This is a genomic window from Indioceanicola profundi (assembly GCF_003568845.1).
Taxonomy (GTDB): domain Bacteria; phylum Pseudomonadota; class Alphaproteobacteria; order Azospirillales; family Azospirillaceae; genus Indioceanicola; species Indioceanicola profundi.
This window is the reverse complement of the sequence record NZ_CP030126.1, coordinates 814,114-871,784: the sequence shown is the minus strand read 5'-3', so window position 1 is coordinate 871,784 and position 57,671 is coordinate 814,114. Positions and strand designations below refer to the sequence as shown.

Sequence of the window (57,671 nt, the reverse complement as noted above, 5' to 3'; positions counted from 1 at the left end):
AGTACCCGAACGCCGACCTCGGCCGGCTGGGCATCATGGGTCACTCCATGGGCGGGCACGGGGCGCTGACCCTGGCGCTACGCTATCCCGACCGGTTCAAGTCGGTTTCCGCCCTCGCCCCGATCTCCAATCCCACGCAGGTGCCGTGGGGCGAGAAGGCCTTCTCCAACTATCTGGGCCACGACCGCTCCAAGTGGGCGGAGTACGATGCCTCGGAACTAGTGAAGTCCGGCAAGCGCTTCCCCGGCCCCGTGCTGGTGGACCAGGGACTGGCCGACAAGTTCCTGGAGGATCAGCTGAAGCCCGAGGCGCTGGAAGCCGCCTGCGGCGATGCCGGCCAGGAACTGACCGTCCGCCGGCACGAGGGCTATGACCACGGTTACTTCTTCATCCAGACCGTGATCGACGACCATCTGAAGCACCACGCCTCGAAGCTCTGATGCAAAAGGGGACACCCCGCCGGGTGTCCCCTTTTTTACATGGTGTCCGGATTGGCCTCGTAGGGTGGATCGAGCAAAACAAGGTCCGACACATCGCAGGTGCTTTCTCCGGCGTCGGACATCCTACCCCTCAGCCCTCAGGCTTCCTGGGCGTCTTCGGCTGCTCCTGCCCTGCCTGATCCTGATTTCCCTGCTCCGGCCCATCGCCGGTCCAGTCGTCGGCCAGCATCTCCTGTGCCCGGCTGATCTGCTCCACCCCTTCCTTCGATGGCGGGCGCGGGACCTCGGGTGATTTCGGCGTGTCTGCCATGGCAATACCTCCTGTTTGCTTTTCAACAGGAGCTGCCGCGATAATCGCGCTGGAAACCGTACTGCTCACCCGTTCAGCACGCGCGCCACCTGCTTCGCTTCCTGCAACAGGGCGCTGACCAGCGGCGTGCTGGGGTCGCGGTGGGCGACGACCAGGCCGACCGTGTTCAGCGCGTCGGGCGCGGTGATGGGGATGGCGCGCATGCTGTCGGTCAGGCCAAGCGTGCTCGCCAGCTTCTCCGGCATGATGCTGGACCAGCGGCCCGTCCGCACATGGGCGTAGAGCACGATCATGGAGTTGCTCTCCAGCATCGGCGACCGCTTCTCCGGGGCGAGGCCAAGGAATTTGTCGATGATGCGCCGGTTCTGCATGTCCGGAGTCAAGAGACAGAGCGGAATCTGCCCCACCTCTGCCCATGTGACCTGCTTGCGGTCGCCCAGAGTGCTGTCGCGGGAGGTGATCAGCATGTAGCGCTCCCGGTACAGCGGCACCGTGCGGACCTTGCCCAACGGCTCATTGTCCAGGTAGCTGAGGCCGGCATCGATCTCCAGATTCTCCAACTGCTCCAGAATCTCGTGCGAGGTGCAGGAGATCACGGTGAAGCGCACATTGGGGTGCCGATCCCGGAATGGATTGGTGATCTCATGCACCACGGCGAGGGCCGTTGGAATCGCTGCAATGCGAAGATGGCCTGTCAGCTCATGTCGCATGCTGTAGATGTCCTGCTTCATCGCACGGGCGTCGCCCACGATGCGACGGGCCCATTCCAGCACCCGCTCCCCCTCCGGCGTCAGCCCCTGGAAGCGGGAGCCTCGTTGGACCAGCAGAACGCCGAGCGTGTTCTCCAACTGGCGCAAACCCGCGGAAAGCGTAGGCTGGGTAACGCCGCAAGCCTCTGCCGCCCGACCAAAATGCTGCTCCCGCGCCAGGGTGATGAATAGCTCAAGCTTATCGATCATGGCGGTAACCTCCCGGATTATTGCCGCCATGATAGACGATCTCTATTGCAGCATGGAGCGGGTTTGTTGATTGGCTCTTCCCTTCCGTGTGACTCTCCGTATTAGCGGGGGGTCTGTCCGGCCCTTCGCGCGTCGCCCATCGCGCCCCGTGACCAGGACCGGTCGAGAATGCACATTGTTGAACCGGGGGCAGCCGATCGCCCCGCCGTACCGGAACGTCCCAAGCCGGATACGTCGCAGTTGATAGAAAGACTGCATCGTATCCAGGATCAGCAGGGGTATCTGACCCTGGACGATCTGGACGTCCTGGGGGCGGAACTGATCCTGCCGCGCGCGGCGGTCTATGAAGTGGCGACCTTCTATCACGGCTTCCGCATCCGCGAAGCCGCGTCCGACCCGAAGCCGGTGCTGCAGGTCTGCACCAGCCTGGCCTGCCACATCGTTGGCGCGCCGGAGCGGCTGGAAGTCCTGCGCGAGGCCTTCGGCGGGCAGTTCGAGGTGGAGGGTGTCGCCTGCCTCGGCCGGTGCGAGGCTGCTCCTTGCGGCCGGGTCCGGCAGCAGGTCCTGACCGATCTGGAGCCAGACGCGGTGGCGGAGGTTCTGGCCGCTCCCCCGCCGAAGGACCGGCCGGTCATCGACTTCGACGCCTATCTGGCGGAAGGCGGCTATCACCGGCTCCAGGCGCTGGTGCGCGGCGAGACGGATGCCGATTGGGTGCTTGGCGTCCTGCATGAGGCCGGGCTGCGCGGGCTCGGCGGCGCCGGCTTCCCGACGGGCCGCAAATGGACCGCTGTGCGGGCGGAGACCGGCCCGAAGCTGATGGCCGTGAACTCGGACGAGAGCGAGCCCGGCACCTTCAAGGATCGCGTCCATCTGGAGACCGATCCCCACCGGGTGCTTGAGGGCATGCTGATCGGCGCTATCACAGTGGGGGCTGAGGCCTGCTACTTCTTCCTGCGCGACGAGTACGACCATATCCGCCGCATCCTGGAGACGGAAATCCCGAAGCTGGCCGCGCTCGGGCTGAAGCTGCCGAGGATCGAACTGCGCCGCGGAGCCGGCAACTACATCTGCGGCGAAGAGTCGGCGATGCTGGAGGCGCTGGAGGGCAAGCGCGGCCTGCCGCGGCAGAAGCCTCCCTACCCCAGCCAGGTCGGCCTGTTCGACCGTCCCACGCTGATCAACAATGTTGAGACCCTGTACTGGATCCGCGCCCTGCTGGAGAACGGTCCCGACTGGTTCGCCGGCTTCGGCCGGAACGGCCGCAAGGGTCTGCGCTCCTTCTCCGTCTCCGGCCGGGTGGCGGAGCCGGGCATGAAGGTTGCCCCCGCCGGCATCTCCCTGCGGGAGCTGATCGAGGAGCATTGCGGCGGCATGGCCCCGGGCCACACGCTGAAGGCGTTCCTGCCCGGCGGCGCCTCCGGCGGCATCCTGCCTGCATATCTGGCCGACCAGCCGCTCGATTTCGGCACGCTGGAGGAGCATGGCGGCATGATCGGCAGCGCCGCCGTGATCGTCCTGTCCGACAAGGACGATCTGGCCGACGCGGCCCGCAATCTGATGGCCTTCTTCAAACATGAGAGCTGCGGCCAGTGCACGCCCTGCCGGGTCGGCACCGGCAAGGCGCTGGCGCTAATGCACGCGCCGAGCTGGAACGCGCCGCTGCTGACCGAACTCGGGGCCTGCATGACGGATGCCAGCATCTGCGGCCTGGGACAGGCCGCGCCCAATGTCTTCAAAAGCCTGTTGCGCCACTTCCCGGAGGAAGTTCGATGAGTATCAATTTCCTCCTGGACAAGTGCGAGGTCACCGCCCGCGAGGGGGAGACCATCTTCGACGTGGCCAGCCGCTACGGCTTCCAGGTGCCGCACCTCTGCCACCGTCCGGAGCCGGGCTACCGCCCCGATGGCAATTGCCGCGCCTGCGTGGTCGAGATCAAGGGGGAGCGGGTGCTTGCCCCTTCCTGCCGCCGCACGCCGGCGGAGGGGATGGAGGTCAGCTTCCTGAACCCGCGCGTCAGCAAGGCGCAGAAGATGGTGTTCGAACTGCTGCTGGCCGACCAGCCGGCGCGGGAGGATGCCCATGATCCGCACAGCCATTTCTGGAACTGGGCCGACCGGCTGGGCCTGAAGACCAGCCGCTTCCCGACGCGCGAGCGGCAGCCGGCCCCGGATTTCAGCCATCCCGCCATGGCGGTGCAGCTCGACGCCTGCATCCAGTGCGGCCTCTGCGCCCGCGGCTGCCGCGAGGTGCAGGCCAACGACGTCATCGGCATGGCCTATGTCGGGGCCGGCACGTTGCCGGTCTTCGACTTCGACCAGCCGATGGGCGACAGCTCCTGCGTCGCCTGCGGCGAGTGCGTGCAGGCCTGCCCCACCGGCGCGCTGCTGCCGGCCAAGGTTCTGGACGATACCGGCACCGTCGCGCTGGTGCCTGACAAGTCGGTGAACAGCGTCTGCCCCTATTGCGGCGTCGGCTGTCAGGTGACCTTCGAGGTCAAGGACAACGACATCATCGCTGTGGATGGGCGCGACGGCCCGGCCAACGCCAACCGCCTCTGCGTCAAGGGCCGCTTCGGATTCGACTATGTGCGCCATCCGGAGCGGCTGACCGTGCCGCTGATCCGGCGCGACGACATGCCGAAGCGGGCCGACGACGCCCAGATCATCGATCCGGCCAACCCCTGGACCCATTTCCGCGAAGCCACCTGGGAGGAGGCGCTGGAGCGCGCCGCGGGCGGCCTCCGCCGCATCCGCGATACCCATGGCGGTCACGCGCTCGCCGGCTTCGGTTCCGCCAAAGGCTCCAACGAGGAGGCCTATCTGTTCCAGAAGCTGGTCCGCACCGGCTTCGGCAGCAACAATGTCGACCACTGCACCCGCCTCTGCCACGCCTCCTCCGTCGCGGCGCTGATGGAGGGGATCGGGTCCGGCGCGGTCACCGCCCCGGTGCAGGCGGCGCTGGATGCGGAGGTGATCTTCATCATCGGCGCCAACCCGACGGTGAACCACCCGGTCGCCGCAACCTTCATCAAGAACGCGGCCCGCAAGGGGGCCAAGCTGATCGTGGCCGATCCGCGCGGCCAGCGTCTGGACCGCTTCGCCAGCCACAGCCTGCGGATCAAGGGCGGCAGCGACGTGGCCCTGCTCTCCGCCATGCTGAACGTGATCGTCACGGAAGGTCTGGTCGACCGGCAATATGTCCAGGCCCATGTGGACGGGTACGAGGAGTTCGCGCAGAACATCCTGGCCTTCACGCCGGAAGCCATGTCGCCGGTCTGCGGGATCGAGCCCGAGGTGATCCGCGAGGTCGCCCGGATGTATGCCACCTCCCGAGCCTCCATCGTCTTCTGGGGCATGGGCATCAGCCAACATGTCCACGGCACCGACAATGCCCGCTGCCTGATCGCGCTGGCGCTTCTGACCGGCCAGGTCGGCCGGCCCGGTACCGGGCTGCATCCGCTGCGCGGGCAGAACAACGTCCAGGGCGCTTCCGACGCCGGCCTGATCCCGATGGTCTATCCCGACTACCGCCGGGTCGATTCCGTCCCGGTGCGGGAACTGTTCGAGGAAGCCTGGGGCGCCGCGCTGGACCCCGCCCCCGGCCTGACGGTGGTGGAGATCATGAAGGCCATGGAGGCCGGCGATATCCGCGGCATGTATGTGATGGGTGAGAATCCGGCCATGTCCGACCCGGATCTGGCCCATGCCCGCGCGGCATTGGCCTCGCTGGAGCATCTGGTGGTGCAGGACCTGTTCCTGACGGAGACGGCGGCCTATGCCGACGTGGTCCTGCCGGCCAGCGGCTTCCCGGAGAAGACGGGCACCTTCACCAATACCGACCGCCGCATCCAGATCGGCCGGCAGGCCATCGACCCGCCGGGCGAGGCGCGCCAGGACCTCTGGATCGTGGAAGAGATGGCCATCCGCCTGGGACTGCCATGGACGCACCGGCCGGCGTCGGAGGTCTTCACCGAAATGGCATCCCTGATGCCGTCCCTGGCCGGCATCACCTGGGAAATGCTGGAGGAGCGCGACTCCGTTACCTACCCGCTGGACCCGGAGACGGGCGTGGGCAAGGAGATCATCTTCGGCGACGCCTTCCCCACCGCCAACGGCCGCGCACGGCTGGCATCGGTGCAGCTAGTGCCGCCGGACGAGTCGCCCGACGCGGATTATCCGATCCTGCTGACCACCGGCCGCGTGCTGGAGCACTGGCATACGGGCGCCATGACCCGGCGGGCCGGCATGCTGAACGCGCTGGAGCCGACGCCCTTCGTGTCCCTGTCCCGCAAGGACATGCGGCGGATGAACCTTGAGGCCGGCAGCAAGGTACGGGTTTCGACCCGTCGCGGCACGATCGAGCTTGAAGCGCGTCCCGACCAGAACGTGTCTCCTGGCAGCGCTTTCATCCCCTTCTGCTACCGCGAAGCCGCGGCCAACCTGCTGACCAATCCGGCCCTGGACCCGTACGGGAAAATTCCGGAGTTCAAGATCTGTGCAGCCAGCATCTCCAGAGTGGAGGCCGCCTGAATGGTCGCGGTAGGGAGTTTCATCTGAAGAAGACTCCAAAATAAAGTGGGATGGATGTTCGCATATGCAGCATCCATCCTTCTCTCAATTCCGTGTTTTTCATGACACAGTCCTATCTTTCTTTGGTCTAGTCCGTTTTTGAACAGCGAATTTGCTTTGGTCATTCAGTAAGGTAAATCCGCACAAGAACGACTCGCCGGGCAGGCGCGCTTCGGTACTGCCGGCCCGGCAGAGCCACAACGGGAGGCGACGATGACCAGGAAAGCCGTGTTGCCGGCTGCGATCGGGCTGGCTGGAACGCTTGCGCTGAGTTTTGCGGGTCCTGCGCGGGCGGATGTGACGGACGATCTTCTGCGCCAGTTGCGGGAGAAGGGCATTCTGAGCCAGGGCGAGTACAACGTCCTGCTGGACCGCAAGCGGGCGGAGGAGAAGGCGACGGCCCAGGGCGTGCAGAGCCAGCCCACCGTCAGCCCGGCCCAGGCCATCGACCCCAGCACCATGATCCAGCGCACCGAAAGCGGGGTGGGCTTCCGGGTCGGCGAGGTCGAGGTCAAGCTCTCCGGCTCCATCAACGGCTACTATGTGCATGAATGGGGCGACGACAATCCCGGCGCGGTCGTGGGCGGCCTGGCCGGGGCCGGCGACAGCACCTCGATCCGCAACGGCCTGCTGCCGGGCTTCCTGAAGTTCGACATCACCACCGTCCAGGACGGCTGGGAGGTGGGGGCGCATTTCGGTATCTATCCCGGCATCAACAGCGTGAGCTGGGACAATGGCGCCAACTCGCCCGGCGTGCCCGCGGCCCTGGCCACCTCCGGCATCGACTTCCGCCAGACCTACCTCACTATCGCACGGCCCGAGCTGGGCGAGCTGAAGATCGGCCGCGACATCGGCCTGTTCGGCTCCGAAGCCATCCTGAACGACATCACCCTGCTCAGCGTCGGCACGGCCGGCGGCAACGCCGCGCCCAGCAACACCAGCCTGGGCCGCATCGGGCTGGGCTACGTCTACACCGACTTCCAGCCGCAGATCACCTACACCACCCCCAGCTTCGCCGGCTTCCAGGCGGCGGTGGGCGTGTTCCAGCCGCTGGTCACGGCCGGCGCCAACGAGGTCAATGACGAGCCCGGCTTCCAGGCCGAGCTGACCTACGATCTCGGGTCCGCCGGCTTCGTGCAGGGTCTGGGCGGCAAGCTGTGGGCCAGCATGATCACCCAGGACCACGATCCGGTGGGCACGGTGGGCGGGTACCGCGGCACCGGCTACGATGTGGGGGCGAAGCTGACCTTCGGGCCGGCCGGGTTCGTGGGCTACTACTACACCGGCGAGGGGCTGGGCACGACCGGGCTGTTCATCCTGGCCACCGATGCGGCCGGGAACGAGCGCGACAGCGACGGCTTCTATGTCCAGGGCTCGTTCGAGGTGATGCCCAAGCTCACGCTGGCGGCCAGCTATGGCGAGAGCCGGCTGGATCTGGCGCCGGGCGAGGTCAATCCCACCCTGCTGGACGTCAACAAGTCCTGGGTCGGGCAGGTCCAGTACGCGCTGACCGACTGGGTCACGCTGATCGGCGAGTACATCAACACCACATCGGAAGCCCAGAACGGAAACGAGATCGATTCCGATGCCATCGCTCTGGGTGCTATCCTCTTCTTCTAGCAAGCACCCTGGGGGACGCGCCGACCGGCGCGTCCCCCATCCCGTTACAGCCGGATGATGATGAAGAATAAGAAAGTCGCCGCCAGCCTCGCTTCCCTACCTCTCCTCCTCGCGTCCACTGTGGCGCAGGCACAGACGAATGTGGTGGATGAGATCATCGTGACAGGCCGGCGCGGCGGCGTCCCAGCCTATGAGCGGCCATTCGGCCCGACCGTGATCGATGCGGCCGATCTGGCAAGCGCCCCGCAACGGCGCCTGGATGAGGCCCTACGCGCGGTTCCTGGCTTTGGTCTGTTCCGCCGCAATGGCAGCCGCATCGCCCAGCCCACCACCCAGGGCGTATCCCTGCGCGGCCTCGGCCCCAATGGAGCTGGCCGCACGCTGGTGCTTGTGGATGGCGTGCCGGTGAACGATCCCTTTGGCGGCTGGGTCTACTGGTCCCGCCTGCCGACCGAAGCGGCGGAGCGGGTGGTGATCACGCGTGGCGGCGGCGCTGGACCATGGGGCAATGCGGCCCTGGCCGGTACGGTGCGCATTGAGACGCGCAAGCCGGAAGGCATCTTCGGAGAGTTCGCTGCCGGGTCGGACGAGACCGTGCAGGCGGTGGCTGGCATCGGCGGCAGCGCCGGCGGCTTCGATCTGGGCCTGACCGCCAGCGCCTTCAGCACCGGCGGGCAGAAGGTCGTCGGCGAGGAATTCCGCGGCCCCATCGACATCGATGCCGACAGCGAGGCTTACTGGGCCGATGCGCTGGCCGCCACCGACATCGGCAATGTCCGCGCCACCGCCAAGCTCTCCGCCTTCCGGGAGCATCGCGGCAACGGCACCCCCTATACCGAAAACGCGACCGACGCCCTGGAAGGAAGCCTGCGACTGGTCGGCGGCGGTTCCATTCCGTGGGAAGCTGTGCTTTACGCCCGCGACTGGGATTTCGAGAGCACCTTCAGCGGCGTCAATGACGACCGCACCGCCGAGACCCCGGCGCTGGACCAGTATGATGTTCCCAGCACGGCCTATGGCGGCGTGCTCCAGGTCGGCCTGACCCCCGCGCCCAACCATCGCACCGATATCGGCGTCGATGTCCGCTGGACGGAGGGGGAGACCAACGAACTCTTCTTCTTCCAGAACGACGCCTTTACCCGAGAGCGTACGGCGGGCGGCGAACAGCTCATCGCAGGCGCCTTCGCCGAACATGCCTGGACACCGCAGGAAGCCCTGGCCGTAACCGCTGGCCTGCGCGTGGACCGGTGGGAAAACTCCAACGGGGAGCGGAGCGAGCGCGTAATCCTGACCGATGCCGTGCTGCGCGAGGATGACATCGGCGACCGTGACGGCACGGTGCTGAACGGCCGCATCGGCGCTGACTGGCAGGCCCTGCCCGATCTGGGCCTGCGGGTCGCGGCCTATACAGGCTTCCGCCTGCCGACGTTGAACGAGCTCTACCGCCCGTTCCGCGTCGGCAACGACATTACCGAGGCCAATCCCGACCTGGACCCGGAGGAGCTGATCGGCGGCGAAGTCGGTCTTCGCTACACGCCCACGTCAGGCATCAACCTGTCCGCCACCGTGTTCCGCGCCATCATCCGCGATGCGGTGGACAATGTGGAGCTGACCCGGACGCCGGGCCTCTATGCCCCGCTGGGCATCTTCGTGCCAGAGAATGGCAGCCTCGCCCAGCGCTTGAACCTGGACAAGGTCGTGGTCGACGGGCTTGAGGCGGAGCTTGAAGTCCAGGCGCTCGAAAATCTGACCTTCAACCTTTCATATCTCTTCAGCGATGCGGAGATCGAGGAGGCGGACGGCTTCCCAGGGCTGGAAGGCAACCGACCCGGCCAGACCCCGCGCCACCAAGGCACTGCCCAGGCAAGCTGGCGGCCGGTGGAGCCCCTGCTGCTGCGCCTTCAGGTGCGTGCGGCGACCGACGCCTTCGAGGGCAGCGACAATGCCCAGGAACTGGAGAGCTATGCCGTCGCCGACCTTTACGCCGGCTGGGACGTGACTCCCCAGACACACCTGTTCGCCACGGTGGAGAACCTGACCGACGCCACCATCGAAACCGGCATCCGGGCCGACGGGCTGATCAATGTCGCCCCTGGCCGGACCTGGATCGTGGGACTGCGGGGGCGCTGGTGAGCACGCTGGAGGACATCGGACTGGCCGGATTCGGCCCCGGCAGCCAAGCCATCTGGGAGATGGGCGACACCCTGATCCTGGCAGAGATGGATGCTGCCGGAGTCGTTGTGGATGTCACGGTAATGGATCGCGGCTGGGAGGGGGAGAAACGCCAGGAGCGCTACCGCATTGCGAAGGACGCAGGCGACGCGTGGAGCGCCGACATACCATCCATGGGCAGCCAGCAATCGGCGGACTGGACCGACCTTCTGCCGGTCCCGTGCCTGCTGATGCCGCCGACGGAGGTGACGGGTCCGAGCTTCGGCTCGTCGGCGGCTTTCTGACGGCGTCCCAAGTCGAGGAACCGTGATTTCTCTGCGAGATGGAGAGCTTGATAGACGACGTCATTGTGTGCAGCAATTAGATGTGGCACAATCGCGGACCAAATATTTGAAGTGGTTAGACTAACCCTTCGAAGTAACAGAGCTGCCGACTTTGAGCGGCAGCCATAGCAAACGGTGTCCATTGCCGCGATGGCGCACCTCGTCAGTATGGGCGTGCCTTGATGCCTCCCCTACGGCGAACCGAACCGCGGCTTCATGTTATCTGGGAGGTAGCTCATGTTCTGGCGGAAAAGCAGCAGCAGCACTTCGGTGCCTGAAAGCGATATCAAGATCCATCCGTCGGTCGATCGCGGCGTTCAGGCCGGCAAGTCGAATTTTGCCGGCGGCACCCTGCACTGCCGTTGCGCGACGAACCGGGTGGAAGTGACGGTCACCGCCAACACCGCTCACAACCATGTCTGCGGCTGCACGAAGTGCTGGAAGCCGCAGGGGGCGCTGTTCTCCATGGTCGCCGTGGTTCCGCGCGACAATCTGAAGGTCACCGCCAACGGCCAGAAGCTGCAGGTGGTCGATCCCTCCGCCGTGATCCAGCGCCATGCCTGCCGTGATTGCGGCACGCACATGTATGGCCGGATCGAGAACACCGGCCATCCCTTCTACGGGCTGGACTTCATCCACACCGAGCTGTCGGACCAGGAAGGCTGGAGCGAGCCGAAGTTCGCCGCTTTCGTCTCCTCCATCATCGAGTCCGGCGCGAAGCCGGAGCAGATGCCGGCAGTGCGCACCCGTCTGAAGCAGTTGGGGCTGGAGCCCTATGACTGCCTGTCTCCGGAGCTGATGGACGCCATTGCCGCCCATACGGCGAAGTCCAAGGCCATGCAGGCGGCCTGACCGCTTCTGCAGGGACCCGCACGTGCGGAAACGGCCGGCATCCGGAAGCGGATGCCGGCCGTTCCTGTATGCAGGGCGCGACTCTCCGGCCAGTTGAGCTGTTGGTGATGGACCGATCCGCCTGCTGGACGCGGCTGCTGATGCAAAGGTCCGTCTACAGCTTTCCGCATGCAGGTGGACTTCTGGCGGACCGAAACGAACGGGGACGACACCATGCGGAAACTTACGCACACCATCCTGCCCACTCTGGCGGTTGCCGCCTTCGCCCTCGCGGCCCCTGCCATGGCGGGCGAGAACAAGGACAAGTCCGCACAGGCCCACTCCACCGGCAGCCAGTCCAGCACGCCGGCCAATGAGCAGGGTGAAATGACCGCACCACTGCCGGAAGATTCGCTGGCCCGGGAGCGCGGCGGCGCGATCGGCGAGAATCCGGAAGCCGTCCAGCAGGGCGGAAGCGGGGATGATGACTCGGCCGAAGCCACGACGTCCACTGGCGCGCTTCCCGACAATTCCCTGGTCCAGGAGCGCGGCGGCGCGATCGGCGAGAATCCGGAGCCTGTGAAGCAGGGCGGCCAGGATATGCTCGGCAGCACCGAGTCCGGCAGTGCTGAGGCCGACAGCGGCAGCCCCGATTCGAAAAAGGGCGACTAAGCCGGAAGCCTGTCGGTCCATACGGCAAGGGCGCCCCTGCGGCGCCATCATCCATGGGGCGCGGCCTGTCACGGGTCGCGCCCCAATGCTGGGACCGCCGCGACGGGTCTCATTGTCGCTGAATGCGCAACAGTTCTTGGCGGGATCGGGTCTCGATAGCCAGCGCTTTCCCGGCCATCCTGCCCCTGCGCGAATATCGGATTGGAGGATGGGCCATGGGCCTGTTGATCGAGGGGCGCTGGCACGACCAGTGGTACGATACGAAGTCGACGGGTGGGCGCTTCGTCCGGACGGACAGCAGCTTCCGAAACTGGCTCACCGCTGACGGCTCGGCCGGTCCGGTCGGGGCGGGCGGCTTCAAGGCGGAGCCGGGGCGCTATCACCTCTACGTCTCCCTCGCCTGCCCCTGGGCGCACCGCACGCTGATCTTCCGTGCCCTGAAGGAGCTGGAGGACATGATCAGTCTTTCGGTGGTCCACTGGTTGATGGGCGAGCAAGGCTGGACCTTCGCCGACGGTCCCGGCGTCATCCCCGATCCCATCAACCATGCCGGCGTCCTGCATCAGGTCTATACCGCCGCCAAGACCGACTACACCGGCCGGGTGACCGTCCCGGTGCTCTGGGACAAGCAGCAGGGCATGGTGGTCAGCAATGAAAGTTCCGAGATCATCCGCATGTTCAACAGCGCCTTCGACAATGTCGGGGCCAAGCCGGGCGATTATTACCCGGAGGAACTGCGGGAGGAGATCGATGCGGTGAATGCCCGTGTCTACGACACCGTGAACAATGGCGTCTACAAGGCCGGCTTCGCCACCGCACAGGAAGCTTACGAAGAAGCGGTCGTACCGCTGTTCGAGACGCTGGACTGGCTGGAGGAGCGTCTGTCCCGCCAGCGCTACATCGCAGGCGACCAGATCACGGAGGCGGATTGGCGCCTTTTCACCACCCTGATCCGCTTCGACGCCGTCTATCACGGGCACTTCAAATGCAATCTCCGGCGCATCGCCGACTACCCGAACCTATGGGCCTTCACCCGGGAACTCTATCAGTGGCGCGGCGTGGCGCAGACCGTGAATTTCCAGCATATCAAAGGCCACTACTATCAGAGCCACAAGACTATCAATCCGACGGGGGTGGTGCCCATGGGTCCGATCCTGGGCCTGGATGAACCACACGGCCGAGGCTGAGAAACTGGGCGGCGCGGAACAGTTCGGAAATCCAAAAAGTAATGAAGTTACCCGCGGAAGCAGAGATTACTTGGAGGGCTAAAGTCGGCGCAGCGGCATTCCGCGATTTTTTCTTTGCTCCCCTCGCCCATTAACTTCTCCGTAACGGAAGTGGTAGGTGAATTGGTGCAGCCAGGCCAGCAAGGCCTAGGTGGGGAGAACAAAGAATGCTGCGCCGTTTCAACGATCTCAAGCTCATCCAGAAGCTTTCCATACCGCTTGCGGTCCTGGTGGCCGTCATGGTGGTGGTCCTGTGGCAGGCCAGGGGAGGTCTGCTGTCCCTCAACGATGCCGCCGATCACGCCTTGTCCGTCACCACGACGCGGTTGGAGAACGCTCTGGTGATCGAGGCGGAGTTGAATGCCGCCACTGTCAGTGAAAAGAACATCATCATCGAGGCTGACCTGGATGCCATGCGGGCGCACCAGGAGACCTATAAACAACGGGTTGGGATGGCGCTCGCCGCGGCGGACCGTCTTATCGAACTGGCCGATACAGCCGAGCGTAAGGCCTTCAACACCCAAATCCAGGATGCCATCAACGATTACGACCGCGTGGCCCAGCGCTCCATCTCAGCCGCCTTGTCGGGAGACAAGGAAAGCGCCTTCAAGATTTCGACCACTGAAGGCCGCATGGCCCGCACCAAGGTCGTCGACATCATCCTCGAACGTGTCAAATCGAACCAGGCGGAACTGGTGAAGGCCAGGGCCGATACCGACGTCCTTGCCCATGACACTTTGAGCAACCTTTACATCCTGGCGAGTATCGGGCTTGCGGCATCCCTCTCGCTGCTGACCTGGATCATGCTGGCTCTGGTGGTCCGCCCTCTTACGGCCATTGCCGAGGTCATGGGGATCATCGCCAGCGGAAACCTGGATCAGCAGGTCAAGGGCACCGAACGTCGGGACGAAGTCGGCGCCATGGCCAAGGCCGTGCAGGTCTTCAAGGAGAACGGCCTCGCCATGCGGCGCATGGAGGCCGATGTGGCCGAGCAGAAGGCCCGGGCGGAGCGGGAACGCCGCGAAGCCCTGCTGAAGATGGCTGCGGAGTTCGAGGCAGGGGTCAAGGGCGTGGTGGACGCCGTGGCTACTGCGGCGACGGAAATGGAGTCTGCCGCCGCCGCCATGGGGGCCACGGCCGAGGAGACGACACGTCAGGCCGTTGCGGTCGCAACTGCGTCGGAGCAGGCCAGCGCCAATGTGAACACGGTGGCAGGCGCTACAGAGGAGCTTTCGGCATCGATCCAGGAGATCGCCCGCCAGGTCACATCTTCTTCCCAGATCGCCAGCCGTGCCGTGGCCGAAGCCGGTCAGACGAACGAGACCATGCGCGAGCTGTCGGCCGCAGCCCAGATGATCGGCGAAGTCGTGCAGCTGATCCAGGAGATCGCCAGCCAGACCAATCTCCTCGCCCTCAACGCGACGATCGAGGCGGCCCGGGCGGGCGAAGCCGGCAAGGGCTTCGCCGTGGTTGCCAGCGAAGTAAAGGCGCTGGCCAGCCAGACGGCCCGCGCGACCGAGGAAATCGGAGCGCAGGTGCAGGGTATCCAGGCGTCCACCGCCACAGCCGCCAGATCCATCGACGGCATCTCGGGCACGATCACGCGGATCAGCGAGATCGCCGCCACCATCGCCAGCGCCGTGGAGCAGCAGCAAGCCGCCACGCGGGACATCGCCGGCAACGTCTCACAGGCGGCCCAGGGCACGGCCGAGGTTTCGGCCAACATCGGTGGCGTAACCCAGGCCGCGAGTGAGACCGGGGCCGCCACCACCCAGGTCCAGGGGGCGGCATCCAGCCTGTCGCGCGAAGCCGAACAGCTCAGGCGTCAGGTCGATACCTTCCTTGTCACGGTACGCGCCGCCTGACCCGGCAGGCCTCCCGCCCACGCACCTCATGGGGACGTGGGCGGGTTTTCTCACGCCCCCAGGATCATCCGCGGGCCGACTGTATGCTTCTTCAGCCGAGCCCCGCTGGCCGCATCGATTTCCTCCATCACCACCTCATAGCCCCAGAGGTCTGAGAGGTGCTGGAGCACGGCGCGGGCGTCCTCATCCTCCAGCAGGATCTGGTTGGTGACCCGATGCTCCAGCATCAGCTTGCGGTCGCCGGTCAGGTCCACATCCACGATCTGGATGTCGGCTTCAATCCAGGCGACATCGTACTGGCGGGCCAGCGACTGCCGGATCGAGCGATAGCCCCGCTCATTATGGATCGCCTTGATCTCCATCTCCGGTTCGCGCGCATCGTCCTGCACGTGGAACAGCTTGAATTTCCGGATCAGGGCCGGCGACATGTACTGGAGGATGAAGCTCTCATCCCGGAAATTGGCCCATGCGTCGCGCAGCACGGTGACGCTGTCGCCACTGCCGGCGAAGTCCGGGAACCAGTAGCGGTCCTCTTCCGTCGGGTTCGTGGCGATGCGTTCGATGTCCTCCATCATGGCGAAACCCAGCGCATAGGGGTTCAGACCGCCATAGCGGGGATCGTCGAATTCCGGCTGGAAGATCACGTTGGTGTGGCTGTGCAGCACCTCCAGCCACGCTCCCTCGGTGATCATCCCGCGCTCGTGCATCCGCCGCAGGATGTTGTAGTGGCACCAAGTCGCGCAGCCCTCGTTCATTACTTTGGTCTGGCGCTGCGGATAGAAGTACTGGGACAGGTGCCGGACCACGCGCAGCAGCTCCCGCTGCCAGCCCTGGAGGCGCGGCGCCTTCTTCTCCAGGAAATAGAGGATGTTCTCCTCCGGGAGTTCCAGCAGGGCGCGACGTCTGTCGCGGTCGGTGAACAGGCTGGGGCCGCCCGGCTTGGTGGGTACGGTGCGCCACAGATCGTTGAAGGTGGTTTCCTCGTGGGAGCGTCGCTCCTGCTCCCGCCGCTCCTCATTGCGGAGGTCGCTGCGCCGCCGGGGATAGCGGTGCACGCCGTGGTTCATCAGCGCGTGGGCGGCATCCAGCACCCGCTCCACCCGCGCGTGCCCATACCGCTCCTCGCATTTGGCGACGTAGCCCTTGGCGAATTCCAGATAGTCCAGAATGCCGTCGGCGTCGGTCCATTGCTGGAACAGGTAGTTGTTCTTGAAGAAATGGTTGTGGCCGAATGCAGCGTGCGCGGTCACCAGCGCCTGCATCGTCATGGTGTTCTCTTCCATGATGTAGCTGATGCAGGGGTTGGAGTTGATCACGATCTCATAGGCCAGCCCGCGCAGCCCCTTGCGGTACAGCACCTCGTCCCTAGCGAAGTGCTTGCCGAAGGACCAGTGCTTGTAAAGCAGCGGCATGCCGATGCTGGAATAGGCGTCCAGCATCTGCTCGGACGTGATGACCTCGATCTGGTTGGCGTAGGTGTTGAGGCCGAGGTCCTTCACCGCGACCTGCTCGATCGCGTCATAGACCCGGCGCAGCTTGTCGTAATCCCAGTCGGCCCCTTCATAGAGCGGGGCGGCGACCACGGGCGTGTCGGTCAGCATGGTCATGCGCCCACCTCCTGGGCCGCCCCGTCGCGGGCGAACAGTTCACGGAACACGGGATAGATTTCCCGCCGGTGTGTGACGCGCTTCATCGCCAGCGGCACCCCTTCCCCCTGCAGCGTCTTGTAGGTGCGCCAGAGATCGCTCTCGCGCATGGAGCTGCTGAAGGTGATGGGCGGGGCCATGCCGTCCTGGCCGACCTCGATATAGGCGTAGTACTGGCAGACCGGCAGGATCATGTCGGACAGCAGCGCCAGGGTGCGTGAATTGTCCGACAGCGCATTGTCGCCGTCCGAGGCCTGGGCGGCATAGATGTTCCACTCGTCGGGCGAGTAGCGTTCCTTTACCACCCGCATCATCTCCTCCAGCGCGGTGGAGACCACCGTGCCGCCCGTCTCCGCGCTGTAGAAGAAGGTTTCCTCATCCACCTCCTGCGCCCGGTGGGTGTGGCGGATGAAGACCACGTCCACATGCTTGTAGCGCCGGGTCAGGAACAGATAGAGCAGCATGTAGAACCGCTTGGCGAGGTCCTTCATGTGCTCCGTCATGGAGCCGGAGACGTCCATCAGGCAGAACATCACCGCCTGCGCCACCGGCCTCGGCGTGGACTCGAACCGGTTGTAGCGGACATCCACCGGGTCGATGTAGGGAATGCGCTGGCTGCGGCGCAGCAGCAGCCCCAACTCCTCCCGCAACTCCGCCAGACGGGCTGCATCGCGGCCGGATTTTTCCAGCTCCTCGATTTCCTCCCGCAGCCGCAGCATCTCGTCCGGCTTCGGCCGTTTCAGCGCGATCCGGCGGGAGAGGCTGTTGCGCATGGTGCGCACGAGGTTGAGGTTGGCGGGCGAGCCGCTGACGGAATAACCCGCCCGGTGCCACGCCAGGGATTCGGACTTCGCCAGCTTGCGCTTGGCCAGATCGGGAAGCTCCAGATCCTCCAGGAACAGGTCGATGAATTCCTCGCGGCTCAGGACGAACCGGAACTCGTCCTCCCCGCCGCCATCCTCCGCCCCTTCGGAACCGCGCCCACCGCCCCCGCTGGGCGGCCGCGGGATACGGTCGCCGGGGACGAACTCCTTGTTGCCGGGCACGACGATGTCGCGCAGGCCGCCGGATGAGGATCGATGGAAGGTCGGCTCCTTGATCCCGTCGGGGGAGATGACGATATCCCCGCCCCCGTCGATATCCTGGATGCGCCGCCGTCCCGACGTGTCCCGCACGGCGCGCATCACCTGTTCCTTGGCGCGCCGGAGGAAGCGCTGGCGGTTCGCCAGGCTCTTCCCCTTCGGATTCAGGCGTCGGTCGATGATGGTGAACATCTATGCCAGACCCTTTCCACTGCCGCGGATACTCTGCAATCACCCGGAACACGGTGCCGTCACCCCGGCCGCTGGCGGCCCAGCCGCTGGCGGGATGACGGCATATAGACGACTCAGCCGCCGACCAATTCCGCTCGGTGCACGATCAGCCCGCCTGCTTCACCCGCATGTACCACTCGACCAGCCGGCGCACCTGGCGCTCGGTATAGCCGCGGGACACCATGCGATCGACGAAATCGCTGTGCTTCTTCTCCGTATCGCTGTCCTTCTTGGAGCCGAAGCTGATGACGGGAAGAAGCTCCTCCACTTGGCTGAACATCCGCCGCTCGATCACGTCGCGGATTTTCTCGTAAGAGGTCCAGGAGGGGTTCCTGCCGCCATTGGCCGCCCGCATGCGCAGCGAGAACTTCACAACTTCGTTGCGGAAGTCCTTCGGGTTGGCGATCCCGGCCGGCTTCTCGATCTTGGTCAGCTCCTGGTTCAGCAGATCGCGGTTCATCAGCTGGCCCGTGTCTGGGTCCTTGAAGTCCTGGTCCTCGATCCAGGCGTCGGCATAGTCCACATACCGGTCGAACAGGTTCTGGCCGTAATCGTGATAGCTCTCCAGATAGGCCTTCTGGATTTCGTTGCCGATGAACTCCGCATAGCGCGGCGCCAACTCGGCCTTGATGAATTCCAGGTAGCGCTTCTCCGTCTCGTCCTGGAACTGCTCCCGCCGGATCGCCTGCTCCAGCACATACATCAGGTGGACCGGATCGGCGCTGACCTCCGTGGTGTCGTAGTTGAAGGTGGAGGCCAGGACCTTGAAGGCGAAGCGGGTGGAGATGCCATTCATCCCCTCGTCCATGCCGGCCGCGTCCTTGTACTCCTGCAGCGTCTTGGCCTTGGGGTCGGTCTCCTTCAGGCTCTCGCCGTCATAGACCCGCATCTTGGAATAAAGATTGGAATTGCCGTGCTCCTTCAGCCGCGACAGCACAGCGAAGCGGGCCAGCATCTCAAGCGTGCCCGGCGCACAAGGCGCGGTGGACAGTTCGGAGCTGCGGATGAGCTTGTGATAGATCTGTTCTTCCTCGGTCACCCGCAGGCAGTACGGCACCTTGATCACACAGATGCGGTCGATGAAGGCTTCGTTGTTCTTGTTGTTCTTGAAAGTCTGCCACTCGGCCTCGTTGCTGTGCGCCATGATGATGCCAGTGAACGGCAGGGCGCCGATATTCTCCGTGCCGATATAGTTGCCCTCCTGCGTCGCGGTGAGCAGGGGATGCAGCATCTTGATCGGCGCCTTGAACATCTCCACGAACTCAAGCATGCCCTGATTGGCACGGTTCAGACCGCCGGAGTAGCTGTAGGCGTCCGGATCGTTCTGCGGATAAAGCTCCAGCTTGCGGATATCGACCTTGCCGACCAGGGAGGAGATGTCCTGGTTGTTCTCGTCACCCGGCTCGGTCTTACTGACCGCGATCTGGCGCAGGCGCGACGGGCGCAGCTTCACCACCTTGAACTTGCGGAGATCGCCGTCGAACTCGTCCAGCCGCTTGATCGCCCAGGGGCTCATCAGCCCGGTCAGGCGGCGGCGGGGAATGCCGTACTTCTCCTCGATGGTGGCGCCCATGGTGATGGGGTCGAACAGGCCGAGCGGGCTCTCGAACACCGGGCTTACTTGGTCGCCGGCCTTCAGCGCATAGATCGGCTGCTCCTCCATCAACGCCTTCAGCCGCTCCGCGAGAGAGGACTTGCCGCCGCCGACCGGACCCAGCAGGTAGAGGATCTGCTTGCGCTCCTCCAGCCCCTGGGCGGCATGGCGGAAATAGCCGACGATCCGCTCGATCGTCTCTTCCATCCCGTAGAATTCGGAGAAGGCGGGATAAATCTTAATCGTCCGGTTCATGAAGATGCGGGCGAGCCGCTGGTCCCTGGCGGTATCCACCACCTCCGGCTCACCAATGGCGGCGAGCAGGCGCTCCGGCGCGCTCGCATACATCATCGGGTCGTCGCGGCAACCCTCCAGATACTCCATCAGCGACATTTCCTGGTCGCGGCGTGCTTCATAGGACTGCGCGTAACTGGCGAACACGTCATTGACCGGGTACATGGGCAGTCTCCTTCAAGCGGGCGTGGCGCGGGCGGTCTGCTGTCTGTCTATGACGTCCGGTGGCGCTCAGAGCGGAAGCGGACGGAATGTTCTGCGTAACGGCACCTTTTCTGATCATGTGGTCCGGGGTGTCTGGGTGGGGGAGCGCGGCGGCACGGCCCGTCCCCCTCATATTTGAAACCCGAACGGGCCACCGATGTTCACCCTTCTTCTGCGGAAGGGACCATGGCTGCGGCTGTGCTGACCACTTCTCCGGCGGGGGAACCGGGCGGGCTTGAAACCGGCGCTGGACACGGACCGCCGCACCGGCGATCCCCTTGATCCGCATGGCGGACCCCCTCGCTCGAACCAGCAACCGTGCCGGCAAATTCCATACTGGCGGCAGGGTATTAAGGAAACTTGTCCAATCCGTGGCACCCCGCTCACGCAATAAGACACATGGATGGCTGGACTGCTGTGACAAGAACGGAGCGGCCCGCCATGACGAGGTGCCCCGGCGGGGGTGGCTGATACCCCGATTGCGGCCGGAAGCGGCTGGATTGACATTGCAAGGGAGTGCCGCCACGGCGGAGCGGTTCCACCGGGCGTCGGTCGGGCGGAGGCCACGGCCATGCGGCGAAGAGGCCGCGGTCACCGCCGAAAGGTCCTGTTCCCCAAACGGGTTCATCGGGCCATCCGAGCGGTCACTGTCACTACTGCCTTGCAGCATGGAGCCAAATCCCGGCGGCGTGAAGACGCTAATCGGATAGGTCCGTCCCCGGCATATCGCCGCTTTCGCCTTGTGTCTCCGATGTCACGGTGCGGATCGGCGGGGCCGGACTGGCTGAAGCGGCCGGACCTGGGCGGCAGCAACGGTGGGCAGACTGGCGGTGGGATGGAAAAGGGTGCGACGGGACGTCGCGCCCGGCCGCTCCATGCGCCTTTGCCACCTTGCGGACGTGCCGCAGACCGCCACGGCTTACAGGCTCGATCGATATATCTTCGCCCCAGATATGCAGCATTTCCGCGCCCCTGTTCGGGAACAATTTCGCCGCCGCAGCCTTTCTTCGCGTGTGCAAGAGGTTTGGGCCCGCGGCTAGCGCATTGCCCACCCTTCAATATTTACGAGCGTTAAGGACTTCACAAAGCCTGGTTGTTGCGTTGCAATAGGGACGCTCACCGACCCACGGGGATCAAGATGCAGAGCTTCGATATCCAGTCCGCCTTCACTTCCGCCTGCGCTGAGCTGGGTCTGGACCCGGCCAACACCAACATGTTCGAGCTGGAGTGCCGCCGCCAGGGACGCGACCCGAAGGCCACCCGCATGTTCGACCTGGACAAGAATGCCAGCGACCTCTGGGCCGTGCAGCGCAAGCTGAAGCGCGCGAGCTGATTCGCACTGCCGGCCCATCGGGCCGGAACGTTGAAAGGGCCGCCAGCGATGGCGGCCCTTTTGGTTTTCGGCAAGGCTTTACGAGAAGGTTGCGAGCGGAGGCGGCGCGGTCTTCAGAAGCCCCTCCAGAAGCTGCACGACCTCCTCCATATCCACGCGGACCTGGTCCAGCTCCTCCGACGTCTTGTCGTCGACGGCGGCCTCCATCAACATCATGTCATAGTCCAGCAGCAGGCTGGACAGCGACTCCCGCTCCATCTCCAGTATCTCGTACGCCCCCAGCGCCTGGACCAGAAGGGCCGGCGGGTTCCGGAAGAAGATCACGCTGAGCCGTACGAAGCTGGCGATGGCGCGCAGACGCATGCGCACCAGCCAGAGTTTCATGTCCTCTGGAATGCGGGCACCGTAGGCTTCCGCCGCCTTGTCCTGGATGGTGAAGATCATGGCCTGGATCTCCATGTAGGAGGCGCGGGCCTTCTTATAGTCGGGGAAGGTCTGAAGCTTTGCGGTGCTGTTCCGCTCGAACGCCGTCGTGGCTTCCGCGAGCGACCGCGCCAGATGCCGCAGAACCGTGGCGCGCTGTTCCGCTTCCTTTTCCGCCGATCTCATTCCCCGCCCCTCCCCGATCGATGGGGGCAAGTCTAGCGCTCTTGCGGGGCCGCAGCCAACCGTCGCGCGGCCTGCCTTACGATCTATCTCCGGGCCCGGCGGATATCCCGGCGGTACCGGCGGCCCAGAAGGTAGCCGGTGGCCACGGTGCCCGCCAGAAAGGCCGCCCGTCCGGGGCGCAGGCGGGCGACACTCCGCTTCAGGAGATGCGCGAGCCGCCTTTCACCCTGCCCCGGCCGCTCCGGGTCCATCATGTGGGTCTGCAGGACGGCCAGCTCCGCCTCGCCGATGGGGCGGGTTTCCAACTCCAGCAATGTGCGCCCTTCCGGCCGGCGTAGGGCGTCGATGGCGCGGACCAGCGACCCGTGCTCCACCAGAGCGCGCTCCACCTCCTGGCTGTCTACGCCCAGATGCTCCGCCAGCAGATCGTTGCGGAACCGCAGAATGGTGGCCGACAGCTCCTTCTGGTTGGGACTTCCGGGCACGGCCTCCAGCGCGATGTCACACTCGGTATCGAATCCCATGGAACGATTATTCAGGTTGCTGGAGCCGATGCGGAGCAGTCGTTCGTCCATCACCACGACCTTGGCATGGACGTAGATCGGCGTGCCGATGGCGTTCACGGGATAGTAGATGCGGAAGCGGCCATGCTGGTCCGCTTCCTTCAGTATGTTCACGGCATGGGCGCGGGCCCTGTCCATGGCCTGCTCTTCCAACCAACTGGCCGCGCTCAAGGGGTTGATGACGACGATCTCCGGCCCGTCCGGTTCCCGCAGCCGCTCGGCGATTGCGTCCCGTATGACCGAGGACGCGAAGTACTGGCTTTCCAGATAGAGAGTCCGCTTGGCGCGGCGGATCACCGCCAGATAGAGGGCTTCGATCTCCCGTACCTCCTCGCGCCCGTTATAGCTGGGCTCCGTCCTGGCGACGGCCACATCGACGTCCCGCATGGTGACGTTCAGTCCTTCCGGCCAGACGGCCCGGCGCTGCCGCACCCGTTTGATCGATCCGCCGCCGGAATGCCGCCAGCGCCGCCGCACCACCTCGCCCAGCGCTTCCGCCGCGGGCCCGTCGCAGGCCGTCGTAACGTCGTGGAAGGGACCATAGGGGCTGCCGTCGGGCCGGCGGCGGCGGGTGTCGCCGGGCGTATGGTCCCTGGTGTCCCAGCGGTCATGGGTCATGTCGATGCCGCCGCAGAACGCCAGACTGTCGTCGATCACCAGGATCTTCTGGTGGTGGCTGGCGCCGAGTGGATGGTTGCTATCCAGGCGGAAATGGATGCGCGAGGTGGTCAGCCAGTGCAGCGCCATCAGCGGCACGATCTGCGTCGTGATGGTCTGCAGCATGGCGATATCCCACTTCAGGATATAGGCATGCAGCCGCCGGTTCTTCGCCACGATCCGCTGGATGAGATCACCAAGCCGGTAACGGGACCGCCCCGTATTTTCCGGCCCTTCCAGATCGGGACGCAGATTGATCCGCAGGTCGAAATCCCAGCCCACCGCCATTATGCTTTCCCGCGCGGCTTCCATGGCTCGTTGCGCGGTCCTGAAATAATCGGCGGCGTCGACGATCAAGGCGAAACGATGGGCACGGGCGATGCGCCAGCAGGTCTTGCCCGGGACAAGGATGGGCGTCTCGTCCGAAGGGTCAGCCGACGGCGCCGGGTTCCCCGCCCCCTGTGCTGGAACCATATCCTGCGGCACGTCGGCCCTCCTCTGCTTTCAGTTCCGGCCCCATTCAGGGACGCGATGGTCTCAACGTCAGTCCCGTCCGGCGCGGGCCATCCGGACGATGGCGAACCCCACGCCAAGGGCGAGCAGCAAGGCCCCGACCGGGTGCTCGCGCACTGGCCCGGCCCGCATGGCAGAGAACCGACCTGCCTGCTCCCCCTGGCCGTAGCTGTCGACCTTGGGACGCTGCTGCCCGGACCAGCGGTTTCCTGTCGGCACCTGGCGCACATCCGCCCTCTCCTTGCGGAGACGCGGGGCAGCCCCCATCCAGTAGCCGACCTCCCGCCGGGCCTGATCCCGGCTCACATCATAGGCCTGCTCCACGGCGGCGATCAGGGCATCGCGCCGGCCCTGGGTCGCCGCAAGGGTGGACGCCTCGACACGCGGCCACTGCTCTTTGGCCAACTCCTGATAGGCGTGCCAGTCGTCCTCGATCCGGTCCCAGTCGGTCGACATCCTTCACTCCCGGCGGCGGTTGGGTCTGGGCGCGTTTCTGCATGGGGTCCAGGAAGGCAACAGGATGGCTGCTGGTGCGGTTCCGGTTGCCGTTCCCCGCGCTGCCCCCGTGATCATGCCCGCCCCCTTCGGTTGAGCCGTGCGGAACCCGACATTTACGGCATGAGGGAGATCGCGGCATGGCGCGGACGACAGCCGACATCCTGGTGGACACCCTGGTCGAATACGGGGTGGACACGGTCTTCGGCATCCCCGGCGACGGGGTCAACGGCGTCATCGAAGCCTTCCGCAAACGTCGCGACCGGATTCGCTTCATCCAGACCCGGCACGAGGAGGCAGCCGCCTTCGCGGCCTGCGGCTATGCCAAGTTCACCGGGCGGCTGGGTGTCTGTGTTGCCACCAGCGGCCCCGGCGGCATTCATCTGCTGAATGGTCTTTACGACGCCAAGCTGGACCAGCAACCGGTGCTGGCCATCACCGGCCTTCAGTATCACGACCTGGTCGGCACCTTTACCCAGCAGGACGTGGCGTTGGACCGGCTGATGATGGACGTCGCCAAGTTCAACGAACGTTGCGGCGGTCCCCGGCACATGGAGAACCTGGCCCCTCTCGCCTGCCGCACCGCGCTAGCCTACCGCGGCGTCGCCCACATCACCATTCCGGTGGATGTGCAGGACTGGACCTATGACGATGAGAAGGGGTCCAAGCGCATGACCCCGGGCCACCATGCCAGCATCCACCCCCGCTCCGCCCGGCTGCCGGACGAGCGCGACCTGCGGGCCGCGGCGGAAATCATCGACCAGGGCGAACGCGTCGTCATCCTGGCCGGCCAGGGCGCACTGCACGCGACGGATGAGCTGGAGCGACTGGCGGACAGGACCGGTGCAGTGATCGTCAAGGCGCTCCTGGGCAAGGCGGCCGTGCCGGACGACAGTCCCTATACTACCGGCCAGATCGGCCTGTTGGGCACCGCGCCCAGCCAGAATGCGCTGATGCGGTGCGATACGCTGATCATGGTGGGCTCAAGCTTTCCCTATATCGAGTATCTGCCCAAGGCCGGACAGGCCCGCGGCATCCAGATCGATCTCGACCCAATGCGCATCGGCCTGCGCTATCCCATGGAGCTGGGGCTGGTCGGCGATGCCAAGCTGGCGCTGGACGCCCTGCTTCCGCTGGTCCGCCGCCGGCATGAGCGCCCGTTCCTGGAGCGCGCGCAGGCGGAGAAGCGGGAGTGGATGGAGCTGATGGAGACCCGCGGCACCGACATGTCCATGCCGATGAAGCCGCAGGTGCTGGCCTGGGAACTGGGCAAACGGCTCACCGATACCGCCATCGTCACCTGCGACAGCGGCACCATCGCCACCTGGTGGGCGCGGCAGATCCCGGCCAAGCGCGGGCAGATGCATACGCTGTCGGGCAATCTCGCCACCATGGCCCCTGGCCTGCCCTATGCCATTGCCGCGCAGCTCGCATATCCGGACAGGCAGGTGGTGGCCTTTGTCGGGGATGGCGGCCTGTCCATGCTGATGGCCGACTTCGCCACGGCCGTGAAGTACAAGCTGCCGATCAAGATCGTGGTCTGCAACAACCGCTCGCTGGGCCAGATCAAGTGGGAGCAGATGGTATTCCTGGGCAACCCGGAATATGTCTGCGATCTGGAGTATATCGACTTCGCGAAGGTGGCGGAGGCCTGCGGCGGCACCGGCTACACCATCGAGGACCCGCGGAGCTGCGGGGCCATGCTGGAGCAGGCGCTGCACACGCCGGGGCCGGTGATCGTGAACGCTCTGGTGGACACCCACATCCCGCCCATGCCGCCCCACATCAAGCCCGGTCAGGCCATGCACTTCGCCCAAGCCCTGGCCCGCGGCACACCTGCGGCCGGAAAAATCATCGGACGCGTCATGGGCCAGCAGGTACGCGAGATCATCTGAGCTAATCGACCGTCACGCCATAGAACCAGTATCGGGCGAAGGGGCTGGGCAGGAACCCCTTCACTTCCTTGCGCACCGGCGTCGCGGCGGTTGGATGGGCGATGGGCAACCAGGGCGCCTGATCCTGGAAGATCTTCTGCGCCTCCCGGTACAGCTGCGCCCGCTCCTCCTGCACCGTCGTGCGGCGGGCGGCCCCGACCAGCTCCTGATAATCCTGATTGCACCACTTGGCGACGTTGCCGCCGCCCGGCACCGCCGAGGCGCAACCCAGTATGTCCTCCATGAAGGAGGCAGGCTCCACCACGCTCCAGCCCAGCAGGGCCATGTCGTGCTCCCCGAACCGGGTCCGACGCAGATACTCGCCCCACTCGTAGGAGACGATTTTGACCCGTACCCCGATCTTCGCGAAATCGGTCTGCATCATCTCCGCCATCCGGCGGGCGTTGGGGTTGTAGGGGCGCTGGACCGGCATGGCCCAGAGTTCCACCTCGAACCCGTCGGGATGTCCTGCTTCCGCCAGCAGCACCTTCGCCGCGGCCGGGTCATAGCCGATATCCGGCAGGGCGGGATCATAAGCCCAGGAGAGAGGCGGCAGCGGTCCCTTCGCCAGCTTTGCATGACCCTGATAGATCGTTTCCAGGATCGCCTTACGATCCACCGCCATGGACAGCGCCCGCCGCACCCGCACATCGTCGAAGGGCTTCTTCGCGGTGTTGAAGGCCAGATAGCCGACGCTCAGAAGCTCCGTCTCCAACAGGTCCACATTCGGGTCCGCCTGGAGGGAGGGCACGTCCGCCAGGTTCGGGAAAGGCATGACATGGCACTCGCCCGCCCGCACCTTGGCCAGCCGCACCGCGGCATCAGGCGCGATGACGAACACAAGTTGCTTCAGCGGCGCCTCCCCCGCCCAGTGCTCGTGGAAGCTGCGCAGCCGGATCATGGTGTCCGTCTGATATTGCACCATCCGGTAGGAACCGGTGCCGACCGGCTCCAGATCGACCCGTTCCGGCGTGCCCTTCGCCATCATCTTTCCGGCGAATTCCGCCGACATGATGCCCTGGGAATTATGGGCCATGGCGTCCAGGAAGCTGGCGTCCGGCTGGGTCAGGCGGTAGCGGACGGTGAGGTCGTCCACCTTCTCCACCGCCTCCAGAAGCTCTCCCAGCCGCATATTCAGGAAGCCGGGATAGACCGGGGCGACGGAATGGAAGGGATGGTCCTTCTTCCACTGCCGCTCGATGGAGAAGATCACGTCATCGGCATTCAGGTCCCGGCTGGGCTTGAAGTCGCGGGTGGAATGAAACTTCACGCCTTTGCGCAGACGGAACGTATAGGTGCGCCCGTCCTCCGACACCTCCCAGCTCTCCGCCAGACCGGGCTCAAGCTCTGCCGTTCCGCGCCGGTACTGCACCAGCCGGTCGTAGATATGCTCAACCACGTCGAAGGCGTTGCCGGCGGTGGTGAGCTGACCGTTCAGGCTTTCCGGCGATCCTTCGGCGCAGTAGACCAGCGTGTCCGCCGCCGACGCGGCGCCCGCCGCAAGCATCGATCCGGCCATCAGGGCCGCCGCCACAATCCGCCGCACCCGCACCTCCTGCTCAACGCCGCATGAACGCCATGCCGCCCGGATCAGGCTAAACCATTGACCCGACTTGCGTCGAGCGGCGACAGGCGTTTGCAGGCCGGCAGGGCCGTTTCGGACGATCGGGTTACAAAGCTGTAACCCACCCACCCTTTGCCCCACGGAATCCGGGCTATATACAGGGACACGGACCATTCGATCCGTTAGACCAAGGACATTCGATGCGACTTCTCTCCAAGGCTGGTGTCGGGGTGGCACTTATGATGACGACTGCGCTGGGCGGCATGGCCGCCGTGAATGCGGCCGAGCAGGTTCAGGTTGCCGCCGCGACCAAGACCGCGGAATCCGCTAATCCGCTGCTGGCGGAATGGACCACGCCCTTCGGCGTGCCCCCCTTCTCCCAGATCGAGCCGGAGCATTTCCTGCCCGCCTTTGAAAAGGCCATGGCTGACCACAAGGCGGAAGTTGCCGCTATCACCGGCAATCCGGAAGCGCCGACCTTCGAGAACACCATCGTCGCGATGGAAAAGTCGGGGGCTGCGCTGGATAAGGTCGCCGCGGTCTTCTACAATCTGAATTCTTCCAACACGAATGACGAGTTGCAGGCTATCGCGCGCGAACTGGCGCCGAAGATGGCCAAGCACGGCAACGACATCAGCATGGATCCGAAGCTGTTCGCCCGGATCGATGCCGTCTATCAGCAGCGCGACAAGCTGAAGCTGAAGCCTGAGGAGGTGCGCCTGCTGGAGCGCCACCGCCTCGACTTCGTGCGCTCCGGCGCCCAGCTTCCGAAGGAGAAGCAGGACCGACTCGCCCAGATCATGGAGCGGCTGGCCACCCTCTCGAACCAGTTCAGCCAGAACGTCCTGGCGGACGAGAAGGACTACATGCTGGTCCTGGAGTCCGAGAAGGACATGGAAGGCCTGCCGGAGTTCGTCCGCGCCGCCGCCGCCCAGGCAGCCAATGAGCGCGGTCTCGACGGCAAGCACGTCATCACCCTGTCCCGCTCCTCGATCGAGCCGTTCCTGACCTTCTCCGCCCGCCGCGACCTGCGCGAAAAGGCGTTCAAGGCCTGGATCGCCCGCGGCGACAACGGGGATGAGCACGACAACAAGGAGATCATCAAGGAGATCGTCCAACTCCGCGTCGAGCGGGCGAACCTCCTCGGGTATCCGACCTTCGCCGACTACAAGCTCGAAGACACCATGGCCAAGACCCCGGCCGCGGTTGAAGAGTTGATGCTGAAGGTGTGGGAGCCGGCGAAGCAGGCGCTGGCGGAGGAGCAGAAGATGCTCCAGTCCGCCGCCGCGGCCGAGGGCCAGAACATCGAGATCGAGCCGTGGGATTGGCGCTACTACGCCGAGAAGGTCCGTAAGGCGTCGTTCGACCTGGATCAGGCTGAGATCAAGCCGTACTTCCAGCTCGACAAGATGATCGAGGCGATGTTCTACACCGCCACCCGTCTCTACGGCGTGACATTCGAGGAGCGGAAGGACATCCCGACCTACCATCCCGACGTCCGCGCCTTCGAGGTGAAGGACAAGGACGGCAAGCATGTCGCCGTCTTCCTGTCTGACAACTTCGCCCGCCCCTCCAAGCGCTCCGGCGCGTGGATGAGCAGCTATCGCAGCCAGGAGAAGCTGCGCGGCGATATCCGCCCGATCGTCGTCAACAACAACAACTTCTCCAAGGGCAAGCAGGGTGAACCCGCCCTGCTCTCATTCGACGATGCAAATACCCTGTTCCACGAGTTCGGCCATGGCCTGCACGGCATGCTGTCCGACGTGACCTATCCCGGTCAGGCCGGCACCAACGTGCTGCGCGACTTCGTGGAGCTGCCGTCCCAGATCAACGAGCACTGGATCGAGCAGCCGGAGGTCCTGAAGAAGTTCGCCGTCCATTACAAGACCGGCGAGCCGATCCCGGACGAACTGCTGGAGAAGATCCTGGCGGCGCAGAACTTCAACCAGGGCTTCTCCACGGTCGAATACCTCGCCTCCTCCCTGGTCGATCTGGAATTCCACGCCCTGACCGACGCCAAGGACCTGGACGTGGCCCAGTTCGAGAAGGACACGCTGAAGAAGATCGGCATGCCGGAGGTGATGGTCATGCGCCATCGCAGCCCGCATTTCAGCCACATCTTCTCCGGCGACGGCTACTCCGCCGGCTACTACAGCTACATGTGGGCCGAGGTTCTGGATGCCGACGGCTTCGAGGCCTTCAAGGAGAAGGGCGACATCTTCGATCCGGAGCTGGCCCGTAAGCTGCTGGAGAACGTCTACTCCGCCGGCGGCACGATGGACCCGATGGAAGCCTATATCCGCTTCCGCGGCCGCGCTCCCAGCGTGGAGCCGTTGCTGCGCAACCGCGGCTTCCTGCCGGACGAGAAGGCCAAGGTGAACTGACCCGCGGCCGGATCACCGGCCCGGACATGAGGAACCCCCGTCACCAGCCCGTGACGGGGGTTTTTCCTTGATCGGTCGTAGGTCGCAAGGAGGCCGAAGGCCGGAGTGCGACGCGCTGTCTGGCCGAGACCAAGCCGCGTCGCAATCCGCTGCGCTTCTTGCGACCTACGGGGTTCCAGATTACTGCATGCTCTGGAGCGCGGCGCGGCAGGCCTGCTCGCAGCGACGGCAGGACTCGGCGCAGATGCGGCAGTGCTCATGCATGCCGGCATGCTTCTCGCATTCGTCGCCGCAAAGCTTGCAGGCAGTGGCGCAGGCTTCCAGCATGCTGCGGATCAGGCCTTCGTTGCTGCCGGTGCGGCGGGTGGCGACGGAACCGGTGGCGGCGCAGACATCCGCGCAATCCAGATTCAGGCGGATGCACTGTCTCAAATTCTGGACCATCTCCTCCGCCAGACAGGCATCAGCGCAGGAGGTGCAGGTCTGGGCGCAGTCGTAGCATTCCTCGATGCAGCGGATCAGCGCCTCGTTGATGTTGCCCTTCACGTCGGGATGGGTCGCGATCATCTCCCGTGCGTGCATTGTTCAATCTCCTCGGTTGCGGGTGGCAGTGCCTCCCCAACGCGCAGAACCGGAAGATGTCGCGGCGGAGGATCTACTCGCCGCCCATCACCCCTACTCCTCCGGCCGGGTCACGACGTACAGGATCACGCAGGCCAGGATGCCGCCCACAAGGAAGCGCACCCGCATATCCGCCACCAGAAAGGCGGAGATGGTGAAGCTGGTCAGAATGCCGATAACAGCGGCTACCTTCATCCTGCGGCTCAGCACGCCGCGCCGGACGAACGCCTCCACCCCGGGGCCGAACCGATGATGGCTGAAGATCCAGGCCTGAAGCCGCGGATCGCTCCGCCCGAAACAGACTGCTGCAAGAATCCAGAAGATGGTGGTCGGCAGCAGCGGCACAAAAATTCCCACCGTGCCGAGCGCCAGCAACCCGATTCCAACCCAGCGCAGCAGCCGCGCGGCGTGAGACCGACGCGGCTCCGCCATGTCGGAAGGCTCGGGCGTGGCGGGGCGAGCGGCGGTAGGGCCTTGGGCGTCACCGGTCATGGTGCTCAACTTCGGGATCGGACGAACAGGATAGACGTAAGGGCCGCGCCCTGTCGCGCCTGCTCTGGCACACCGGCTCGACAATGCCTTCCAATCGCCCATATTGGCCGCCAGACTATAGGAACAAGTTCGCCGCAAGGAGTCCGTCCCATGACCGCCAGCCGCCGCGCTGTTCTCACCGGCCTTGGCGCCGGCACCGCAATCCTGACCCTCTCCGGTCTGGGCATTGCCCTCGCCCCGTCGGAGGCGCGTGCGGAGCTGCCGAAGATGTCCGTCTGGAAGGACCCGAGCTGCGGATGCTGCGGCGCCTGGGTGGACCATGTCCGCGCCGCCGGCTTCCAGGTGGATGTCCGCGAGTCGACGGACATGGCGGCGATCAAGCAGGTGCATCAGGTACCGCCCCAGCTTCAGTCCTGCCACACCGCCCTGGTGGACGGATATGTGCTGGAAGGCCATGTCCCGGCGGAGGACGTGCTGCGCCTGATCAAGGAGCGGCCGGCCGCCAAGGGCCTGACCGTCCCCGGCATGCCCCAGGGTTCTCCGGGCATGGAGACCGGCCACAAGGACGCTTATGACGTGATCCTGTTCGGCGGCGAAGGCGGCGACAAGGTCTTCGCCAGCCACTGACCGCAAGGCTCCGACAGGCGCGCATCACGGAACCGGAAGCATGTCCGCCGGTTCTCCTGACCACCATGGGCCGTTCGGGCGCATGGACGCGAGGTGACGCCCACCTCCCTGGTCCGGAGACTTCATGGCGGATGATGCTGTTGCCGTGATCGCCCTGATCGGCGTGGCCGGCATCGCCTCGCAATGGCTGGCTTGGTGGCTACGCATCCCTGCGATCGCCATGATGCTGGTGACCGGCCTGCTGGCCGGCCCGGCTTTCGGAGTCCTCGATCCAGGCGCGGCCCTGGGCGAGCTTCTGGAGCCTGCGATCGGCTTCGCTGTCGCCATCATCGTCTTCGAGGGCGGGCTCAACCTGAACATCCGGGAATGGCGGGCAGCCGGGGGCGGCGTGAAGCGGCTGGTCATGGCGGTGCCGCTGAGCTGGTGCCTTGGCACGCTGGCTGCCCATTACCTGGGAGGGGTGGGCTGGCCCGTCGCGACCCTGTTCGGGGCCATCATGGTCATCACCGGCCCCACGGTGATACTGCCCTTGCTGCGTCAGGCCAAGCTGCACCGCCGGCCGGCCACCTTCCTTAAATGGGAAGGCATCCTGAACGACCCGATCGGGGCCATTCTGGCCGTCATGGTCCTGGAATGGCTGGTCCTGTCCTCGACCGAAGGAACTGAAATCGCCTGGGGCCTGCTGCTGCGGCTTCTCGCCGGGGTGGTCGTCGGCACCGCCTTGGGGCTGGGGCTGGCCTATGGTCTGCGATGGATGTTCCGCCGCGACCTGGCGCCGGAATTCCTGAAGACCCCGATCCTGCTGGCCTCCGTCCTGGCCGCCTTCACCGCCGCGAACACCGTGATGCCGGAAGCGGGGCTGATCGCTGCCACCGTCTACGGCCTGGCGCTCGGCAATATCGGCGTCGCCGGTCTGGACGATCTCCGCCGGTTCAAGGAGAGCCTGACCGTCTTCCTGGTCTCCGGCGTCTTCATCCTTCTCGCCTCGGACCTGGAGGCGGAGGTTTTCGCCCGGCTGTCCTGGCCGATCATCCTGACCGTCCTGGCCATCCTGTTCATTGTGCGCCCGGTCTCGATCATCCTCGCCACGCTGGGCGACAGCATGAACTGGCGGGAACGGGCGCTGGTGGCGTGGATCGCGCCGCGCGGCATCGTGGCGGCCGCCATGGCCGGCATCGCCACGCGGCAGCTGGAGCGGGCCGGTTATCCGGATGCCGAGCTGCTGCTTCCCCTCGTCTTCTCCGTTATCGGCGCCACGGTTATCGCCCATGGCTTCACCGTGGGTCCGGTCGCGCGCGCCCTGGGGCTGGCGGGAACCAGCCGGCCGGGCGTGCTGATCGTCGGCGCCTGGGATTGGACAGTCGCGCTGGGTGATGCGCTGCGCGGCATCGACGTGCCGGTGATCATCGCCGACCCCGATCCGGCCGCGCTCACGGCGGCACGCCGCAAGGGGCTGCCCACATTCCGCGGCGACCTGCTGTCGGAACGGAGCGAGGGGGATCTGGATCTTCAAGAGGTCGACTATGTCGTGGCCGCCAGTTCCGACGACGCCTACAACGCCCTGATCTGCACGCGCTTCGCCCCTCATATGGGGCGGGAACGGGTCCACCAGATCGCCTTCCAGTCCGGTATACAGCCGGGCGAGCGGGCCCCGTTGCGGGACTGGCGCGGCAAGATCCTGTTCCAGCCCAACGCCGGCTATGACAGCCTGAAGAGCCTCCTCAAGCACGGCTGGACCTTCCATGTCGATGAGGTCGGACCGGACGACCTCACGCCGGAGAAGCTGCATGTGGGGGACCGGACATGGCCGCTGCTGGTCGCCTACGATGATGGCCGCATTATCTTCATCTCTCCCGAAACGCATGAGGTTCCGGCGGAGCCGGGCAAGCTGCTTTCCTTCGCCCCGTCAAGCGCCCATGAAGCGGCCGACACCGTCGAGGCCAGGGCCGCCGCGTCCGATTAGGCGTTGAAGCGGGAGACGGCGGCGGCAACACTGCCCCTCCACTTCGCACGGGAGAACGGATGGGACCGATTGCTTGGCTGCGCCGGGTTCAGGACAATTCGCTGGTTCAGGCCGTCATTCTTTATCTGCTGATGGCCGGCATCGTGCTGGCCGGCCTTCTGGTCGCCTGGCGCTTCGTCGATCCAGCCCCGCCCGACGGCTTCCGCCTGGCGGCGGGTGAGCGCGGGGGCTTCTACTGGCAGCTCGGGGAGCAATTCGCCGAAGCCTTCGCCCGCGTCGGCGTCGAGGTTGAGGTGCTGGAAACCGCAGGCTCGGTGGAAAACCTTTCCTTGCTGCAGTCCGGCCGGGCAGATGCCGCGTTCGTCCAGGGCGGCGCGGCGCAGACGCTGGGGCTGGAGGATGTCCGCGGCGTCGCCAGCCTTGCCGTTGAGCCGATCTGGATATTCAGCCGCGGCGCACCGGTCGACCGGCTGGCCGATCTGGCCGGCAAGCGGATCGCCATGGGACCGCAGGGCAGCGGCATCCGCCTTCTCTCCACCACCCTTCTGAAGGCTGCGGGCGTGCTGGAGCGGGTGGAGCCGGTGGAACTGTCCGGAATGGCCGCCGCCCGCGCCCTGCTGGCGGGCGAGGTGGATGCCGCGATTCTGGTGACGACGGCCCAGGCCACATCGGTGCGGACGCTGATGGCCGCACCGGACGTCGAGTTGGCCGATCTGGACCGCGGTCCCGCCATTACCCGCCTGTTCCCCTATCTGACGCAGGTATCCCTGCCGGAAGGGTCCCTGAATCTTGCCGCCGACCTACCCAAGCGGGACGTCACGCTGGTAGCGACCACCACGGCCATGCTGGTCGGCAAGACCATGCATTCCGCCTTCGTATCCCAAGCGCTGATCGAGGCGCGGGACATGTTCGGCCGGCAGTGGAGCTACGGCGCCATGGGCCGCTTCCCCTCCCCCGACAATCTGGACGTCCCGTTGCGGGCTGAGGCGGAGCGCTTCTTCTCGGAAGGGCCGAACATCGCCCGGCGCTGGCTGCCCTTCTGGGCCGCGAACTACGCGGAACGCCTCTGGGTGCTGCTGATCCCGCTGCTGACGCTGATGCTGCCGCTGATGCGGCTGGCGCCGCCGATCTATGAATGGCAGGTCCGGCGCCGCATCTACCGTTGGTACAAGGAAGCGCGCCGGATCGAGGATCTGCTGGATAGCCGACCTACCGTTCCGCAGCTCCGCGCGGCGCTGGCCCAGCTCGATATGGTGCAGAACCGGGTCGGGCACACCCGCGTTCCCCTCTCCTACTCGGAGAGCCTCTACCAGCTTCGTCTTCACCTGGAATATGTCCGCCGCCGTCTTCGCGAACGGCTGACGGAGCTGACCCCGCCGGAGACGGAGCAGGCGGCAGAGTAACCGATTGCGCTTACCCGCCTTCCGCTGCCGTGCCCGTCATCCCGGCAGAACCCTGGATGACGGGCCGGCTGGATCGGGCAGCGGCGGTCAGCCCGCGTGGGCGGTGCCGCGTCCGGTCATGAACCGCGCCAGCACCACGACGCCGACAATGGCAGCGCCGATCAGGTCGGTGGTGATGCCGCCCTCGATCATCAGCAGCGCGGCCAGGATCAGCAGTGGCTTCATCCAGGTGCTGATATGACCGAAGAACCAGCCCTGGAGCCCCGCCGCCAGCAGATAGACGCCGATGGTCGCCGTCAGCACCGAACGCAGGATCACCAGCCAGTCGCCTTCCATGAGCAGGGCCGGGCTGTAGAAGAACATGAAGGGCACGATGAAGGCGGCTAGGCCCATGCGGAAGCTGGCCACCGACGTCTCCATCGGGCCGGACCCTGAAATGGCCGCTGCGGCGTAGCCGGCCAGCGCCACCGGGGGCGTGATGGCGGATACGACGGCATAGTAGAAGACGAAGAAATGGGCCGTCAGCGGATCGATCTCCATGGCGATCAGACCGGGCGCCACGACCGACGCCGCGATGGCGTAGGCCGCCGTGGTCGGCATGCCCATGCCCAGGATGATGCTGATCAGCATGGCGAAGAACAGGGCCAGGAGCTGGCCGTCGATGATCGTGCTGGACGCTGCGATCTGCAACAGCAGGCTGGAGAAGCGGGCGCCGACGCCGGTCAGCGCGATGACGCCCACGATGATGCCGGCGCAGGCGCAGACCGCGATGATCTGGATGGACATGGTGCCGGACAGCACCAGGGCGCGCAGGATGGCGCGCGGTCCCATGGCATGGGGCGACAGCCAGCTCACCACCACGGCGGCAACCGTGGCCAGCGTGCCTGCGCGGATCACCGAGTAGCCCATGAACAGGGCGGCGATCAGGATGATGATCGGCGTGAACAGATGCACCTGCCGCAGCATCTTGGACAGGTCCGGCAACTGGCTGCGCGGAATGCCCTTCATGCCCAGCTTCGCCGCCGCCAGATCCACCATGAACAGCACGGAGGCGAAATAGAGCACCGACGGAATGATCGCCGCGATGGCAATGTCGGTATAGGGAATGCCCGTCACCTCGGCCATGATGAAGGCGCCAGCCCCCATGATCGGCGGCATGATCTGGCCGCCGGTGCTGGCTGCGGCTTCCACCGCGCCCGCCGTCTTGGCCGGATATCCGACCCGCTTCATCAGCGGGATGGTCAGCGAGCCCGTGGCGACCACATTGCCGGCGGAAGTGCCATTGATCATGCCCATCAGGCCAGAGGCGAACACCGCCACCTTCGCAGGCCCGCCCCGCCGCTGCCCGGCCAGGGAAAAGGCGAAATTCACGAAGAAGTCGCCCACCTTGGAAGCCTGGAGGAAGGCCGCGAAGATGATGAACAGGATGATGTAGGTGGAGGACACGGCCGTGGTGGCGCCCAGGATACCGTTGTCCGTGTAGATGTAGGTGAAGAAGCGGCTGATGCTGAACCCGCTATGGGCCAGGAAGCCCGGCAGATACGGCCCGCCGAAGGAATAGAGCACGAAAACGCCCGCGATGATGACCAGCGCCAGACCGGCCACCCGGCGGGTGAGTTCACAGACCAGGGCAACGCTGGCGATTGCGGCGTACATGTTGCCGGGGCTGGCGAACGGCGTGCCCGCGCGCATGCGCATGGCATAACCCTCGAGCGCCACCAGCATGAAGCCTGAGCTGGCGATGGCCGCCAGGATCAGCACCAGATCGCAGGGATGAATGCGGTCGTCCGGCGCCCGCACGAACCATCCGCCCAGAATGGCGACAACGGTGCCGACGAGCAGCGGGATGCCGAAATGGTACGTCTCCCACGCCGGGGTCATCGGCGGCCGGGCGCCGATGGACTGCCAGTAGATCCCGACCTGGACCAGCGCATAGAGGACCGGCGCCGCCGCGACCGCCGCGACGATCCAGCCCAGCCGGCGCTGCCCGGCCCCGACCTCCCGTCCAGTCAAGGTGGTCGCCGACGACAGGGCGAAGCCCAGGATCAGCGCCCCCATGACGTGGAGCATGCGGTAGTTCCAAGTCTCCAGCGGGTAGACGTTCAGGCAGATCAGATGGAAGACCGCGTAGGCGAGGCTGAACCCGCTGACCACCCATCCGACCGTCCCCAGCAGGGTGCGCTGGTAGCCCGGCGTGGGTTCCTCATCCACGCCTTGGGCCATGACCTGCTCGATGGGGCCCTCGGACTCCAGTGCCAGCGGAACCCGTTCATTCCCGGCGTGGGACGGATGCGACACGGGCGGCTCGGCACTATCGTGGCTGTCGGTCGGTCGGTTCATGGGCGGTCGCCTTGATCAGCAGCAATGGAATTCTATTCGGCCCTGCCTCTACGGCTCGGCCCCGGACCGCACATGCAGCCGGGGCCGGACCAGGGGCAAGGTTATGCCAGGATGCCGACGGCGGCTCCGTCATGCCGGGCCGCCGCCATACTTGTCCGTTCAGTCCTTCAACTCAGCCGGGATCTTGTGGCCGTTTTCCTCAAACCAACGAACCGCGCCCGGGTGCCACTTCAGGACCTTGTTGTGCACGTAGTTTTCCGGGATGGTGGTCTCCGCCGACTTGTGAATGGCGACCATCTTCTCATTGTTCTCCATGGTCAGCTTCACGATCTGATAGACGAAGTCCTCCGGTAGGTCGGCGCTGGCAACCGCGAAGTTCCACATCGACACCGCCTGGATGTCCTTACCCTGCGCCTCGGTCGTCCGGTAGGTGGAAGCCGGGATGGTGTAGGGCGAGACCGGGAAGGTCTTGGTCAGCGTCATCAACTGCTCAGGCGTGAACGAGATGATGTTGATTTTGGTCGTGCTCTCCAGCTCCGACACGGCCGGGATCGGCACGCCCGCGGCGAAGCCGATGCCTTCGATCAGCCCGTCCATGAGCTGACCGCTGAGGTCGCTGTAGCCGGCATTGGACTTCTGGATCTTGGCGCCCAGCGCCTCAAGCATGGCCGGGAAATAGGCGTCGGAGGTGCCGCCGGCCGGGCCGACGCCGATGCGGGCGCCGTTCTTCAGCTTGCTGACGTCATCCACGCCGGAGGCGGCCAGGGTGACGAGGCTGAACGGGGTCTCGTACATCGGGAAGATGGCGCGGACATTGTCCATCGGCATGCCCGGCGCGATCTCGCTGTTGCCTTCCAGCGCGTCGCGGGCGGGGCCCATGGTGACCATGCCGAAGGGAAGCTGGCCGGTATGAACCAGCGCCATGTTCTGGGCCGGACCGCCGGTGACTTCCGCGCTGCCCGTGATCCCGAGCTGCTGTGCGATGAAGTCCGCCCAGCCGGAGCCGTACTGGAAGTAGGTGCCGCCCTGGCTGGCGGTGCCGATGGTGAAGCTCTTCGGCCAGTTTTCCTTCTGCGCCATAGCCGGCGTGGCCAAGGCAAGACCGGCAATGGCGGAAGCGGCCACGAACAGGCGGCGCGTGAGAAGCATCATCTTGGCGTTCCTCCCAGGGAAAAGCTTATCCGGCGCAGCCCACGCCACACCGGTATCATTCCCCAAATATACGCCACGATCTTTCGATGCAAGCAGCCTAAGGGTCAGAACCGAGTCGATAGCCCATCAGCTTAGGATGGGTCGGGATCGTCTTGGGCTGCACACGCAGACATGCCTGAACGCTTGCCTCCTGCACATTTTCGCCTGTACGCCGCACATTGGCCCGCCCGGAAGTCTGCTCGCCGCAAATTCCAGGCGGGCGGCCGGGACTGTCATTCGGCGGGAACGATGGTCACGCCGGGGGACCGCAGGACAGACATGGCGATAATCAGGATGAACAGCATCATGCTGGAGATCAGGATGACGCCGCCTCCCAGCACAAGCAGCCCCAACTGCGGCGCTCCCCCCAGCAGCAACCCGGCGAGCGGACCCGTGAGCATGACCACGCCGACGGCATTGGCCCAGTAATGCACCTCGGCCATCCGCGACTCCGCCGCTTCCGGCGCCGTCCGGTAGTAGAGGCCCGCGATGAACATGCCGACATAGCCCAGCAGGTTGAGATGCGCGTGCACGGGCATCAGGGTGAAGTCGTGGGAAGCACCCATGGCAAGGCCGAGCGCCATCCCCATGGTGCCGAACAGCAGCGCGGTGATCAGAAAACGGTTGCCCAGGCCCATGGCCCTTCCCTCCAGCAGGTCACCGGCCTTCGTGGCCGGCAGGGCAGTCATTTACCGGCCCGACATTTCCGCTCTATGTCCGCACCATGTCCGCCCATCGACAACGACCAGCTAAAAGAGGTACCTCAGCCCGAACTGGAAGGTACGCGGCGGCCCGGCGCTGCGCGTCACGAAGGGCTGGCCGGCGATCTGGAACTGGTTACTGGCGGTGGCATTGACGACATAGCCGCCAAGGTTCGTCTGGTTGAGGATGTTGAATACATCCGCCCTCAGCTCCACCGCGCCGCGGGCCAGCGGGATTTCATACTGCACGCCGATATCCACCACCTCCGACCAGGGCAGCCGGCCGCTGTTGCGCCCGGTTCCGGGGGCCCGGTCGGGATTGCCCGTATACTGGTTGGTGAAGGAGCGACCGTCGCCATTCAGGTCCGTGGTGCCGAACAGGGCGGCGTTCGGTCCATAATTGACAGGCTGGCCGGACTGGAACAGCCCCGCCACGCTGATGGTCAACCCGTCGAGCGGATAGAGGAACAGCATGGCATTGAGGACATGGGTCCGGTCATTCAGGCTCGCCGCCCATTCCGCGCCGAAGTCGTTGGCGTCCTGGGCCCGGAAGTTGATGTCGTCGGTGTCGTTCTTCAGCCGTGACAGCGTGTAGGACAGCCGTAGGCCCCAGATATCCTGCCCCCTGTCCTTGGTGACGCTGAGATTCAGCGCCCTGTATTCCGAATGCCCGCCGGTATCCGACACCAGGATGCTCCGGGCTCCGCCTGGATAATCGGCCGGATTTGTTGGGCGCGTGGCATCCGCCTCCTCCGGCGTGCGCGGCAGGGCGGCGAGCTGCTCCGGCGTCAGCCCCTCCAGCGCCGCCGGATCGATCCGGTAGGGGCCCGGGCTGTTCAAATCCACGAGCCGGACCAGGTTTCGCCCGCGGCTGTAAAGTAGATTGGCATCCAGCAGCCAATCGCCGGCCACAAGCTGCTGGTATCCCAACGATGCCTGGAAGCTGGACGGATTCTCGTAGCCGGACGGGTTCAGGATCTGCCGCTCGGCGGCATTCAGCGTGTCCCGCTGCGGCTGCAACGCCTCACCCGATGGACCCTGCAGATAGCCGACATCCGACAGGTTCGCCGTGGCGTTGCCGTTGAACAGGATGCGGTCCAGCTCCGTATCCGCCGGCAGGATGCCCTGGTCGATCAGGTCCTGAAGCTGGGCGCGGAAGCCCGGCGTGTCCGAGTTGCGCTGCAAGGCATCGCTGATCACCACATAAGGCAGCTTCTCATAGAATAACCCTGCCCCGCCGCGGATCACCTGCGTGTCCGAGAGGCGGTAATTGAAGCTGGCCCGTGGCGAGATATTGTCCTTGTCTCCGCTCCCGTCCCCGAACTCCGTCAGATCGTCATAGTCGTAGCGCAGACCGACCCGCGCGGTCAGGTCGGCGCTGAGGTCGAACTCCGTCTCCAGCCAGGCGCCGTACAGGATCTGCGCCTCCCCGAAGCTGGCCGGGCGCAGCTCCACCGCATAGTCCAGCACCTCCACACCCGCTGGCAGGTCCTCGACATTCAGCGCAGTCCCGCGGCCCAGCGCCCGCACCTGGGCGAGCTGCGCCTCGGTCAGGCGGACCCGGTAATTGCCGGCAGGATTGCCGCCGCCGCGCAGGTCGAAGTCGGCACGCAGTATGTCCAGCCCTGCACTTACCCGCTGCCGCCCCAGATCGAAGGCGAGCTTATGGCGGGTCTGCCACGTCCGCTCCTCGACATCGAAGGTGGAGCCGTTATTGCCGATGACGCCGATGGTCTGTTCCAGCGGGTCCAGGATGGTCACCTGCGGCCCAGCATTGACAGGATCGCTGTAGTTCCAGTCGAAGGCGCTGAACTGCACCTCTCCCTCATAGGACAGGGTCCGGCCTGAATACCGGGTCTGGAACGCCGCCAGATGGGAGAGACGGGTCTGCTCGTCGCCGGCGCTGGGAAAGGTGAAGCCCCCCTCAAGCCCGCCGCCCTGCCGCTCCACAGCCACGTCGCCGCGGTTAAGGCGCAGCGTGGCTGACCAGTCCTCGCTGATCCGGTGGTCCAGGCGCAGCGTGTAGTAGTCGAACCGGTTCTCCCCCTCGATGGTTTCATCCACGCCCAGCGCCGGCACGGTCAGCCGATTGTCCTTGGTGTCGCGGGTCAGTTCGGCATTGATGAAGAAGAAGGTGCGGTCGCGGACGATCGGCCCGCCCAACGACGCCCCGCCCTGATACCGCCGGAACCCCTCCAGCACCGCATTTCCCGACAGGTCGCGGCCGGGAAAGTCCGTCTCCGAATCCAGCGCACTGCCGGGCCGCCACAGGGTGAAGACCTCGCCGCTGAATTCGTTCGTGCCGCCGCGGGTCGTCAGGTTGACCACGCCGTTGGCGGTGCGGCCGAACTCCGTGGAATAGCTGTTGGCCAGCACCGTCGCTTCCGCCACCGCGCCGACCGGCGCAGGGAATTTCGGCCCGCCGAGGAAGTTCTCGTTATTGTCCAGCCCGTCGATCAGATACTGGGTGAAAAGCGCATTGGCCCCATTGATGCTGACCGCTGGCGCCTCCGGGAAGAAGCCGGTCGCCCGTGTCACATTGGGCAGGCGGAACAGCACCGTGGACAGGTCCCGTGCCTCCACCGGCAAGGTCTCCAGCGTCACCGCATCCAGGCTGGCCGATACCTCGGCATTGGACAGGTTCAGGCGGGTAACGCTGCGCGTTCCCTCGACCACGATTTCCTCGATTCGGCCGCCCGCGTCCGGCAGCAGAAGGGTGACAGTGCGCGTGAAGCTGGCCCGCAACTCTACAGGCTCCGCCGCGGAGCCTCCGACGCTGGCCACGTAGGCGCCGGTGGTCGGCAGGGCCGGGAAGCGCGCCCGGCCCGCCCCGTCCGTCACCGCCTCGGCCCTGTAGCCCGTTGCCCTGTTCGTCAGGCTGACCGCTGCATCCGCGACCGCTTCCCCCGTCCCCTGGTCCAGGACCAGCACCTCGATGGCCGCCTGCGCATGGGCGGTGACCGGTGCGGCAAGCAGCATGACGGCGGCGGCGGATGCCAGAAGCGGATTGCGCATAGGGCGATGGAGCCTTCTCGTTGAGAGCGTGCGGGAGAATAGGCGCAGAGCATCGGATGCGTCTCTACCGCGTATGTCGGATCAGGCGGGCATGGTGAACCCGACCTACAGCTCGCCCAGCCTCACCACCGGCCCGCCAGCGGCTTCTGCATCGGCCGGATCGTGGGTGACCAGCAGCGTCGGCACGCCGCTTTGCCGCACCCGGCCGAACACCCAGCTCCTGAACCGGTCCCGCAAGGCCGCGTCCAGTTTCCCGAACGGTTCGTCCAGCAGCAGCGCCTTCGGCTCCGCCAGCAGGGCGCGCAGAAGAGACACTCGCGCCCGCTGCCCGCCGGACAGGGTGGCCGGGTCGCGGGCGGCGAAGCCGCCAAGTTCCGCCTCTTCCAGCGCATGCTCCACCAGCCGCCGCCGCTCCGTCCCGCGGGCGCGGGACTTCGGAATGGCGAAGGAAAGGTTTTCTCCCACCGTCAGATGGGGAAACAGGAGGTCGTCCTGGAACAGGATACCGATCCCCCTCCGCTCCGGCGGCAGGCGCAACACTTCCGCGCCGTCCAGCCGCACGCTGCCGCTGGCGGTGAAAGCGGGTGGCAGATTGCCGGTCAGCAGGGCCAGAAGGCTGCTCTTGCCGCTTCCGCTCGGGCCCATCAACGTCACCACGTCACCATCGGGGACCTCTACCGACAGGCCGCGGACCAACGGCTTTCCGTGCAGCAGCAGGGTGATGTCCGAAAGGCAAAGGCTCATGGCGCGGCTCCGCGGAACCGGGGCCGGCCCAGAATCGCCGCGGCCAGCAAGGCGGCCAGGGGGAGAAGCGTCTGAAGAAAGGCGAAGGCTCCCAATTGCCGCCGATCCCCGCCTGCGGCCAGCGCGACCACCTCCGTCGCAAGTGTCGGCACCCGCCCCGCGCCGGCCAGCAGGGTCGGAAGGTACAAGGCCACGCTGACGGCGAAGCCCACAGCCAAGCTGGCCAGTATCGGTCTTTTCAACAGCGGCAGCTTCACCCGCAGGAACACATCCGCCGGCGACCGGCCAAGGCACAGCGCCACCCTCGCATAGCGGAGGTCCAGGGCGCGCCACGCATCCGCAAGCGTCAGGAACACATAGGGCAGCACGAACAGCAGATGCATCCAGAACACCGCCGCCACTCCTCCGGCGATTCCCGCCAGCGACAACAGAACCTGCACGCCGAACAGGAAGCTCACCTGCGGCACCAGCAACGGTATGTAGAGCAGCCAGAGCACGCGCCGCGGCACGGCCAGACCCGCCCGGTCCTCATGCTCCAGGCATCCAAGGACCAGCAGAAGCGCTGTCACCGATGCCGCCATGCCGATCCCCAACGTGGTGAGAAGCGGTCCGGTCAGCAGCGGCCCCGCCCGTTCCCAGGCAGCGGCGGACAGCGATGCCGGCCAGGCATCCGGGAACCGCCACCGCTCTGCGATGCTCCACAGTCCCAGCGCCAACACGGATGCGGTCAGCACCGCGATCCCGGCCCCGGCAAGCAGCGCCGCCGCGCGCACCGGTCGTTCCGCCGATTGCCGATCGCCCCGTTCTGCCGACCGCCGCATCAGTACTCTTGCCGCAAGCTCCCCCGCCCGCCAGAACAGGATCGCCGCCAGCACCACCCCAGCCTGCAGCAGCGCGCCCGCCGCCGCGGTGAAGCGGGCGGCGAGGTTCGGGTCCTGGGTCCAGCGTAGCACCATGACGGCGAGCGGCGGCGGCGTCGCCGGTCCCAGCACCACCGCCATGTCGACGGTAGAGCAGGCGTAGGCCAGCACCGCATAAACCGGCAGCCGCACCTGCGGATAAATCTGCGGCAGGACCAGCTTCATCCAGCCGGTCGGCCGCCCATACCCCATCGACGCGGCCACGCGCAGATGCCCGTCCGCCGGCACCTGCGCGAGTGCCGCCTGGATCATCAGCAGCAGGAAGAAGCTCTCCTTCACCGCCAGCGCAAGCATCAGGGCGATTCCGCCTGGGTCGCCCACCAGCAGCAGGTCCGGCGGCCGATCCCACCCCGTCGCCCAGGGCGAGAGCAGGCGGGCGATCCAGCCGCTGGGCGCCGCCAGGAACAGCACGCCCACGGCAAAGGCCGCATGCGGCACCGCCAGCAGCGGCGCCAGCGCCAGCCGCAGCCGCTCCGCCCAACGGGTTCCGTGCACCAGGGCGCTCACCCCCACGGCTGCCAGAAAGGCCAGCAGGGTAGCGCCGACGCCCACCGTCACCGACAGCCGCACCGCCGTTCCCAGACCGGGCGCGGCGGCCAATGACCGCCAGGCATCCAACCCGATCTCCGTGCCGCCCAGGACCGGCAGCCAGCCGAACGCCGGCAGCACCGCCCCTGCGAGCCCTGCCGCGACCGGTCCCAGGAACAGCGCCAGCGTCAACGGCGGAACCAGGGCGAGCGGGGAGATGCGTCCCTGCGCTCGGCCGATCCCCGTGTCCGCACCTGCCTCCGCCACGCCGATCCCCTTTCCGGTCGATCAATCGCGGCGACAGTAGCGGGCGTGCGCGGCGCGGTCGACCGTCCGGAGCCTAGGCGGCGCGGCTTTCCTTCAGGATGTCCAGCAACGCCTCGCGCAGCATCCTGACCCTGGATGTCACCTCGGCTGCCTTGGCATCCAGCTCCTGGGCGATGGCGCCCGTGGTGCCGGCATCCTCCGCAACCGCCCGGATTCGGTCGGAAACTTCGATGGTGCCGCCGGCCGCACCTGCCGCCGACTTGCTGATGCTTTCGGTGGCGCTGCCCTGCTGCGTCACGGCTGCGCTGATCGCCCCGGCTATGCCGTCGATCCCGGCGATAAGGTCCTGAAGCTGGCTTATGTCGCCGATCACCTGTTCCGTTGCGGATTGAACCTCCGCGATCTGGGTCGCGATCTCCTCCGTCGCCTTGCCGGTCTGCCCGGCCAGGCTCTTCACCTCGCCCGCCACGACGGCGAACCCGCGTCCCGCCTCGCCGGCCCGCGCCGCCTCGATCGTCGCATTCAGGGCCAGCAGGTTCGTCTGGCCGGAGATGTCGCTGATCAGTTCGGTCGCCCGACCGATATTCTGGGCGGCGCTTGCCAGTTGCGCCGCGATGGACCGGGTCTGTGCGCCGCGGCGCACAGCCTCGTGGACCATGTCTGCAACCTGAGTGACCTGCCGGCCGACCTCCCGGCCGCTGGCCGCCAGCTCCTCCGTCGCGGCGGCAACGGTCTGGACATTGCCCGTCGCATCCTGCGCCGCGCCGGCCACGCCGCGCGACTGCTCCCCCGTCCGGCGTGCCGCTTCGCTCATCTGCTCCGCCAAGGAGGAGATGCCGGCTGTTTCGGCCAGAACCGCATCCACCGCCGCCGCCACTTCCCGCTCCAGCACCTGCGCCAGATCGGTCAGCCGCGTCTCGAACTCCAGCTTGTGAAGGCGCTCCCGCTCCTGCTCCTCCGCCTTAAGCCGGTCGATCTCCTCCGCATTGCGCCGGAACACGTCGATGGCACGGGCCATGTCGCCGATTTCATCCCTGCGGGTGGTTCCGGGGATCAGGCTCAGGCGCTCCCCCTCCGCCAGCCGCTGCATTGCCTCTTCGATGCGGGCCAGCGGCCGGATAATGGACCGGACCAGCAGCAGCGAAAGACCACAGAACAGCGCCACCAGAACGACGCCGACCGTAAGGGACAGCGCCCGGGTCTGCTCACGGATTTCCGCCAGCGCGGTCTCCGCCTCCAGCATCCCGCTGCCGGTCATGGCGGCAAGCTGGTCGAGTTGCGGCTCCACCTCCGCAAAGGTGGCTGCAAAGGTCGCAGCTTCGGCCATCTGGCCCTGGATCGCCTCGGCCAGCGCCACCATGCCCTGGCGGTAGGCGCTCACCATCCGGTCCAAATCCACCTTCGTGGTCTCATCCAGTTGCGAGGATGGAATGAAGAAGCCCATCTCGTTGAAGGCTTTGCGGTGCAGGCCGAGATACCTGTCCTCCCCGCTCGCCAGGAAGGCCCGTTCCGCCTCCCGCATCTGGGACATCAGGATCAGCAGCTCCGCCGCGATCCCGGCCGGCCACTTCTTCAGCTCCGCCTCCACCTCCGCGGCGGCCGTGAGCATGGTTCCGCGCAGCCCTTCCTGGTCGGTGAAGCCCACGACCCGCGTCGCCTCATAAACTCGCTCGAATCCCGCTAGCGCCGTGGCCAGCCGCGCCGCGATCCCGTCCACCGCCGGACGGGCGGCCGCGGCTGCCGGCTCCTCCCGGATGGCGGCCAGTGTCCGATCGATGCTGTCCATCGACGCCCGAACCGCCTCCGCCGCGGCGATGTCGCGGTGACGCAGAAACCCCTGCGTCTGGAACCGCAGCTCCGCCGCCTGCCGGCCAACCGCCGCCACCTGCTCCGCCAAGCTGCCATAGGCCACCAGCCGGTCGGTTGCGGCCCCCGTGCGCGCCTCTCCCAGCAGGAACACGCCCCCGACCATCACCAGCGTCGACAGCGCGGCGACGACCAGCGCGCCGATCCGGGTGGCGATGGAGAAGCGGGCGAGAATCCCGCTTTCCTGCCCTGCATCGGGGATCTCCGCAGGTGCCGTGGACAGCGCATCATCCGTCATTTCCGGCCGTTCCTTTGCAAGATGGAAAGATTGCCGGCACACGGTCGCCCACGGGCGGCCGGTCGCCTCCGCCCGTCAATAAGTGGTTAGATCAGTAAGTTTTCGTCACGGTTCCGCGAAGTTTTCTTTACGAAGCTTAAACCATTGGCCGGCGTCGGCGCGTGCCTCCTGTACGGCGGGGGTACCGCCCGCTTCGCCCCCTACCAGGGCCGGTGGTTCGGTGTATCCTGTCGCCCCGGCGAAACCATGACTGCGACGCGATGATCGTCCTCACGCCCGAACTTCTGCTGCACGCCTATGCCGCCGGGGTTTTTCCCATGGCTGAAAGCGCCGAGGCGACGGAGCTGCTGTGGTTCGATCCGCAGCTCCGCGGGATACTTCCCCTGGACCGGTTCCATGTCCCGCGCCGGCTCCGCCGCACCGTGCGCCAGGGTCGGTTCGTGGTAAGCGTGGATACGGCGTTCCGGGAGGTCATGAACCTGTGCGGGGAGTCCACGACCGAGCGGCCGAACACCTGGATCAATGCCGAGATTCTGGAAAGCTATTGCGACCTGCACCGGCTGGGCCACGCCCACTCGGTGGAATGCCGGCTGGATGGGCAGCTTGTGGGTGGGCTCTATGGCGTGTCGCTGGGCGGCGCCTTCTTCGGGGAGAGCATGTTCTCGCGCGTTGCGGACGCCAGCAAGGTGGCGCTGGTCCATCTGGTGGCGCGGCTGGTACGGGGCGGCTACCGGCTGCTGGACACCCAGTTCGTGACCACGCACCTGTCGCAGTTCGGCGCAGTCGAAATTCCCCGCAGCCGCTACAAGGCCCTGCTGACCGAGGCCGTCGCCACGAAGGCGGAGTTTCACTGCGCGTCGGACGAGGCCGCCTTGGTCGACTCGTTCCTGCAGTCGATCACCCAGACATCGTAGACCGGGTGCTCCAGGGCGGAGAGGGCTGGGCTGGACGCGAACATCCAACCGCTGAACAGCTTCTCCGGCTGCTCATCCGGCCGCTTTTCCTCCAGCACCAGGAAAGCAGCGGCCTCCGGCTGCTCGATTGGCGGGGTCTTGCGGCAGGCCTGCACAGAGACGTCCATCAGCATGAACCGGCCCGTCTCCCCGACCTTGACCTCGAACGTGGAGGTGCGGGCGGTGATCTTGTCCAAGCCTTGCAGCACCGCGACCTGTTTGTCTTCGAAGGTGCGGGGCGTCTGCGCCGGGTCCGTGGAGTTGCCGAATTCCGGCAAGGGCACGGGCCCGCCGTTTCCAGGGGCACCCGGGGCCGGTTCCGCGCCGGGCACGGCCTGAATTTCGCTGTCCGGCACCACTTCGCCCCGAACCTCGCCGGCCGGCACGGACGGTGCCGCACCGGGAACGCTCTGCTCCTGCCCCGCGGCCTGCCCGGCCAGCAGCATCGCCAGCAATCCTGAAAGCGCGAGGATGCCGGCACGCGGACCGGCGGGCCGGCGGCGGTTCACGGTCTCGGTCATGTCAGGTCCTCATCTCGGCCGCGGTAGCATCCGATCCTGAACAGCAGATATGGCGGAATAGCGACGGTGCGCAGGCGTAACGCCCGGCGTCACTGTCCGCCCAGCAACCCGCCGCCGGCCGGAGCCGGTTCCGCCGCCGGAGCGGCCGCATCCCCGCCGCTGCTTCCGCCGCCGCTGGAGAACATGAAGCGGCCCAACAGTTCTTCGAGGTTCACGGCGGACTGGGTGTACTCGATGGTGTCCCCGCCCTTCAGCGCCTCCTCGTCGGCTCCCGGCTGGAGCTGGAGGTAACGCCCGCCCAGCAGGCTCTCGCTGGCGATCACGGCGGAGGTGTCGAGGGGAAGCTGGACGCTGGGATCGATCTCCATCACCACCACGGCCTGGAAGGTCTGCTTGTCCAGATACTGCTCACGGACGGTACCGACCTTGACGCCGCTGATGCGCACGTCGGCCCCGGGGCTGAGCCCTCCGGTGCTGCTGAACCGGGCAGTGAGCTGATAGCCGCTGACGGCGCCCACATCGGCGGAGGTGTAGGCGAAGAAGAGGAAGAACCCGGCCACGACCAGGACCACCGCCCCCATCACCGTCTCGATCACGTTCCTGCGCATCTGTCCTGCCGTTTCCTGTTCATTGCAAAGCGGGGCGGCCCCGGCAGGCGCCGCCCCTCTTCCGATAACGCAGCCGGCGGCAAACCGGCTGACTGCGTAATTAGGGCATCAGCCCGCCGGTGCAAGCTGCCGGCCGCCAATGCCGCGGATGACGGTCGCGGTCAGGACGGCGTCCAGGGTTCGTAGTCGCCCGTGGCGCGGGCGCGCTTGCCCCCGGCGTAGGTGTGGCCCGACGGGCGGTAGGCGTTCAGCGTGCCGGTCAGGTTCGGCACATGCTCCTTCTGCCAGGGCTGGCGGAACGGGCTGTTGTCCGGCAGGGGCTCCGCCGTGGTGTAGTGCAGCCAGCCATGCCATTCCGGCGGAATCTTGGAGGCGTCCGGCTCACCATTGTAGAGCACCCAGCGGCGCTCCTTCATGCCGGCGCGCTTCGCCTTCTCCCGGAAATACCGGTTGCCGGCCTTGTCGGTGCCGACCAGCGTTCCCTTCCGCCAGATCAGCAGGCGGATGGAGACATTGGCCATCCAGGTGACCAGGGAGATTCTCTGACGTTCGCTCATGCTCTCAGCACTTCCGGGCCGCGGGTGGGATGGCGGCGGTTCCGCCAGCCCACGATAAACATGGTTGATCGCCCGCGCAGGTCCAGCCGGCACGGCGATGCGCCGGACTATGGCACCGCGGCACGCCCGCGTCCACTGTGTCGGGCGCTGGCGGCCCCGCTCTTACAGCACGATCATCCCCGCCACCCAGACAGCCACCGCGCCGACGAGCCCCTGCACCAGCGTGCCGACCGTGTGCAGCCGATAACCGGTGGGCGCGTCCATGTTGGAGAACTGGGTGACCACCCAGAAGAAGCTGTCATTGGCATGGGACACCACCATGGCCCCGGCGCCGATGGCGACCGTCGCCAGAGCGCGCGCCGTGGCGCTGTCCAGCCCCAGCGGTTCCAGCAGCGGGGCCATCAGGCCGGCCGTGGTGATGATCGCGACCGTGCTGGAGCCCTGGGCCGTCTTGATGCCGGCCGCCACCAGGAATGGCAGCCAGAGGCCCAGATTGGCCCCGGCCAGCCCCTCCCCGATCACGGCGGCGATGCCGGAGTTCTGGAGCACCTTTCCGAAGGCGCCGCCGGCACCGGTGATGACGATGATGATCGCCGCATCCACCACCGCCTGCCCCACCCAGCCGGAAGTGGAGAGCATCTTTTCCGACTCCAGCCGCTTTGGCAGCAGAAGGGCCAGTGCAACACCCAGCAGCAGGGCCACCACCGGCTGCCCCAGGAAGCCAAGGAGCGGAACGATCCCACCCTCGCCGAACGGCTTGGCGGGCAGCTCGGCGATGGAGCGCAGTACGATCAGAAGGATCGGCACCGCGATGGGCAGGAGCGATTTGAACACTCCGGGCGCCGACGCTTCCACCTGCGGGAGGTCGGCGCTGGCCGCCGCCTCCTCGTCGGTATAGGCCGGGACCGGCACCTTGGCGGCCACGGTGACGGCGAACAGCCATCCCGCGAAGGTCGCCACCGCCCCGATGATCAGGCCCCAGAGGATCACGAGGCCAAGATCGGCCCCGAGGATGCCGGCCGCGGCCACCGGCCCCGGTGTCGGCGGCACCATGGTGTGCGTGGCGTAGAGGCCGAGGGCCAGCGCGACGGAGGTTGCCGCCAGGCTGATCCCGGCCTTCTTCGCCAGCGCCTTGTTGAGCGAGGACAGGATCACGAAGCCGGAATCGCAGAACACCGGGATCGAGACCAGGAAGCCCATGATGGACATGGCCGCCGGCGCGTTCCGCTGGCCGGTCATGCGCAGGATGCCCGCTGCCAGCCGGAAGGCGCCGCCGGATTTCTCCAGGAAGACGCCGATGATTGTGCCGGCCAGGATGACGATGCCGATGGACCCGATGGTGCCGCCGAAGCCGTCATTCACCGACTTAACAACATCGCCCAGCGGCATGCCCGACAGAAGCCCGAAGGCGAAGGCCGTAATTAACAGTGCGAGAAAAGGATGAAGCTTGAGCCGCGCCGTCGCGAAGACGATGAAGGCAATGGACGCGAGCAGCAGGAGAATGAGCAGCACCAATCGGCTCCCTGGTTGGACCGGTATCGGCGCGGACCCTAATCCCTCAAAATCATTACGGGAATACGGCCAATGGTCAGAGCCGCCCCTGCCCTGCGCCTATTCCCTGTCCCGCTTGATCCAGGCCCGGAGCGCTGCCACCGGCCCGTGCTTGGCCTGCGCCTCCCAGGTCAGGAAAGTCAGCCCGGCCACGACCAGGGGCAGCACATAATAGACGAAGCGGTAGGCCAGCAGCGCGCCCAGCACCCCGCCCGCACTCCCCTGCGCAGACAGGCCCAGCAGCAGGATCGTCTCGAACACGCCGAGCCCGCCGGGCACATGGCTGATCATCGCCACCACCAGGGCGGCGCAGTAGATGCCCAGGAACTCGGAAAAGCCGGCCCCGTGCGTATCCGGCAGCAATAGATAGAGAGCAGCGCCCGAGATCACGATTTCCAGCGAGGCGATGAAAATCTGGCTCAGCACAGCGATGGTTCCAGGCAGCTCGAAGCTCCAGCGCCAGATACGCACCGGTTTATGGGTGATGCCGGCGATGATACAGACCGCGACAAGCGCGATCAGCGTCGCCCCCGCAAGCCCCTGGACCAGCAGCTCCGGCAAGGACAGCAGGTGGGCCACCGGATGCGGTCCGATCAGCAAGCCGACCGCCCCGGTAAAGGTCACGCCCAGCGTGAAGGTCGTCGTGGAGATCACCACCACCTTGGCGATGGTGGCGGCCTTCAGCCCGGCGGCGCTGTAGACGCGGTAGCGGACCGAACCGCCGCTGATCACCGCCCAGCCCACATTGTTGGAAATGGCATAGCCGCAGAAGCTGGCCAGCGCCACCGTCCGGTAGGGCACCCTGGTCTTCAGGAAACGTAGCGCCGCCACGTCATAGAGCGTCAGCACCGCATAGCCCACCGCCGTCAGCGCGATGGCATCCAGCACCTTCCAGAGCGGCAGCGCGTCTAGATAGGCCCAGACCTCCCGGAAATCGACCTCGTTGGCGACATGGTTGATGGCCAGCGCGGCGAGCGCCAGCAGCACCAGCGCGGTGACGATGCCGGTCCAGGTCTTCCAGCCGGAAGCGGACCGCCCCGGCATGCCGGAAGCCGGACCAGGTCCGTCGCCCTGCTCCGTCACGGGCGCATTCGCAGAGATGCCGCCGGAAGGAGCGCCGCCGCGGTCGCCGTCGTCAGCTGCCAGGCTGTGTGTATGGGAATCCATCAATCGGTCGGTATCAGGGGGGCCCGCGGCCCCGGCGCGCGCAACCTGCCACCGTTCAGGGCTATTTCCAAGCCCCTGCGGCGAGTGGTGCCATTCCCGCGGCGGCGGCCGGCCCCTTTGGCCGCCGGGCGGAGAGGCGGGCTTACGCATCCTGTGCCTCGCTGGCGTCCGTACCGCTCGAAATCCCGAGTCCCAACTGGATTCCGCGGGTTTCGGCACGATTCCAGGAGTCATCTCCGGGGCCGCTTGTCAACTGCATGCAGGACGATTTCGACAATAAAATCTCGTTGCTGACACCAGAACTCGTAGCCTACGTTCCTGTTATACACATCATCTAGGGGCTGGGCTGGCCGCACTTGATGCAGCCGCCACCCCGCCGCGCGGATGGAAACAGCCGGCAGGCGCGGGAAACGGACGACCGAGGGAACAGTAGCCATGCGCATCGAGCGACGCTTCACGACCGAGGGCCAGGACGCCTATGAGGGCATCGCCTTCCGCCGCACCACCTCCGAAATCCGCAATCCCGACGGCTCCACCGTCTTCAAGCTGAGCGATATCGAGGTGCCGGCGGACTGGAGCCAGGTCGCCTGCGATATCCTGGCGCAGAAATATTTCCGCAAGGCCGGCGTCCCCCGCGCCCTCAAGCCGGTGGAGGAGAACACCGTCCCCAGCTTCCTGTGGCGGCGCGTGGCGGACGAGCAGGCGCTCGCCGCCCTGCCGGAGGGGGAGCGGCACGGGTCCGAGATGTCCGCGAAGCAGGTGTTCGACCGGCTGGCCGGCACCTGGACCTACTGGGGCTGGAAGGGCGGCTATTTCGACAGCGAGTCGGATGCCGGCGCCTTCTATGACGAGATGCGCTTCATGCTGGCCCGCCAGATGGCCGCGCCGAACTCGCCGCAATGGTTCAACACCGGCCTGCACTGGGCCTATGGCATCGACGGGCCGAGCCAAGGCCACTTCTATGTGGACTTCAAGACCGGCAAGCTGGTGAAGTCCGACAGCGCCTATGAGCATCCGCAGCCGCACGCCTGCTTCATCCAGTCCGTCCAGGACGATCTGGTGAATGAGGGCGGCATCATGGACCTCTGGGTCCGCGAGGCGCGCCTGTTCAAGTACGGCAGCGGCACCGGCACCAACTTCTCCAGCCTGCGCGGCGAGAATGAGAAGCTGGCCGGCGGCGGCAAGTCGTCGGGCTTGATGAGCTTCCTGAAGATCGGCGACCGTGCGGCGGGGGCCATCAAGTCCGGCGGCACCACCCGCCGGGCCGCCAAGATGGTGACCGTCGACCTCGACCACCCGGATATCGAGGCCTATATCGACTGGAAGGTGGTGGAGGAGCAGAAGGTGGCCGCCCTGGTCGCCGGCTCCAAGCTGTCCAGGAAGCACCTCTCCCAGATCATGGCCGCCTGCGCGGAAGGCTTCGGCACGGATGAGGAGCGGCTGGACCCGACCCGGAACAAGGCTCTGAAGCGCGCCATCCTGGCCGCCCGCAAGGCCATGATCCCGGAAAACTACATCCAGCGCGCCATCCAGCTCGCAGGCCAGGGCTATACCGAGTTCGAGGTCCGCACCTTCGACACCGACTGGGATTCGGAGGCCTATCTGACCGTCTCCGGCCAGAACTCCAACAATTCGGTGCGCGTGTCCAACGCCTTCCTGGAGGCGGTGGAGAATGACGGCGACTGGAACCTGATCCGTCGCACCGACGGCAAGGTCGCCAAGACCCTGAAGGCCCGCGCCCTCTGGGACAAGATCGGCTACGCCGCCTGGCAGTCGGCCGATCCCGGCGTGCAGTATGATACCACCATCAATGACTGGCACACCTGCCCGGCGTCGGGGCGGATCAACGCCTCCAACCCCTGCTCCGAATACATGTTCCTGGACGACACGGCCTGCAACCTGGCCTCCATGAACCTGATGGAGTTCCGGAAGTTCGACGGCACCTTCGACATCGCCGCCTTCGAGCATGCCACCCGTCTATGGACCATGGTGCTCGAAATCTCCGTGCTGATGGCGCAGTTCCCCAGCCGAGAGATCGCGACCCTGTCCTACGAGTACCGCACGCTCGGCCTGGGCTTCGCCAACATCGGCGGCCTGCTGATGGCGGCCGGCATCGCCTACGACTCCGAGGAGGGGCGGGCCATCTGCGGCGCGATCAGCGCCATCATGACCGGCATCGCCTATGCCACCAGCGCGGAGATGGCGAAGGAGCTGGGCCCCTTCCCCGGCTATGCCAAGAATGCGGAGCATATGCTGCGCGTGATCCGCAACCACCGCCGCGCCGCCCACGGGGCCAACACCGGCTATGAGGGGCTGTCCGTCGCCCCGGTGGCGCTGAACGCCGCCGAATGCCCGGACCGCACCCTGATCGACGCCGCCCGCGCCGCCTGGGACAAGGCGCTGGAGCTGGGCAGCCAGCACGGCTACCGCAACGCCCAGGCCACCGTGATCGCCCCCACCGGCACCATCGGGCTGGTGATGGATTGCGACACCACCGGCATCGAGCCGGACTTCGCCCTGGTGAAGTTCAAGAAGCTGGCCGGCGGCGGCTACTTCAAGATCATCAACCGCGTGGTGCCGGAGGCGCTGTCCAAGCTCGGCTACACAGCGGAACAGATCACGGCGATGGAGCGCTATGCCGTCGGCCACGGCACGCTGGCCGGTTCCCCCGGCGTCACCCATGAGCGGCTGCGCGCCAAGGGCCTGACGGACAAGGAGATCGAGGCGGTCGAGCAGGGCCTCTGCAACGCCTTCGACATCAAGTTCGCCTTCAACAAATGGACCCTGGGCGAGGATTTCTGCACGCAAGTGCTGAACATCCCGGCCGCCAGGCTGGACGATTTCAGCTTCTGCCTTCTCACCCATCTGGGCTTCACGAAACAGGAGATCGAGGCCGCGAACACCTATGTCTGCGGGGCCATGACGCTGGAGGGCGCACCGCACCTGAAGGCGGAGCATCTGCCCGTCTTCGACTGCGCCAGCCCCTGCGGCAAGATCGGCAAGCGCTATCTCTCGGCGGAGGCGCATATCCGCATGATGGCGGCGTCGCAGCCCTTCATCAGCGGCGCTATCTCCAAGACCATCAACATGCCCAACCACGCCACGGTGGAGGCCTGCAAGCAGGCCTACCAGCTCTCCTGGCGGCTGGGCCTGAAGGCCAATGCCCTCTACCGCGACGGTTCCAAGCTCAGCCAGCCCCTGAACGCCCAGGTGCTGGAGGATGAGGAGGAGGAGGACGCCGCCGAGGAGACAATCCTGGAGAAGGTGCTGGAGGCCCCGGCCGCAGCCCGCATCCCCGTCGTCGCCGAGCGCATCGTGGAGCGGGTGGTTGAGCGCGTGATCCGCGCCACCGAGCGGGAGAAGCTGCCCCATCGGCGCAAGGGCTACACCCAGAAGGCCATGGTGGGCGGGCACAAGGTCTATCTGCGCACCGGCGAGTATGAGGACGGCCGCATCGGCGAGATCTTCATCGACATGCACAAGGAGGGCGCCGCCTTCCGCAGCCTGATGAACAACTTCGCCATCGCCATCTCCCTCGGGCTCCAGTACGGCGTGCCGCTGGAGGAGTATGTGGAGGCCTTCACCTTCACCCGGTTCGAGCCCAGCGGCATGGTCCAGGGCAACGATGCCATCAAGATGGCGACCAGCATCCTGGACTATGTGTTCCGTGAGCTGGCCATCTCCTATCTCGGCCGCCACGATCTGGCCCATGCCACGCCGGAGGATCTGCTGCCTGACACGATGGGCGGCGGCGTAGCCCAGGCCGAGTTGAAGGAGATGGAGGCCCCCGTGGCTCCCAGCCACCGCCCCGCGGCCCCGATCAGCCAGGAAACGCTGGACGTGGTGGCCCGCGTGGCCAGCACCGGCTATGTCCGCTCCAACCTGCGGGTCCTGCCCGGCGGCCAGATGGGCCGCGCCGTCCAGGCCTACGAGACCGCCACCGAGGCCCGCGCCGCGGAGCCGGTCAAGGCCACCGGCACCCACGGCCACAGCCACGCGCATACCCATGCGGCCCCTGCCGCCGAGGTCGCCGCCGCCCATGTCCACACGTCCCGCAGCGGCGGAGCCGACTCCCGCATGGAGCGCATCCGCGAAGCCCGCATGAAGGGCTACGAAGGCGACCCCTGCCCCGAGTGCCAGAACATGACCCTGGTCCGCAACGGCACCTGCCTGAAGTGCGACACCTGTGGGGGTACGACGGGGTGTAGCTGAGGGATATTCCCCAGCGCCGTAGGTCGCAAGAAGCCGGAGGCGGATTGCGACACATCATCCGCCCACGGGTGACGTCGCAATCCGGGCTCCGCCCTCCTTGCGACCTACGCCGAGTAAGCGCCCGGGGTGATGTGCAGCAGGTGCTGGCCGGGATTTCTTGATTGCGAAACGGCCCCGGCGGGAAAGCGCCGGGGCCGTTGTCATTCCTGAACCACCGCCAAGTGCTCCCCGCCCTTCGACAGGCTCAGGGTGAGGACCACTTGGCTCCGTGCCCGTTCGGCAAATTTTCTCCGGTCACGAGGCTCGGAAACCACCATCCCGCCGCTGTCCAACGAGGCCCGCAACCATATCCTCACCCCGAGCCTGTCGAAGGGCGAGGATATGGCGATGCCGGAGATCGATCACGGTCCACCGGCCATCTCATCATACCTTCCTCAAATCTGATACGTCCCCGCCCCCTCATCCGTCGCCTCCCGCACCGCCGCGCGCAGGGCCCGCACATCCACCGGCTTAGTGAGCAGGCGCAGGCCGGCCTCGTGGGCGCGGCGGAGGGTGTCGGGGCGGGTGTCTCCGGTCAAGAGGACCGCCTCGCCCGATCCACTCTCGCGCGCGGCCGCGATGGCGTCGAAGCCGTTGCCGTCGGGAAGCTGGAAGTCGGAGACCACGCAGTCGAACCGCCGTCCGTCCGCCGCGGCGCGCGCCTCGGTGACGGAATGGGCCACCGTGACCACCAGCCCCCAGTCGGACAGCGCCATGCAGAGGGCGGCGGCGACCATCCGGTCATCCTCCACCACCAGCGCCGTGCGCGCGGGCAGCGGGGCGTCCTCGCCAGGAGCGGCGGCGCCCGTCGTTCGCGCGCCCCCCTCCCCGTCTGGCACCCAGACGCTGAAGGTCGAGCCCTGATCGGGTATGGAGCGCACCTCCACCCGATGGCCCAGCAGGTCCGCCGCCCGGCGCACCGTGGCAAGGCCGATGCCGAAGCCGATGGAGCGGTTCTCCTCTCCCACCTGCATGAAATCCTCGAACACGCGGCCCACATGCTCCGGCGCGATGCCGGGGCCGGTATCCGCCACGTCGATGCGGACGCAGCGATC

The 57,671-nt window shown here is 66.2% G+C and carries 42 protein-coding genes (2 of these 42 only partly in view); 18 read left to right on the top strand and 24 right to left on the bottom strand.

Annotated elements, in window-relative coordinates; translation table 11 throughout:
* Window positions 1-440, top strand: the 3' portion of a protein-coding gene (fghA, locus tag DOL89_RS04095; RefSeq protein ID WP_119677996.1) for an S-formylglutathione hydrolase. 412 nt of this gene lie to the left of the window's left edge; only the last 440 of its 852 coding nucleotides appear in the window; its start codon lies off the left edge, out of view; it ends in the stop codon at window positions 438-440.
* Between the two features lie 130 nt (window positions 441-570).
* Here fghA and DOL89_RS04090 read toward each other — a convergent pair whose 3' ends face one another.
* Complete coding sequence (locus tag DOL89_RS04090; RefSeq protein WP_119677995.1) at window positions 571-750, bottom strand: hypothetical protein; 180 nt, start codon at window positions 748-750, stop codon at window positions 571-573.
* 65 nt (window positions 751-815) lie between these two features.
* On the bottom strand, window positions 816-1,709 hold the full coding sequence (locus DOL89_RS04085; RefSeq protein WP_119677994.1) for a LysR family transcriptional regulator: 894 nt from the start codon (window positions 1,707-1,709) through the stop codon (window positions 816-818).
* Between the two features lie 240 nt (window positions 1,710-1,949).
* Here DOL89_RS04085 and DOL89_RS04080 point away from each other — a divergent pair, with 240 nt between their 5' ends.
* The 9 genes from DOL89_RS04080 (at window position 1,950) to DOL89_RS04040 (ending at window position 14,989) form a co-directional block, all read left to right on the top strand.
* Window positions 1,950-3,485: an NAD(P)H-dependent oxidoreductase subunit E gene (locus DOL89_RS04080; protein ID WP_404813476.1), complete on the top strand. Its 1,536-nt coding sequence runs from the start codon at window positions 1,950-1,952 to the stop codon at window positions 3,483-3,485.
* Entirely contained in the window at window positions 3,482-6,241 is a 2,760-nt protein-coding gene (gene fdhF, locus DOL89_RS04075; protein ID WP_119677992.1) for a formate dehydrogenase subunit alpha, read from the top strand. Before DOL89_RS04080 ends, fdhF begins: the two co-directional genes overlap by 4 nt.
* Before the next feature lie 252 nt (window positions 6,242-6,493).
* Window positions 6,494-7,900, top strand: a complete 1,407-nt coding sequence (locus DOL89_RS04070) for a porin (RefSeq protein ID WP_119677991.1) — start codon at window positions 6,494-6,496, stop codon at window positions 7,898-7,900.
* Window positions 7,901-7,960: 60 nt separating this feature from the next.
* A complete protein-coding gene (locus DOL89_RS04065) occupies window positions 7,961-10,033 on the top strand; it encodes a TonB-dependent receptor plug domain-containing protein (protein ID WP_162937317.1) in 2,073 nt (690 codons plus the stop codon).
* Window positions 10,030-10,356, top strand: a complete 327-nt coding sequence (locus DOL89_RS04060) for a hypothetical protein (RefSeq protein WP_119677989.1) — start codon at window positions 10,030-10,032, stop codon at window positions 10,354-10,356. Before DOL89_RS04065 ends, DOL89_RS04060 begins: the two co-directional genes overlap by 4 nt.
* 276 nt (window positions 10,357-10,632) lie before the next feature.
* On the top strand, window positions 10,633-11,247 hold the full coding sequence (gene gfa, locus DOL89_RS04055) for an S-(hydroxymethyl)glutathione synthase (protein WP_119677988.1): 615 nt from the start codon (window positions 10,633-10,635) through the stop codon (window positions 11,245-11,247).
* A 213-nt stretch (window positions 11,248-11,460) separates the two neighbouring features.
* Window positions 11,461-11,898 carry a hypothetical protein gene (locus tag DOL89_RS04050; protein ID WP_162937316.1) on the top strand — a complete coding sequence of 146 codons (438 nt, stop codon included), beginning with the start codon at window positions 11,461-11,463 and terminating at the stop codon, window positions 11,896-11,898.
* 215 nt (window positions 11,899-12,113) lie between these two features.
* A complete protein-coding gene (locus tag DOL89_RS04045; protein ID WP_119677986.1) occupies window positions 12,114-13,085 on the top strand; it encodes a glutathione S-transferase family protein in 972 nt (323 codons plus the stop codon).
* A 206-nt stretch (window positions 13,086-13,291) separates the two neighbouring features.
* On the top strand, window positions 13,292-14,989 hold the full coding sequence (locus DOL89_RS04040) for a methyl-accepting chemotaxis protein (RefSeq protein ID WP_119677985.1): 1,698 nt from the start codon (window positions 13,292-13,294) through the stop codon (window positions 14,987-14,989).
* Window positions 14,990-15,039: 50 nt separating this feature from the next.
* Here DOL89_RS04040 and DOL89_RS04035 read toward each other — a convergent pair whose 3' ends face one another.
* The 3 genes from DOL89_RS04035 to DOL89_RS04025 all read right to left on the bottom strand — a co-directional run bounded on the left by DOL89_RS04035 (window position 15,040) and on the right by DOL89_RS04025 (window position 20,001).
* The gene (locus DOL89_RS04035) at window positions 15,040-16,596 is read right to left on the bottom strand and encodes a SpoVR family protein (RefSeq protein WP_119677984.1); all 1,557 of its coding nucleotides are present in this window, start codon (window positions 16,594-16,596) and stop codon (window positions 15,040-15,042) included.
* A complete protein-coding gene (locus tag DOL89_RS04030) occupies window positions 16,593-17,909 on the bottom strand; it encodes a YeaH/YhbH family protein (RefSeq protein WP_119677983.1) in 1,317 nt (438 codons plus the stop codon). Before DOL89_RS04030 ends, DOL89_RS04035 begins: the two co-directional genes overlap by 4 nt.
* Window positions 17,910-18,054: 145 nt before the next feature.
* Entirely contained in the window at window positions 18,055-20,001 is a 1,947-nt protein-coding gene (locus tag DOL89_RS04025; protein ID WP_119677982.1) for a PrkA family serine protein kinase, read from the bottom strand.
* A 1,177-nt stretch (window positions 20,002-21,178) separates the two neighbouring features.
* Between DOL89_RS04025 and DOL89_RS04020 the strand changes: the two genes are divergently transcribed.
* The gene (locus DOL89_RS04020; protein ID WP_119677981.1) at window positions 21,179-21,373 is read left to right on the top strand and encodes a hypothetical protein; all 195 of its coding nucleotides are present in this window, start codon (window positions 21,179-21,181) and stop codon (window positions 21,371-21,373) included.
* A 78-nt stretch (window positions 21,374-21,451) separates the two neighbouring features.
* Here DOL89_RS04020 and DOL89_RS04015 read toward each other — a convergent pair whose 3' ends face one another.
* From DOL89_RS04015 to DOL89_RS04005, 3 genes are all read right to left on the bottom strand, one after another.
* Window positions 21,452-21,982 (bottom strand): hypothetical protein, encoded by a 531-nt coding sequence (locus DOL89_RS04015; RefSeq protein ID WP_119677980.1) that lies wholly within the window; start codon window positions 21,980-21,982, stop codon window positions 21,452-21,454.
* Window positions 21,983-22,065: 83 nt separating this feature from the next.
* Window positions 22,066-23,688 carry a phospholipase D-like domain-containing protein gene (locus DOL89_RS04010; protein WP_205574636.1) on the bottom strand — a complete coding sequence of 541 codons (1,623 nt, stop codon included), beginning with the start codon at window positions 23,686-23,688 and terminating at the stop codon, window positions 22,066-22,068.
* A gap of 57 nt (window positions 23,689-23,745) precedes the next feature.
* Window positions 23,746-24,171, bottom strand: coding sequence for a CsbD family protein (locus tag DOL89_RS04005; RefSeq protein ID WP_119677978.1), 426 nt, complete (start codon window positions 24,169-24,171; stop codon window positions 23,746-23,748).
* 179 nt (window positions 24,172-24,350) lie between these two features.
* On the opposite strand from DOL89_RS04005, the gene DOL89_RS04000 reads away from it, so the two are divergent.
* Complete coding sequence (locus DOL89_RS04000; protein ID WP_119677977.1) at window positions 24,351-26,105, top strand: thiamine pyrophosphate-dependent enzyme; 1,755 nt, start codon at window positions 24,351-24,353, stop codon at window positions 26,103-26,105.
* A 1-nt stretch (window position 26,106) separates the two neighbouring features.
* Here DOL89_RS04000 and DOL89_RS03995 read toward each other — a convergent pair whose 3' ends face one another.
* A complete protein-coding gene (locus tag DOL89_RS03995) occupies window positions 26,107-27,690 on the bottom strand; it encodes an ABC transporter substrate-binding protein (protein WP_225889879.1) in 1,584 nt (527 codons plus the stop codon).
* Window positions 27,691-27,908: 218 nt separating this feature from the next.
* On the opposite strand from DOL89_RS03995, the gene DOL89_RS03990 reads away from it, so the two are divergent.
* Window positions 27,909-30,092, top strand: a complete 2,184-nt coding sequence (locus tag DOL89_RS03990) for a M3 family metallopeptidase (protein WP_225889878.1) — start codon at window positions 27,909-27,911, stop codon at window positions 30,090-30,092.
* 180 nt (window positions 30,093-30,272) lie between these two features.
* On the opposite strand, the gene DOL89_RS03985 is transcribed toward DOL89_RS03990, so the two are convergent.
* Window positions 30,273-30,674: a four-helix bundle copper-binding protein gene (locus tag DOL89_RS03985; RefSeq protein WP_119677976.1), complete on the bottom strand. Its 402-nt coding sequence runs from the start codon at window positions 30,672-30,674 to the stop codon at window positions 30,273-30,275.
* 93 nt (window positions 30,675-30,767) lie between these two features.
* Window positions 30,768-31,205 (bottom strand): YbaN family protein, encoded by a 438-nt coding sequence (locus DOL89_RS03980; RefSeq protein ID WP_205574635.1) that lies wholly within the window; start codon window positions 31,203-31,205, stop codon window positions 30,768-30,770.
* Between the two features lie 150 nt (window positions 31,206-31,355).
* Between DOL89_RS03980 and DOL89_RS03975 the strand changes: the two genes are divergently transcribed.
* From DOL89_RS03975 to DOL89_RS03965, 3 genes are all read left to right on the top strand, one after another.
* Complete coding sequence (locus DOL89_RS03975) at window positions 31,356-31,832, top strand: DUF411 domain-containing protein (RefSeq protein WP_119677974.1); 477 nt, start codon at window positions 31,356-31,358, stop codon at window positions 31,830-31,832.
* A gap of 124 nt (window positions 31,833-31,956) precedes the next feature.
* Window positions 31,957-33,795 (top strand): cation:proton antiporter, encoded by a 1,839-nt coding sequence (locus tag DOL89_RS03970; RefSeq protein ID WP_119677973.1) that lies wholly within the window; start codon window positions 31,957-31,959, stop codon window positions 33,793-33,795.
* A 59-nt stretch (window positions 33,796-33,854) separates the two neighbouring features.
* Window positions 33,855-35,198 carry a TAXI family TRAP transporter solute-binding subunit gene (locus tag DOL89_RS03965; RefSeq protein WP_119677972.1) on the top strand — a complete coding sequence of 448 codons (1,344 nt, stop codon included), beginning with the start codon at window positions 33,855-33,857 and terminating at the stop codon, window positions 35,196-35,198.
* Window positions 35,199-35,285: 87 nt separating this feature from the next.
* Here the strand turns inward: DOL89_RS03965 and DOL89_RS03960 are convergent, their stop codons facing one another.
* The 7 genes from DOL89_RS03960 to DOL89_RS03930 all read right to left on the bottom strand — a co-directional run bounded on the left by DOL89_RS03960 (window position 35,286) and on the right by DOL89_RS03930 (window position 47,008).
* Window positions 35,286-37,538 (bottom strand): TRAP transporter permease, encoded by a 2,253-nt coding sequence (locus DOL89_RS03960; protein ID WP_225889877.1) that lies wholly within the window; start codon window positions 37,536-37,538, stop codon window positions 35,286-35,288.
* A gap of 159 nt (window positions 37,539-37,697) precedes the next feature.
* Window positions 37,698-38,690 (bottom strand): TAXI family TRAP transporter solute-binding subunit, encoded by a 993-nt coding sequence (locus tag DOL89_RS03955; protein ID WP_225889876.1) that lies wholly within the window; start codon window positions 38,688-38,690, stop codon window positions 37,698-37,700.
* A gap of 272 nt (window positions 38,691-38,962) precedes the next feature.
* The gene (locus tag DOL89_RS03950; RefSeq protein ID WP_119677971.1) at window positions 38,963-39,418 is read right to left on the bottom strand and encodes a hypothetical protein; all 456 of its coding nucleotides are present in this window, start codon (window positions 39,416-39,418) and stop codon (window positions 38,963-38,965) included.
* A gap of 60 nt (window positions 39,419-39,478) precedes the next feature.
* Window positions 39,479-42,445, bottom strand: a complete 2,967-nt coding sequence (locus tag DOL89_RS03945) for a TonB-dependent receptor (RefSeq protein WP_119677970.1) — start codon at window positions 42,443-42,445, stop codon at window positions 39,479-39,481.
* Between the two features lie 105 nt (window positions 42,446-42,550).
* Window positions 42,551-43,189: an ATP-binding cassette domain-containing protein gene (locus DOL89_RS03940; protein WP_119677969.1), complete on the bottom strand. Its 639-nt coding sequence runs from the start codon at window positions 43,187-43,189 to the stop codon at window positions 42,551-42,553.
* On the bottom strand, window positions 43,186-44,904 hold the full coding sequence (locus tag DOL89_RS03935) for an ABC transporter permease (RefSeq protein ID WP_225889875.1): 1,719 nt from the start codon (window positions 44,902-44,904) through the stop codon (window positions 43,186-43,188). Before DOL89_RS03935 ends, DOL89_RS03940 begins: the two co-directional genes overlap by 4 nt.
* A gap of 73 nt (window positions 44,905-44,977) precedes the next feature.
* The gene (locus DOL89_RS03930; RefSeq protein WP_119677968.1) at window positions 44,978-47,008 is read right to left on the bottom strand and encodes a methyl-accepting chemotaxis protein; all 2,031 of its coding nucleotides are present in this window, start codon (window positions 47,006-47,008) and stop codon (window positions 44,978-44,980) included.
* Window positions 47,009-47,268: 260 nt separating this feature from the next.
* On the opposite strand from DOL89_RS03930, the gene aat reads away from it, so the two are divergent.
* Entirely contained in the window at window positions 47,269-47,922 is a 654-nt protein-coding gene (gene aat, locus DOL89_RS03925) for a leucyl/phenylalanyl-tRNA--protein transferase (protein ID WP_119677967.1), read from the top strand.
* Here aat and DOL89_RS03920 read toward each other — a convergent pair.
* The 5 genes from DOL89_RS03920 to DOL89_RS03900 all read right to left on the bottom strand — a co-directional run bounded on the left by DOL89_RS03920 (window position 47,856) and on the right by DOL89_RS03900 (window position 52,365).
* A complete protein-coding gene (locus tag DOL89_RS03920) occupies window positions 47,856-48,482 on the bottom strand; it encodes a DUF2155 domain-containing protein (protein ID WP_225889874.1) in 627 nt (208 codons plus the stop codon). The genes aat and DOL89_RS03920 overlap by 67 nt on opposite strands.
* 89 nt (window positions 48,483-48,571) lie before the next feature.
* The gene (mlaD, locus tag DOL89_RS03915; protein WP_119677966.1) at window positions 48,572-49,090 is read right to left on the bottom strand and encodes an outer membrane lipid asymmetry maintenance protein MlaD; all 519 of its coding nucleotides are present in this window, start codon (window positions 49,088-49,090) and stop codon (window positions 48,572-48,574) included.
* Between the two features lie 161 nt (window positions 49,091-49,251).
* Entirely contained in the window at window positions 49,252-49,647 is a 396-nt protein-coding gene (locus tag DOL89_RS03910) for an NADH:ubiquinone oxidoreductase subunit NDUFA12 (RefSeq protein WP_119677965.1), read from the bottom strand.
* A gap of 162 nt (window positions 49,648-49,809) precedes the next feature.
* The gene (locus tag DOL89_RS03905) at window positions 49,810-51,159 is read right to left on the bottom strand and encodes a GntP family permease (protein WP_205574634.1); all 1,350 of its coding nucleotides are present in this window, start codon (window positions 51,157-51,159) and stop codon (window positions 49,810-49,812) included.
* A 99-nt stretch (window positions 51,160-51,258) separates the two neighbouring features.
* A complete protein-coding gene (locus DOL89_RS03900; protein WP_225889873.1) occupies window positions 51,259-52,365 on the bottom strand; it encodes a lysylphosphatidylglycerol synthase domain-containing protein in 1,107 nt (368 codons plus the stop codon).
* Between the two features lie 435 nt (window positions 52,366-52,800).
* Here DOL89_RS03900 and DOL89_RS03895 point away from each other — a divergent pair, with 435 nt between their 5' ends.
* Window positions 52,801-56,577 (top strand): vitamin B12-dependent ribonucleotide reductase, encoded by a 3,777-nt coding sequence (locus DOL89_RS03895; RefSeq protein ID WP_119677963.1) that lies wholly within the window; start codon window positions 52,801-52,803, stop codon window positions 56,575-56,577.
* 434 nt (window positions 56,578-57,011) lie between these two features.
* Here DOL89_RS03895 and DOL89_RS03890 read toward each other — a convergent pair whose 3' ends face one another.
* Window positions 57,012-57,671, bottom strand: the final stretch of a protein-coding gene (locus DOL89_RS03890; protein ID WP_119677962.1) for a PAS domain-containing hybrid sensor histidine kinase/response regulator. Its footprint extends 2,460 nt past the window's final position; 660 of the gene's 3,120 nt are visible here — the last part of the coding sequence; its start codon lies off the right edge, out of view — the gene reads right to left on this strand; its stop codon occupies window positions 57,012-57,014.

What these genes read in the sequence shown, in the direction of transcription:
- DOL89_RS03950 (WP_119677971.1), bottom strand. Translation starts at nt 39,418, where the DNA reads ATGACTGCCCTGCCGGCCACGAAGGCCGGTGACCTGCTGGAGGGAAGG.
- fdhF (WP_119677992.1), top strand. Translation starts at nt 3,482, where the DNA reads ATGAGTATCAATTTCCTCCTGGACAAGTGCGAGGTCACCGCCCGCGAG.
- DOL89_RS04000 (WP_119677977.1), top strand. Translation starts at nt 24,351, where the DNA reads ATGGCGCGGACGACAGCCGACATCCTGGTGGACACCCTGGTCGAATAC.
- DOL89_RS04030 (WP_119677983.1), bottom strand. Translation starts at nt 17,909, where the DNA reads ATGTTCACCATCATCGACCGACGCCTGAATCCGAAGGGGAAGAGCCTG.
- DOL89_RS04050 (WP_162937316.1), top strand. Translation starts at nt 11,461, where the DNA reads ATGCGGAAACTTACGCACACCATCCTGCCCACTCTGGCGGTTGCCGCC.
- DOL89_RS03945 (WP_119677970.1), bottom strand. Translation starts at nt 42,445, where the DNA reads ATGCGCAATCCGCTTCTGGCATCCGCCGCCGCCGTCATGCTGCTTGCC.
- DOL89_RS03975 (WP_119677974.1), top strand. Translation starts at nt 31,356, where the DNA reads ATGACCGCCAGCCGCCGCGCTGTTCTCACCGGCCTTGGCGCCGGCACC.
- DOL89_RS04025 (WP_119677982.1), bottom strand. Translation starts at nt 20,001, where the DNA reads ATGTACCCGGTCAATGACGTGTTCGCCAGTTACGCGCAGTCCTATGAA.
- DOL89_RS04065 (WP_162937317.1), top strand. Translation starts at nt 7,961, where the DNA reads ATGAAGAATAAGAAAGTCGCCGCCAGCCTCGCTTCCCTACCTCTCCTC.
- DOL89_RS03990 (WP_225889878.1), top strand. Translation starts at nt 27,909, where the DNA reads ATGCGACTTCTCTCCAAGGCTGGTGTCGGGGTGGCACTTATGATGACG.
- DOL89_RS04020 (WP_119677981.1), top strand. Translation starts at nt 21,179, where the DNA reads ATGCAGAGCTTCGATATCCAGTCCGCCTTCACTTCCGCCTGCGCTGAG.
- DOL89_RS03965 (WP_119677972.1), top strand. Translation starts at nt 33,855, where the DNA reads ATGGGACCGATTGCTTGGCTGCGCCGGGTTCAGGACAATTCGCTGGTT.
- DOL89_RS04035 (WP_119677984.1), bottom strand. Translation starts at nt 16,596, where the DNA reads ATGACCATGCTGACCGACACGCCCGTGGTCGCCGCCCCGCTCTATGAA.
- mlaD (WP_119677966.1), bottom strand. Translation starts at nt 49,090, where the DNA reads ATGCGCAGGAACGTGATCGAGACGGTGATGGGGGCGGTGGTCCTGGTC.
- aat (WP_119677967.1), top strand. Translation starts at nt 47,269, where the DNA reads ATGATCGTCCTCACGCCCGAACTTCTGCTGCACGCCTATGCCGCCGGG.
- DOL89_RS04070 (WP_119677991.1), top strand. Translation starts at nt 6,494, where the DNA reads ATGACCAGGAAAGCCGTGTTGCCGGCTGCGATCGGGCTGGCTGGAACG.
- DOL89_RS03955 (WP_225889876.1), bottom strand. Translation starts at nt 38,690, where the DNA reads ATGATGCTTCTCACGCGCCGCCTGTTCGTGGCCGCTTCCGCCATTGCC.
- DOL89_RS03970 (WP_119677973.1), top strand. Translation starts at nt 31,957, where the DNA reads ATGGCGGATGATGCTGTTGCCGTGATCGCCCTGATCGGCGTGGCCGGC.
- DOL89_RS03910 (WP_119677965.1), bottom strand. Translation starts at nt 49,647, where the DNA reads ATGAGCGAACGTCAGAGAATCTCCCTGGTCACCTGGATGGCCAATGTC.
- DOL89_RS03930 (WP_119677968.1), bottom strand. Translation starts at nt 47,008, where the DNA reads ATGACGGATGATGCGCTGTCCACGGCACCTGCGGAGATCCCCGATGCA.
- DOL89_RS04090 (WP_119677995.1), bottom strand. Translation starts at nt 750, where the DNA reads ATGGCAGACACGCCGAAATCACCCGAGGTCCCGCGCCCGCCATCGAAG.
- DOL89_RS03985 (WP_119677976.1), bottom strand. Translation starts at nt 30,674, where the DNA reads ATGCACGCACGGGAGATGATCGCGACCCATCCCGACGTGAAGGGCAAC.
- DOL89_RS03940 (WP_119677969.1), bottom strand. Translation starts at nt 43,189, where the DNA reads ATGAGCCTTTGCCTTTCGGACATCACCCTGCTGCTGCACGGAAAGCCG.
- DOL89_RS04015 (WP_119677980.1), bottom strand. Translation starts at nt 21,982, where the DNA reads ATGAGATCGGCGGAAAAGGAAGCGGAACAGCGCGCCACGGTTCTGCGG.
- DOL89_RS03920 (WP_225889874.1), bottom strand. Translation starts at nt 48,482, where the DNA reads ATGACCGAGACCGTGAACCGCCGCCGGCCCGCCGGTCCGCGTGCCGGC.
- DOL89_RS04040 (WP_119677985.1), top strand. Translation starts at nt 13,292, where the DNA reads ATGCTGCGCCGTTTCAACGATCTCAAGCTCATCCAGAAGCTTTCCATA.
- DOL89_RS03960 (WP_225889877.1), bottom strand. Translation starts at nt 37,538, where the DNA reads ATGAACCGACCGACCGACAGCCACGATAGTGCCGAGCCGCCCGTGTCG.
- DOL89_RS04045 (WP_119677986.1), top strand. Translation starts at nt 12,114, where the DNA reads ATGGGCCTGTTGATCGAGGGGCGCTGGCACGACCAGTGGTACGATACG.
- DOL89_RS03900 (WP_225889873.1), bottom strand. Translation starts at nt 52,365, where the DNA reads ATGGATTCCCATACACACAGCCTGGCAGCTGACGACGGCGACCGCGGC.
- DOL89_RS03895 (WP_119677963.1), top strand. Translation starts at nt 52,801, where the DNA reads ATGCGCATCGAGCGACGCTTCACGACCGAGGGCCAGGACGCCTATGAG.
- DOL89_RS04005 (WP_119677978.1), bottom strand. Translation starts at nt 24,171, where the DNA reads ATGTCGACCGACTGGGACCGGATCGAGGACGACTGGCACGCCTATCAG.
- DOL89_RS04085 (WP_119677994.1), bottom strand. Translation starts at nt 1,709, where the DNA reads ATGATCGATAAGCTTGAGCTATTCATCACCCTGGCGCGGGAGCAGCAT.
- gfa (WP_119677988.1), top strand. Translation starts at nt 10,633, where the DNA reads ATGTTCTGGCGGAAAAGCAGCAGCAGCACTTCGGTGCCTGAAAGCGAT.
- DOL89_RS03980 (WP_205574635.1), bottom strand. Translation starts at nt 31,205, where the DNA reads ATGACCGGTGACGCCCAAGGCCCTACCGCCGCTCGCCCCGCCACGCCC.